The organism is Vibrio sp. N418 (assembly GCF_000222565.1).
Lineage (GTDB): Bacteria > Pseudomonadota > Gammaproteobacteria > Enterobacterales > Vibrionaceae > Vibrio > Vibrio scophthalmi.
Genome location: NZ_AFWD01000006.1, coordinates 1 through 57,671, shown reverse-complemented (window position 1 = coordinate 57,671; position 57,671 = coordinate 1). Strand labels below are relative to the sequence as shown.

The 57,671-nt window shown below is 45.9% G+C and carries 51 protein-coding genes (1 of these 51 running past the window's edge); 43 read left to right on the top strand and 8 right to left on the bottom strand.

Annotation, left to right across the window (positions count from 1 at the left end; translation table 11 throughout):
- The 22 genes from flaG to flhB form a co-directional block, all read left to right on the top strand.
- Positions 1–223: the 3' portion of a flagellar protein FlaG gene (gene flaG, locus RH86_RS01400; protein ID WP_005598399.1), read on the top strand. Its footprint begins 206 nt before the window's first position; 223 of the gene's 429 nt are visible here — the last part of the coding sequence; its start codon lies beyond the left edge, outside the window; it ends in the stop codon at positions 221–223.
- A 20-nt stretch (positions 224–243) separates the two neighbouring features.
- Positions 244–2,283: a flagellar filament capping protein FliD gene (gene fliD / locus RH86_RS01395; RefSeq protein ID WP_009384512.1), complete on the top strand. Its 2,040-nt coding sequence runs from the start codon at positions 244–246 to the stop codon at positions 2,281–2,283.
- Complete coding sequence (locus tag RH86_RS01390; protein WP_009384511.1) at positions 2,267–2,590, top strand: flagellar protein FliT; 324 nt, start codon at positions 2,267–2,269, stop codon at positions 2,588–2,590. Before fliD ends, RH86_RS01390 begins: the two co-directional genes overlap by 17 nt.
- Positions 2,591–2,602: 12 nt before the next feature.
- Positions 2,603–3,013, top strand: a complete 411-nt coding sequence (fliS, locus tag RH86_RS01385) for a flagellar export chaperone FliS (protein ID WP_005598393.1) — start codon at positions 2,603–2,605, stop codon at positions 3,011–3,013.
- 252 nt (positions 3,014–3,265) lie between these two features.
- Positions 3,266–4,732, top strand: coding sequence for a sigma-54 dependent transcriptional regulator (locus RH86_RS01380; protein WP_005598391.1), 1,467 nt, complete (start codon positions 3,266–3,268; stop codon positions 4,730–4,732).
- A 130-nt stretch (positions 4,733–4,862) separates the two neighbouring features.
- Entirely contained in the window at positions 4,863–5,897 is a 1,035-nt protein-coding gene (locus RH86_RS01375) for a sensor histidine kinase (RefSeq protein WP_005598389.1), read from the top strand.
- A 1-nt stretch (position 5,898) separates the two neighbouring features.
- On the top strand, positions 5,899–7,305 hold the full coding sequence (locus RH86_RS01370) for a sigma-54-dependent transcriptional regulator (RefSeq protein ID WP_009384510.1): 1,407 nt from the start codon (positions 5,899–5,901) through the stop codon (positions 7,303–7,305).
- A gap of 98 nt (positions 7,306–7,403) precedes the next feature.
- Positions 7,404–7,715 (top strand): flagellar hook-basal body complex protein FliE, encoded by a 312-nt coding sequence (fliE, locus tag RH86_RS01365; RefSeq protein ID WP_005598385.1) that lies wholly within the window; start codon positions 7,404–7,406, stop codon positions 7,713–7,715.
- Positions 7,716–7,789: 74 nt separating this feature from the next.
- Positions 7,790–9,475: a flagellar basal-body MS-ring/collar protein FliF gene (fliF, locus tag RH86_RS01360; protein ID WP_276561064.1), complete on the top strand. Its 1,686-nt coding sequence runs from the start codon at positions 7,790–7,792 to the stop codon at positions 9,473–9,475.
- Entirely contained in the window at positions 9,468–10,523 is a 1,056-nt protein-coding gene (gene fliG / locus RH86_RS01355) for a flagellar motor switch protein FliG (protein ID WP_009384508.1), read from the top strand. The genes fliF and fliG overlap by 8 nt, the downstream gene beginning before the upstream one ends.
- Positions 10,524–10,549: 26 nt before the next feature.
- Positions 10,550–11,350, top strand: a complete 801-nt coding sequence (fliH, locus tag RH86_RS01350; RefSeq protein WP_005598380.1) for a flagellar assembly protein FliH — start codon at positions 10,550–10,552, stop codon at positions 11,348–11,350.
- Positions 11,350–12,672 (top strand): flagellar protein export ATPase FliI, encoded by a 1,323-nt coding sequence (fliI, locus tag RH86_RS01345; protein WP_005598379.1) that lies wholly within the window; start codon positions 11,350–11,352, stop codon positions 12,670–12,672. The genes fliH and fliI overlap by 1 nt, the downstream gene beginning before the upstream one ends.
- Before the next feature lie 3 nt (positions 12,673–12,675).
- Positions 12,676–13,113: a flagellar export protein FliJ gene (gene fliJ / locus RH86_RS01340; RefSeq protein WP_005598377.1), complete on the top strand. Its 438-nt coding sequence runs from the start codon at positions 12,676–12,678 to the stop codon at positions 13,111–13,113.
- 228 nt (positions 13,114–13,341) lie between these two features.
- A complete protein-coding gene (locus RH86_RS01335) occupies positions 13,342–15,090 on the top strand; it encodes a flagellar hook-length control protein FliK (protein WP_009384507.1) in 1,749 nt (582 codons plus the stop codon).
- Between the two features lie 49 nt (positions 15,091–15,139).
- Positions 15,140–15,637: a flagellar basal body-associated protein FliL gene (gene fliL / locus RH86_RS01330; protein WP_009384506.1), complete on the top strand. Its 498-nt coding sequence runs from the start codon at positions 15,140–15,142 to the stop codon at positions 15,635–15,637.
- Between the two features lie 8 nt (positions 15,638–15,645).
- On the top strand, positions 15,646–16,692 hold the full coding sequence (gene fliM / locus RH86_RS01325) for a flagellar motor switch protein FliM (protein ID WP_009384505.1): 1,047 nt from the start codon (positions 15,646–15,648) through the stop codon (positions 16,690–16,692).
- 23 nt (positions 16,693–16,715) lie between these two features.
- Positions 16,716–17,126: a flagellar motor switch protein FliN gene (fliN, locus tag RH86_RS01320; protein ID WP_009384504.1), complete on the top strand. Its 411-nt coding sequence runs from the start codon at positions 16,716–16,718 to the stop codon at positions 17,124–17,126.
- A 3-nt stretch (positions 17,127–17,129) separates the two neighbouring features.
- A complete protein-coding gene (gene fliO / locus RH86_RS01315) occupies positions 17,130–17,522 on the top strand; it encodes a flagellar biosynthetic protein FliO (protein ID WP_009384503.1) in 393 nt (130 codons plus the stop codon).
- A complete protein-coding gene (fliP, locus tag RH86_RS01310) occupies positions 17,509–18,384 on the top strand; it encodes a flagellar type III secretion system pore protein FliP (protein WP_005598366.1) in 876 nt (291 codons plus the stop codon). The genes fliO and fliP overlap by 14 nt, the downstream gene beginning before the upstream one ends.
- A 12-nt stretch (positions 18,385–18,396) precedes the next feature.
- Positions 18,397–18,666 carry a flagellar biosynthesis protein FliQ gene (fliQ, locus tag RH86_RS01305; RefSeq protein WP_005598363.1) on the top strand — a complete coding sequence of 90 codons (270 nt, stop codon included), beginning with the start codon at positions 18,397–18,399 and terminating at the stop codon, positions 18,664–18,666.
- 8 nt (positions 18,667–18,674) lie between these two features.
- Complete coding sequence (fliR, locus tag RH86_RS01300; protein WP_005598361.1) at positions 18,675–19,457, top strand: flagellar biosynthetic protein FliR; 783 nt, start codon at positions 18,675–18,677, stop codon at positions 19,455–19,457.
- A 21-nt stretch (positions 19,458–19,478) separates the two neighbouring features.
- On the top strand, positions 19,479–20,609 hold the full coding sequence (gene flhB / locus RH86_RS01295; RefSeq protein WP_009384500.1) for a flagellar biosynthesis protein FlhB: 1,131 nt from the start codon (positions 19,479–19,481) through the stop codon (positions 20,607–20,609).
- 177 nt (positions 20,610–20,786) lie between these two features.
- Here the strand turns inward: flhB and smrB are convergent, their stop codons facing one another.
- Positions 20,787–21,317, bottom strand: a complete 531-nt coding sequence (smrB, locus tag RH86_RS01290; protein WP_009384498.1) for an endonuclease SmrB — start codon at positions 21,315–21,317, stop codon at positions 20,787–20,789.
- Positions 21,318–21,390: 73 nt separating this feature from the next.
- On the opposite strand from smrB, the gene prmB reads away from it, so the two are divergent.
- Together prmB and aroC are read left to right on the top strand one after the other, a co-directional pair.
- A complete protein-coding gene (gene prmB / locus RH86_RS01285; protein ID WP_009384496.1) occupies positions 21,391–22,323 on the top strand; it encodes a 50S ribosomal protein L3 N(5)-glutamine methyltransferase in 933 nt (310 codons plus the stop codon).
- A gap of 189 nt (positions 22,324–22,512) precedes the next feature.
- Positions 22,513–23,598, top strand: coding sequence for a chorismate synthase (gene aroC / locus RH86_RS01280; protein ID WP_038219056.1), 1,086 nt, complete (start codon positions 22,513–22,515; stop codon positions 23,596–23,598).
- A 99-nt stretch (positions 23,599–23,697) separates the two neighbouring features.
- Here aroC and RH86_RS01275 read toward each other — a convergent pair whose 3' ends face one another.
- The gene (locus RH86_RS01275; protein WP_005598353.1) at positions 23,698–24,321 is read right to left on the bottom strand and encodes a trimeric intracellular cation channel family protein; all 624 of its coding nucleotides are present in this window, start codon (positions 24,319–24,321) and stop codon (positions 23,698–23,700) included.
- A gap of 233 nt (positions 24,322–24,554) precedes the next feature.
- Between RH86_RS01275 and RH86_RS01270 the strand changes: the two genes are divergently transcribed.
- Entirely contained in the window at positions 24,555–25,085 is a 531-nt protein-coding gene (locus tag RH86_RS01270) for an elongation factor P hydroxylase (protein WP_009384492.1), read from the top strand.
- A gap of 105 nt (positions 25,086–25,190) precedes the next feature.
- Here the strand turns inward: RH86_RS01270 and RH86_RS01265 are convergent, their stop codons facing one another.
- Positions 25,191–25,673, bottom strand: coding sequence for a hypothetical protein (locus RH86_RS01265; protein WP_009384490.1), 483 nt, complete (start codon positions 25,671–25,673; stop codon positions 25,191–25,193).
- Between the two features lie 10 nt (positions 25,674–25,683).
- Positions 25,684–27,828, bottom strand: a complete 2,145-nt coding sequence (locus tag RH86_RS01260) for an LruC domain-containing protein (RefSeq protein ID WP_009384488.1) — start codon at positions 27,826–27,828, stop codon at positions 25,684–25,686.
- 165 nt (positions 27,829–27,993) lie between these two features.
- On the opposite strand from RH86_RS01260, the gene RH86_RS01255 reads away from it, so the two are divergent.
- The 3 genes from RH86_RS01255 (at position 27,994) to RH86_RS01245 (ending at position 30,006) form a co-directional block, all read left to right on the top strand.
- Positions 27,994–28,971 (top strand): tetratricopeptide repeat protein, encoded by a 978-nt coding sequence (locus RH86_RS01255; RefSeq protein WP_009384486.1) that lies wholly within the window; start codon positions 27,994–27,996, stop codon positions 28,969–28,971.
- A 109-nt stretch (positions 28,972–29,080) separates the two neighbouring features.
- On the top strand, positions 29,081–29,344 hold the full coding sequence (locus RH86_RS01250; RefSeq protein WP_009384484.1) for a YfcL family protein: 264 nt from the start codon (positions 29,081–29,083) through the stop codon (positions 29,342–29,344).
- A 125-nt stretch (positions 29,345–29,469) separates the two neighbouring features.
- Positions 29,470–30,006, top strand: coding sequence for an NADPH-dependent FMN reductase (locus tag RH86_RS01245; RefSeq protein WP_009384482.1), 537 nt, complete (start codon positions 29,470–29,472; stop codon positions 30,004–30,006).
- Between the two features lie 156 nt (positions 30,007–30,162).
- Here the strand turns inward: RH86_RS01245 and mnmC are convergent, their stop codons facing one another.
- Positions 30,163–32,175, bottom strand: coding sequence for a bifunctional tRNA (5-methylaminomethyl-2-thiouridine)(34)-methyltransferase MnmD/FAD-dependent 5-carboxymethylaminomethyl-2-thiouridine(34) oxidoreductase MnmC (mnmC, locus tag RH86_RS01240; RefSeq protein ID WP_009384480.1), 2,013 nt, complete (start codon positions 32,173–32,175; stop codon positions 30,163–30,165).
- Positions 32,176–32,303: 128 nt separating this feature from the next.
- On the opposite strand from mnmC, the gene fabB reads away from it, so the two are divergent.
- From fabB to purF, 10 genes are all read left to right on the top strand, one after another.
- Complete coding sequence (gene fabB / locus RH86_RS01235; protein ID WP_009384478.1) at positions 32,304–33,515, top strand: beta-ketoacyl-ACP synthase I; 1,212 nt, start codon at positions 32,304–32,306, stop codon at positions 33,513–33,515.
- Between the two features lie 340 nt (positions 33,516–33,855).
- On the top strand, positions 33,856–34,992 hold the full coding sequence (locus RH86_RS01230) for a 4-phosphoerythronate dehydrogenase (protein ID WP_009384476.1): 1,137 nt from the start codon (positions 33,856–33,858) through the stop codon (positions 34,990–34,992).
- The gene (locus RH86_RS01225; RefSeq protein ID WP_005598656.1) at positions 34,989–36,002 is read left to right on the top strand and encodes an aspartate-semialdehyde dehydrogenase; all 1,014 of its coding nucleotides are present in this window, start codon (positions 34,989–34,991) and stop codon (positions 36,000–36,002) included. Before RH86_RS01230 ends, RH86_RS01225 begins: the two co-directional genes overlap by 4 nt.
- 207 nt (positions 36,003–36,209) lie before the next feature.
- Positions 36,210–40,988 (top strand): FimV/HubP family polar landmark protein, encoded by a 4,779-nt coding sequence (locus RH86_RS01220; RefSeq protein WP_009384474.1) that lies wholly within the window; start codon positions 36,210–36,212, stop codon positions 40,986–40,988.
- Positions 40,989–41,156: 168 nt separating this feature from the next.
- Positions 41,157–41,951 carry a tRNA pseudouridine(38-40) synthase TruA gene (truA, locus tag RH86_RS01215; protein WP_005598660.1) on the top strand — a complete coding sequence of 265 codons (795 nt, stop codon included), beginning with the start codon at positions 41,157–41,159 and terminating at the stop codon, positions 41,949–41,951.
- A 219-nt stretch (positions 41,952–42,170) separates the two neighbouring features.
- Positions 42,171–43,097, top strand: a complete 927-nt coding sequence (gene accD, locus RH86_RS01210) for an acetyl-CoA carboxylase, carboxyltransferase subunit beta (RefSeq protein ID WP_009384470.1) — start codon at positions 42,171–42,173, stop codon at positions 43,095–43,097.
- Positions 43,098–43,142: 45 nt separating this feature from the next.
- On the top strand, positions 43,143–44,408 hold the full coding sequence (folC, locus tag RH86_RS01205; protein WP_009384468.1) for a bifunctional tetrahydrofolate synthase/dihydrofolate synthase: 1,266 nt from the start codon (positions 43,143–43,145) through the stop codon (positions 44,406–44,408).
- Positions 44,409–44,960: an SPOR domain-containing protein gene (locus tag RH86_RS01200; protein ID WP_009384466.1), complete on the top strand. Its 552-nt coding sequence runs from the start codon at positions 44,409–44,411 to the stop codon at positions 44,958–44,960.
- Positions 44,961–45,022: 62 nt separating this feature from the next.
- Positions 45,023–45,514 (top strand): CvpA family protein, encoded by a 492-nt coding sequence (locus RH86_RS01195; protein WP_009384464.1) that lies wholly within the window; start codon positions 45,023–45,025, stop codon positions 45,512–45,514.
- A 35-nt stretch (positions 45,515–45,549) separates the two neighbouring features.
- Positions 45,550–47,064: an amidophosphoribosyltransferase gene (gene purF / locus RH86_RS01190; protein WP_009384462.1), complete on the top strand. Its 1,515-nt coding sequence runs from the start codon at positions 45,550–45,552 to the stop codon at positions 47,062–47,064.
- A gap of 102 nt (positions 47,065–47,166) precedes the next feature.
- Here purF and znuB read toward each other — a convergent pair whose 3' ends face one another.
- Together znuB and znuC are read right to left on the bottom strand one after the other, a co-directional pair.
- Positions 47,167–47,952 (bottom strand): zinc ABC transporter permease subunit ZnuB, encoded by a 786-nt coding sequence (gene znuB / locus RH86_RS01185; protein WP_038219075.1) that lies wholly within the window; start codon positions 47,950–47,952, stop codon positions 47,167–47,169.
- Positions 47,945–48,733: a zinc ABC transporter ATP-binding protein ZnuC gene (gene znuC, locus RH86_RS01180; protein WP_009384457.1), complete on the bottom strand. Its 789-nt coding sequence runs from the start codon at positions 48,731–48,733 to the stop codon at positions 47,945–47,947. Before znuC ends, znuB begins: the two co-directional genes overlap by 8 nt.
- A gap of 84 nt (positions 48,734–48,817) precedes the next feature.
- On the opposite strand from znuC, the gene znuA reads away from it, so the two are divergent.
- The 5 genes from znuA (at position 48,818) to RH86_RS01155 (ending at position 56,870) form a co-directional block, all read left to right on the top strand.
- Positions 48,818–49,696 carry a zinc ABC transporter substrate-binding protein ZnuA gene (gene znuA, locus RH86_RS01175; protein WP_009384455.1) on the top strand — a complete coding sequence of 293 codons (879 nt, stop codon included), beginning with the start codon at positions 48,818–48,820 and terminating at the stop codon, positions 49,694–49,696.
- Positions 49,697–49,846: 150 nt separating this feature from the next.
- Positions 49,847–53,221 carry a helix-turn-helix domain-containing protein gene (locus tag RH86_RS01170; protein ID WP_009384453.1) on the top strand — a complete coding sequence of 1,125 codons (3,375 nt, stop codon included), beginning with the start codon at positions 49,847–49,849 and terminating at the stop codon, positions 53,219–53,221.
- A 924-nt stretch (positions 53,222–54,145) separates the two neighbouring features.
- Positions 54,146–54,373, top strand: a complete 228-nt coding sequence (locus tag RH86_RS01165) for a ferrous iron transport protein A (RefSeq protein WP_009384451.1) — start codon at positions 54,146–54,148, stop codon at positions 54,371–54,373.
- Positions 54,373–56,643 carry a Fe(2+) transporter permease subunit FeoB gene (gene feoB, locus RH86_RS01160; RefSeq protein WP_009384449.1) on the top strand — a complete coding sequence of 757 codons (2,271 nt, stop codon included), beginning with the start codon at positions 54,373–54,375 and terminating at the stop codon, positions 56,641–56,643. Before RH86_RS01165 ends, feoB begins: the two co-directional genes overlap by 1 nt.
- Positions 56,640–56,870 carry a FeoC-like transcriptional regulator gene (locus RH86_RS01155; protein WP_009384448.1) on the top strand — a complete coding sequence of 77 codons (231 nt, stop codon included), beginning with the start codon at positions 56,640–56,642 and terminating at the stop codon, positions 56,868–56,870. The genes feoB and RH86_RS01155 overlap by 4 nt, the downstream gene beginning before the upstream one ends.
- Positions 56,871–56,965: 95 nt before the next feature.
- Here RH86_RS01155 and RH86_RS01150 read toward each other — a convergent pair whose 3' ends face one another.
- Positions 56,966–57,397, bottom strand: coding sequence for an HIT family protein (locus RH86_RS01150; RefSeq protein ID WP_009384446.1), 432 nt, complete (start codon positions 57,395–57,397; stop codon positions 56,966–56,968).
- Between the last annotated feature and the right edge of the window lie 274 nt (positions 57,398–57,671).

Here is a 57,671-nt window from a genome sequence, read left to right as displayed (position 1 = left end):
TGAGAAAGTAGTGGAACAGATGAATGAGTTCATCTCGACCATTCAAACTGGCTTATCGTTTCGGGTAGATGAAGCGTCCGGACGAGATGTGGTGACCATCTATGAAGAGAGTACTGGTGAAATTATTCGCCAGATACCTGATGAGGAGATGTTAGAAGTTTTGCGGCGTCTTAGAGAACAAACAGCGCGTTATTCGTCAGGGCTGTTGATCGATAAGGTGTAATGTATTTTTGAGGTGATTAGATGAGTTTTGGCCCCGTAGGGATGAATTCTGGCATGGATATCAATGCCATGGTCGGCAAAATTGTTGAGGCGGAGCGTGCACCTAAGCAGCAACGTATTAACAATGAGCAGACCAAAATTGAATCCAGTGTTAGTGCCTACGGCCGACTCAGAGAGTCGCTGGATACGATGAAAAACTTGATGGCGAGTTTTCGCCAAGAAAAGGCGTTTGCGGCAAGAAAGGTTGATACTACTGATGATGCCGTCGTGTCAGCAACCGCCACTACTGAAGCGATCGCAGGCCGTTATGCTGTCGATGTGTTGCAACTTGCTCAAAGCCATAAGATTGCCTCGGATGTTTTTCCAGACGATGCAAAATTTGGTGAGGGCAAGTTGCGTATTTCGCTTGGTAACAAGTCATTCGATGTAGACGTAAAACAGCACTCTAAGCTAAGCGATGTTGTCCGTGGAATTAACGGCAGCAAAAGCAACCCTGGAGTGCGTGCGTCAGTGATCAATGATACCAACGGTCCTCGTTTGATTGTTGCCTCTGATTTATCTGGTCAAGACCATGCGGTCAGCATGAAAGTGGAGACCAACCAACCGAATAACCTTCTTAAGCAGTTAGAGTACAAAACTCTAGAGCAGCGTGTCTCTGATTTAGAAAAAGCACGTGCCACGGCTCAAGAACTGCTGAATCCTTTAACGCCTCAAGAGCAATTGGTCGCCGATCGTATCGCCCAACGCAATATCGATGCGGCAAAGGTTGTCGATAGTGAGATTGCCGATGCAAGCCGACAGGCGGCAACGGTTGTCGACCCTAATGCGGCAAAAGACATCACACCGGTTAACCAAATTTCCGAAAAAGCCATTGCGGCTGCTGCGGGCGCAGGGCAAGCGGCCAACAAATACATCAAACCAGAAGATCGCATCCCAGGGTGGACACCAACTGCATCGGGCACGTTACTCGATTCTTATTGGGAGCCAGAGCCACAGCTAGATGACAAAGCGCGTGAAAAAGCGGGCGATATTCCGGGATGGAGCAATACCGCTTCTGGGACACTGACCGATTCTTATGTCACGCCTAAAGAAGCGCAAGCCGCACTGGATAAGAAACTGGCTGCCGAACAAGCGGTCATTAAGGCTGCGCATCAAGATGAAATCGATCAAATTGATGCGGCATTGGCGGCGGGTAATATGGATGATGTGCAAGCCAAGCAGGCAAAAATGGAGATGTTACCGCCCGAACAGCGCGATTATTTACAGCGTATCGAGCAAGCTCAACAGGCGTTAAAAGCGGCACAAGGCTCATTTGATACCTACAGCGGTATGAGTCAGGTGCAAGCCGCGCAAGATTCTAAAGTCATGCTTGATGGTGTTGCTCAGCTATCGAGTAACAATAACATCATTGAAAATGCGATTGATGGGGTCGACTTGACTCTTAAAGGCCGCACTCAACCGGGTAAACAAGCCTCTGAAATCGACATTGAGTATGATCGTCAAGGTGTGCGTGAAGATATTGAACAGTTCGTTTCGGCGTATAACCAGTTCTACCAATTGTCGAAAGATCTCGCCACGTTTGATCCAATGACAGGCCAAGCAGGCCCATTAGCGGGTGACAGCATTATCCGCAGCGCAGATTCACGTTTAAAGGCGGTTTTCTCCCAATCGGTCGAGCCTGCACCACAAGATCTAAAGTCACTGACGGAATTTGGCATCACCACGACTCGTCAGGGCTCATTGGAAATAAACTATGAAATGCTTGATCGCCAACTGAACAACAATTTCAATAAATTGGAAGATTTTTTCGGCGGCAATCAGGGATTCGCTAAAAAAGTGGAAGATGCGATCCATGGCTTAACTGGCGTACAGGGTTCGCTGCGAACTCGTGAGCAGAGTCTTGTTGAACGAAACTACCGTTTGCAAGATGATCAAGTGAAACTCGATCGTCGTATGGAAGGTTTACAAGACCGCACTCACGCCAAATTTAGTGCGATGCAAGATTCAACCAGCAATATGCAAGCGCAGTTAGCGGGGATGATGAGTGCACTCAACCGATAATTTCACCGAACAACTTAAGCAGTTAAGTGATCTAGATCACGTAATAAAGAGTGAGCTTTCAGCCAGTGACATTAACACTGAAGAAATCACTGAGTTGGTCGATAAAAGAGAACAATTGTTGCAGAGACTGCTCTGCACGATAGACGAGTTGCCACAATTATCTCAAACTGAGCAGTGGCAACAAGCAATCAAAGAGACTCAAAATGTGGTGCTGCTGATGCAAAGCAAAACCACATTGATCGGTCAAACATTATATAAGTATCGGCACGGCAATAAGTCCGTGCAGCAATATAAAAAGTTTTTGTAGAAGAGGAATGCTATGCGCGGTTCATTACAGGCTTATAAGAAGGTATCGGTAGATAGCCAGCTCACCGCGGCCTCCCCGCATAAAATCGTTCAGATGCTGATGGCGGGCGCAATTGAGCGCTTGATTCAAGGCAAGGCTGCAATGCAGCAAGGAAATATTCCTGTAAAAGGTGAACGTTTAGGTAAAGCGCTCGACATCATCATTAGTTTACGCAGTTGTTTATCGATGGATGATGGTGGAGATATTGCGCAAAACTTGGATCAACTCTACGAATTTATGATTACGCAGATCACTGCCGCAAATCATAAGAATGACCCTCAACCTTTGGATGATGTGATTGACATTATTCGTGAGATCAAATCGGCGTGGGATCAGATACCAACAGAGTTTCATAACCTAACTGCGCAAGATGTAGGGATGTAATAAAATCATTAAAAAAGGTTAAATTATTTAGATATTTAAAAGAAATAGCCTTGGCTTAATATCACACCTCCTAATTGCTTGGTTGCCTTATTTTTTTTATCAAATAAAATAGAAGCCACTAACTAGCCTAGTGGCTTATTTTATTGCCGAATTTTGTAAATTGATTGTCGTTAATAATTACTCGAACTAAGAGACGCGATTTTCATCAGTTTGGCCGATTCAAGTATTTAATGAAGGCAATCATTCTCATCTATGCAAGGCTTAGCAAAACTACTTGTTATTGAAGACGACGCTCAGGCGCAAACGAATCTAGCTTCTATTTTAGATTTTGTTGGCGAGCCATGCGAAGTTGTCAATGCAGCACAAATTGATACGTTAGACTTTTCAGGCGTTTGGTCTGGTTGCATCATTGGTTCTATTCTTCAACCAGCACACGCAACCAAGCTTAACGAAAAACTGTCTCGCGCCAGTCATATCCCACTTCTGATCGCCAACAAGCAGTTTACGTTTGCCGAGGAGTTGACTAACTATGTTGGTGACCTCGCTTATCCGCTGAATTACCCGCAATTGAGTGAAGCTTTACGCCATTGTAAGGATTTTCTTGGTCGCAAAGGTGTTAACGTTGTTTCTTCTGCTCGTAAAAATACGCTCTTTCGTAGCCTAGTTGGTCAGAGCCGTGGCATTAAAGATGTCCGCCACCTGATTGAGCAAGTCTCGTCGACGGAAGCCAATGTCTTGATTCTTGGTGAGTCGGGAACGGGTAAAGAAGTGGTGGCGCGCAATATTCATTATCATTCTTCTCGCCGCGGTGGGCCTTTTGTGCCAATCAACTGTGGTGCGATTCCACCTGATTTGTTGGAAAGTGAGTTATTTGGCCACGAAAAAGGCGCATTTACTGGTGCGATCACCGCGCGTAAAGGCCGTTTTGAGTTAGCAGAAGGCGGCACGCTATTCCTTGATGAAATTGGCGACATGCCAATGCCAATGCAAGTGAAACTACTGCGTGTGTTGCAAGAGCGTTGTTTTGAGCGAGTGGGTGGCAACAACACTATTCGTGCTGATGTTCGCGTGATTGCCGCAACGCATCGCAATTTAGACATCATGATCAGCGACGAATCTTTCCGAGAAGATCTTTACTACCGAATTAATGTTTTCCCGATTGAAATGCCAGCTTTGCGTGATCGTAAGGAAGACATTCCTTTGTTGTTGCAAGAACTGATGACGCGTATGCAAGCAGAAGGGGCACAACCAATCTGCTTTACGCCACGGGCAATCAACTCCTTAATGGAACATGATTGGCCAGGCAACGTGCGTGAGTTAGCCAATTTAGTCGAACGAATGATCATCCTTTATCCCAACAGTTTGGTCGACGTCAATCACTTGCCAACTAAGTATCGTTATAGTGATATTCCTGAATTTCAGCCAGAATCGAACCCATTGGTTTCGGTTGAAGAGCAAGAGCGTGACGTACTACACAACATCTTCTCTGACGATTTTAGTTTGGATGAGCTCGATGTATTTGCTGATAATGAACACGCACCACAAGCTCTACCACCAGAAGGATTGAATCTTAAAGAGATGCTGGCAGAGCTTGAGGTTAATATGATCAACCAAGCGCTTGATGCACAAGCGGGTGTGGTGGCACGTGCTGCTGATATGCTGGGTATGCGTCGTACTACCTTGGTAGAGAAGATGCGAAAGTACAATCTTCAACGTTAGTTTTTTGTAGTGTCAAAATAATGGCGCTGCATTAAGTTGTTGAAAATTAAAAATAAATGGCTTGGCGTGTATTTTGCATGTCAGGCCATTGTAGTATTCAAGGCAAAAAAACGGCGTAGGCGCATAACCCATGGACAACCATTTAGGCTCATTAGAAGAACAAGTAGAACGCTATAAACAGGTTTTAGATGTGATGCCTGCGGGAGTTATTCTGCTCGACACTCAAGGTGTGGTGCGTGAAGTAAACCCAGAAGCGGAACGTCTATTGGAAGTACCATTGGTGGGATATAAATGGTTTGAAGTCATTCAGTGGGCTTTTGCCCCACGTGAAGACGATGGCCATGAGATTTCGTTACGTAATGGACGTAAAGTGCGTTTAGCCATCTCTGCTTCAGCGACGGGACAGCTCATTCTGATTACGGATCTGACCGAGACCCGTTTATTGCAGTCACGCATTAGCGATCTACAGCGCTTATCTTCGTTAGGAAGAATGGTGGCATCCTTGGCACATCAAGTGAGAACACCACTCTCGAGCGCGATGCTTTATGCCTCAAATCTTGCGGCGCCAAATTTACCGCCAGCGACAAAAGATCGCTTTCAAAGCAAGTTAGTTGATCGACTGCAAGACCTTGAAAAACAAGTTAATGATATGCTGTTGTTTGCCAAAGGTGGCGACAACAAGGTTGTGAAAGCATTTACCGTTGCCGAATTGGTGGCGGAATTCTCACCTATGGTCGAAACGGCGTTGAAGAATAACCTCATCGACTATTGCCTAGAAGTAGAAGGCGAAGAGACTCGGCTGTTGGGTAATGCTAATGCAATAGCGTCGGCGCTGAGTAACTTGGTGATGAATGCGATTCAAATTGCGGGCAAAGAGTCACAAATTGATGTCTTTTTCCGTCCGGTAAATAACGAATTAAAGATCTCGGTGCAAGACAGTGGGCCGGGTGTAGCGAAAGAATTGCAGCAAAAAATTATGGAACCTTTCTTTACCACTCGCTCACAAGGTACTGGCCTTGGTTTAGCGGTAGTACAGATGGTTTGTCGCGCGCACGACGGAAAATTGGAACTCATTTCTGAGGAAGGGGATGGAGCATGTTTTACCATGTGCATACCACTGGAAAGTGCTCCCCAACTCGACCAATCAGTCACGACTGGAGAATAACATGGCTCAAAGCAAGGTACTTATCGTAGAAGATGACGAAGGTTTACGCGAAGCACTCGTTGACACCTTAGCGCTTGCTGGCTACGAATGGCTTGAAGCGGACAGTGCGGAAGACGCATTAGTGAAGCTTAAATCGAATGCCGTGGACATTGTTGTGTCTGATGTTCAAATGGCAGGCATGGGCGGTCTTGCGCTGCTACGCAACATCAAGCAACACTGGCCTAATTTACCGGTATTGCTGATGACGGCATACGCCAATATTGAAGATGCCGTTTCAGCGATGAAAGATGGCGCTATCGATTACATGGCAAAGCCTTTTGCACCAGAAGTTCTGTTGAATATGGTCAGTCGTTATGCCCCCGTCAAATCAGATGATAACGGTGATGCAGTCGTCGCTGATGAGAAAAGTTTGAAGCTACTGGCATTGGCTGACAAAGTCGCTCGTACTGATGCCAACGTCATGGTGCTTGGCCCGAGTGGTTCAGGTAAAGAAGTGATGTCGCGCTACATCCACAATGCTTCATTACGCAAAAATGGCCCATTTGTGGCGATCAACTGCGCCGCGATCCCAGACAATATGCTCGAAGCGACGCTGTTTGGTTACGAGAAAGGTGCCTTTACTGGTGCTGTGCAGGCGTGTCCAGGTAAATTTGAACAAGCGCAAGGCGGTACGATTTTGCTGGATGAAATCAGCGAAATGGATCTTAGCCTACAAGCCAAGTTATTGCGCGTATTGCAAGAACGCGAAGTGGAACGCTTAGGTGGCCGTAAGAGCATTAAACTGGATGTGCGTGTTTTGGCAACCAGTAACCGAGATCTTAAACAGTACGTTCAAGAAGGGAACTTCCGTGAAGACTTGTATTACCGTCTTAACGTTTTCCCAATTGCGTGGCCTGCCTTGTGTGAACGAAAAGGTGATATTGAGCCCCTAGCGCGCCATCTTGTGGAACGTCACTGCCAGAAGTTGGGTATGCCAGTTCCAAGTTTGAGCGAGCAGGCATTGACTAAACTGCTCTCATACCCTTGGCCGGGTAATGTGCGTGAATTGGATAACGTGGTGCAACGCGCCTTGATCCTGAGTGAAAATAACCACATTGGTGGTGAACATATTTTGCTGGAAGGATTGGATTGGCAAGATGCTACCAGTTTGCAGCAAGTGGTGGAAAATGGCTCAGTGGCGATGCCAACCATCAAACCGGTTGCAGAAGTGGACGCTTTCAAAGGTTTATCGACGCCAACGGGGTTGGGTAATGAACTAAGAGACCAGGAATACACCATTATTCTTGAAACTTTGGTTGAGTGCGCTGGACGCCGCAAAGAAATGGCCGACAAGTTAGGCATCAGCCCCCGCACTTTGCGCTACAAGCTCGCAAAAATGCGTGATGCAGGGATTGATATTCCAAACTAACGTGCTATTTTCGTAGGCTTAATAGTGCGTGGCATACTCTTTGCAGCGTCAGTAATACAACGAAGTTGCTTGTCAAAGAATTGACATTAGAGGTAATGATGAGAATTGATGGATTTAACAGCGAAATGCAGGCCATGATGTTGGATGCGGCAAACGCCAAACCGGCAATGACTGGTCAGGCCGTTGGAGCAGATTTTAAAGATCTGCTGACGAATGCCATCAATAACGTCAATAGTCTTTCTAAAACATCCGGCGATCTGCAAACTCGCTTTGATCGCGGTGATGAAAATGTCTCGTTATCTGATGTGATGATCGCTCGAAATAAATCGAGCGTTGCCTTTGAAGCCACTATCCAAGTACGCAATAAACTGGTTGAAGCGTATAAAGAATTAATGAACATGCCAGTGTAATTTAGGTAGCACCCGTGTCTGATCGAAACCAATCAACAGATTTGGCTTTGTCTGAGTCAGCGTCTGACAATGCGATGATTGCGCATGGTGGCGTAGATGGCTCAAGCCAAAACCCGGATCTTGATGAAAAAAGCAGTTCTAAATTTGATTTAGCCGTCGGCGATCTTGACCTTATGCGTCAAGTCGTACTCGTGCTGTCTATTTCTATCTGTGTTGCCTTAATTGTGATGCTGTTTTTCTGGGTGAAAGAGCCGGAACTACGTCCACTTGGCGCCTATGAAACTGAAGAACTGATCCCTGTTCTTGATTATCTCGATTCGCAAAAACAAGATTATACGCTGGAAGGTAACACCGTTATGGTGCCTGTCAGTGAATACAGCGGCCTTAAACTTAACCTCGCACGTGCTGGTTTAAACCAAGCAACTGATGAGGGTGATGACATCTTGCTACAAGATATGGGTTTTGGTGTATCACAACGTTTGGAGTTGGAACGCTTAAAGCTCAGTCGTGAGCGCCAATTGTCAAAAGCGATTGAAGAGATGAAGCAAGTGCGTAAAGCGCGCGTGTTGTTGGCGTTGCCAAAGCAGAGTGTCTTTGTACGTCATAATCAAGAAGCCTCGGCCTCGGTGTTCTTGAATCTCAAATCTGGCAATAACCTCAAACAAGAAGAAGTCGACTCGATCGTTGATATGGTATCCAGTGCTGTTCCTGGCATGAAACCCAATCGCATTACGGTTACCGATCAACATGGTCGCCTGCTAAGTTCAGGCTCACAAGATGAAGCCTCAATGGCTCGCCGTAAAGAGCACGAACTTGAGCGTAAACAAGAATCGGCACTGCGAGAAAAAATCGATTCAGTCTTGATCCCTATTTTAGGTTTTGGCAACTATACCGCGCAGGTGGATATCGAACTCGATTTTAGCGCAGTTGAACAAACCCGTAAGAGCTTTGATCCTAATACGCCGTCGACCCGCAGCGAATATACTCTGGAAGATTACAACAACGGCAGCATGGTTGCTGGTGTTCCTGGTGCATTGAGCAACCAACCGCCTGCTGATGCCTCTATTCCACAAGATGTGGCGCAGATGAAAGATGGCAGTGTGTTAGGCCAAGGCTCAGTACACAAAGAAGCGACACGTAACTTTGAATTGGATACCACGATCAGTCACGAGCGTCGTCAAACTGGAGTTGTGAATAGACAAACGGTGGCGGTAGCGATCAAAAATCGCCCGATAGTGAATCCAGAAACAGGCACCACCACTTATCAACCATTGTCAGAGTCTGAGCTTAACTCGATTCGCCAAGTTTTGATTGGTGCGGTTGGCTTTAGCCAAAATCGTGGCGACTTACTTAATGTTTTGAGCATGCAATTTGCTGAGCCTGAAATGGAAAGCATTGTTGATGCGCCAATTTGGGAACATCCAAACTTTAACGATTGGGTTCGTTGGTTTGCCAGCGCGCTGGTGGTGGTGATTGTTGTCTTAGTGCTGGTTCGTCCGGCAATGAAGAAATTGCTTAACCCTGCTGCTGAAGAAGATGATCAACTGTACGGACCGGATGGCATGCCAATCGGTATTGACGGTGAAACCAGCCTAATTGGTGGTGATCTAGATGGTGGAGAATTGTTTGAGTTTGGCTCTAGCATTGATTTGCCGAACTTGCACAAAGATGAAGACGTATTGAAAGCGGTGCGAGCTCTGGTCGCAAACGAACCAGAGTTGGCTGCGCAAGTAGTGAAGAACTGGATGAAAGATGGCTAACGAAATCGTACCGCAGGACCAAGGTGGGGATATTGCTGAAAACACTATCGACATCTCAACCATTCCTGGTGAAGAGCGAGCAGCAATTTTATTGCTCAGCCTAAATGAAGAAGATGCCGCAGGCATTATTCGTCACCTTGAACCGAAGCAAGTGCAACGCGTGGGTAGTGCGATGGCGCGTGCGGCGGATCTGAGCCAAGATAAAGTTGGTGCGGTGCACCGTGCGTTCTTGGAAGATATCCAGAAGTACACCAACATTGGTATGGGCAGCGAAGACTTTATGCGCAACACCTTGATTGCGGCATTGGGTCAAGATAAAGCCAATAACCTTGTTGACCAAATTTTGTTGGGCACCGGTTCTAAAGGCCTCGATTCATTGAAATGGATGGATCCACGTCAAGTGGCGAGCATCATTATCAATGAGCACCCGCAGATTCAAACCATTGTCTTATCGTACCTCGATCCCGATCAGTCTGCGGAAATCTTGTCGCAGTTTGCAGAACGTGACCGTTTAGACTTGATGATGCGTATTGCTAACCTTGAAGAAGTTCAACCATCGGCACTAGCGGAATTGAACGAAATCATGGAGAAACAGTTTGCTGGTCAAGCGGGCGCTCAAGCAGCCAAGATTGGCGGCCTGAAGGCGGCGGCAGAGATCATGAACTACATGGACAACAACGTCGAAGGCGTCTTGATGGAGCAAATCCGCGACCAAGACGAAGATATGGCAACGCAAATCCAAGATTTGATGTTTGTGTTCGAAAACCTTATCGAAGTCGACGATCAAGGTATTCAGAAATTGCTGCGTGACGTACCGCAAGATGTTCTGCAAAGAGCGCTTAAAGGTGCCGATGATGGTCTACGTGATAAGATCTTCAAGAACATGTCTAAGCGTGCCGCTGAGATGATGCGTGATGATCTCGAAGCGATGCCTCCGATTAAAGTCTCTGACGTTGAATCCGCACAGAAAGAAGTGCTGGCGATTGCTCGTCGTATGGCTGATGCCGGTGAGCTTATGCTGTCTGGCGGCGCGGACGAATTCCTCTAATTATTTGCTGTTACAGGTAAACGAACATGTCTGGTGAGAGAAAACGTGGCTTTTTACGCCTCGATGACGATCAACAAGTAGAGAAACCGCAGAAATGGGGTTTGCCTGACTACACCTCTGAAAATCGCTCGCAAGCACGCGAAACCGCGATGAATTACGATCCGGGTTGGATGCCAAGCTTTAGTGAGCCTGAAGTTGATGTTCCTGCTGAATTGACCGATGAAGAGATCGAACTGATTAAGCAACAGGCGTATCAGGAAGGGTTACATCAAGGCCAAGAAGCGGGCTTTAAACAAGGTTACGATAAAGGCAAAGAGCAAGGGCTGGAAGAAGGTCATCAAGAAGGTCTTGAGTCGGGTAAAATCGAAGGTGTCGCGGCAGGTCAAGAATTTATTCAACAGCAAGTTCAAACGTTCGTGAATCTTGCCAACCAATTTGCTCAGCCACTCGAGTTAATGAACGCTCAAGTTGAGAAACAACTGGTTGATATGGTGCTGACTTTGGTGAAAGAAGTGGTGCATGTTGAAGTGCAAACTAACCCACAAGTGGTTCTTGATACCATCAAGCAATCGGTTGAAGCGCTGCCTGTCTCTGGCCATGCCATTACATTAAAACTGCATCCTGATGATGTGGAAATCATTCGTTCTTCTTATGGTGAAGAAAGCCTTGAATTCAGAAATTGGACGTTATTGGCTGAACCGGCTTTGAATCGTGGCGATGTGCAGATTGAAGCGGGCGATTCTAGCGTCAATTATCGTATGGAAGAGCGAATTCGTAGCGTGTTACAAAGCTTTTGTGGCTCTAATCGCCATCAAGGCGGCGAATAGTGCTGCAGCTGGCTGATCGACTCTCACAATACAAAACCAAAGGGTTGACCTGTCGCCCTGTTGCGTCAGGAAAGCTCGTGCGCGTAGTGGGTTTGACATTGGAAGCCACGGGCTGCCGAGCGCCAATTGGCAGTTTGTGTAAAGTGGAAACCATGCACGGCGAAATGGAAGCTGAGGTGGTGGGCTTTTCCGGTGAAAACCTCTTTTTGATGCCAAGTGAGCAAATTACAGGCGTCATGCCGGGGGCGAAAGTGACGCCCTTGACCAGCGAAACCGGGCTTCCGGTTGGAATGGAATTGCTTGGCCGGGTGATTGACGGTGTCGGTAACCCACTTGATGGTCTTGGCCCTATTTATACCGATAAACGCGCTTCATTTAATGCAGAGCCCATCAACCCGCTATCACGCAAACCGATTACCGAACCTCTCGATGTAGGCTTAAAAGCGATCAACGGTTTATTGACGGTCGGTAAAGGGCAACGTATAGGCCTATTTGCCGGTTCGGGTGTAGGTAAATCAGTGACGCTAGGCATGATGACTCGCGGCACGACAGCACAAGTGGTCGTGGTGGGTTTGATTGGTGAACGTGGCCGTGAAGTAAAAGAATTTATCGAAGAGATTTTAGGTGTCGACGGCAGGCAACGTTCCGTCGTTGTCGCCGCGCCCGCTGACTCATCACCACTGATGCGTCTTAAAGGGTGTCAAACCGCCCTCACCATTGCCGAGTACTTCCGCGACCAAGGCTTAGATGTATTATTGTTAATGGACTCTCTAACGCGTTTTGCTCAAGCTCAGCGTGAAATTGCCTTGTCGGTTGGCGAACCTCCGGCGACCAAAGGTTATCCACCATCGGTGTTTGCTAAGCTACCTGCTTTGGTGGAACGTGCCGGCAACGGCAGTCCAGAGCAAGGTTCTATTACCGCCTTTTTTACCGTCTTAACCGAAGGTGATGACCTACAAGATCCCATTGCCGATGCATCCCGCGCTATCTTGGATGGTCACGTAGTGTTATCACGTGAAATGGCGGATGCGGGCCACTACCCAGCGATTGATGTTGAGAAATCCGTCAGTCGGGTTATGCCGCAAATTACCACTGATGAGCATGTGCTGATGTCAAAAGCGGTGCGTCAGGTATTATCGATTTGCCGTAAGAACCAAGATTTGGTTTCTATTGGTGCTTATAAGCCAGGGACCGACCAAGCGATCGACGCGGCCTTTACCTTAAAACCAAAACTAGATGCCTTCTTGCAGCAAAGCATGAAAGAGAGTGTCCCTTACGATATGTGCGTCAACATGCTTGGCCGCTTATTAAAAGGAGAGTAATAGATGGATAACGCACTCGAGTTTCTGGTTGAGCAAGTCAAAGAACGCGAAAACCAAGCGGTGTTAGCGCTGAACCAAGCACGCAGTGAACTACATGGTTATTATCAACAGCTCGAACAAATCGAAAAGTATCGTCTCGATTACTGCCAGCAGTTGATTGATCGTGGTAAACAAGGCTTAACCGCCAGCCAATATACTCACTTGAACCGCTTTTTAACCACGCTCGACAATACCTTGTCAAAGCAGAAACAGGCTGAATCTCATTTCAAAGATCAAGTCGATAACTGCGAAGCGCATTGGTTAGAGTGTCGTAAACAACGTCGTTCTTATGAATGGATGATTGAGAAAAAGCAGAAAGAGAAGCAGCGGCTAGAAAACATCCGTGAGCAAAAGCAAATGGATGAGTTTTCGACCCTGCAATACTCTCGCCGTACGCTCTAAATCGACGATGCCATTTCTATAGAGAGCTCCCGTCAAACATACTCGTTCACTACTCAGTTAGCTCAGTAGTTGGCGCGTATCTTGCTTGTTTAATCACAATTATATTGATGGCTATTACCGGCCATTAAGTGACTATCTATGCTTGTCAGCGTTTGTGCTTGGCAAGTCATGGCAGTCATTAGTGATTGTTATATGCGTGCGCGTTAGCCGAGAGTGAGTCTGCGAATAATGAATGTGAATTTATCCCCATCAACTGAAGTCACCAAAGCCACTAAAGGCGTTGTCGATGGCCAAGCCACAACGACGGAATCCAGTGAAGACGAAGGTTTTTTTGCTAAGTTGACGGCATTTATTAAGGGTGAATCTAAAGCGGATACAACTAAAGCAGATGTAGCCAAAGGTGAGGCCGAGGCAAAAGTGAATGCTGAAGTCGCAGCGGATGCTGAGGTTGAAGCGGCGTCTGTGACCACAGAGCAAGGCGACGAAGTCATGATGCTGGATGATGCCAGCTCAGAGCAAGCGCTACTCGATGGTGACGCTCTCGGTACTGGCGAACAACAAAAGGCACAAAAAAGCGCGACGGATGATGGCGAGCACAACGCGACCTCAATTCCACCACAATTGGAAAAGTTCATCGAAAAACCAAGCTCTGATTTAGCGCAGGTTGAACAGGCTTTGGCGGAAAACCAACAGTTTTTAGGCCGATTAGACCAATCAGTAAAATCGCTACAAGCAAAAGACGGCAAGCCTTTGCCACCACAAGAAGCGACAGCGCTAGAAGCTGACGTTGAGCTCATTGACGGGCAAGCAACCTTGATGACAGAAGCTCAAGCTCCGATAGCGGGTCAATCTGCCAATGTCACTGAGGATGATCTCACCAAGATTGATTCACAAAATTTGAGTGAACAACAACAAGCAGAGCTCGCTGCGTTAGTAGGCCAAACCGCTTCTCAAGCGCAAGCTGAAATTCAAGACCCAGCGACAGTAGACTCGGTGGGTAACTCGGTGATCGCTCAAGACAGCGAAGGAAAAGAAAAAATTGAAGGCGCTGCAATTGCCTGGAATAGTCAAGTGAGCAGCCAAACTAGTAGCGGCGATACGGCAAAATTAGGCAAAGAAGAGGTTGTTCTAAAAGGTAATGCGCAGTCTGCGGCAATTTTGCAGCAAGCGCAGAACCAGTCGCAACATTCAGCTCAGACACCAGCACAGACATCAGCGGCTCAAGCAAGTAATGCGGCAGCTGCGAGCAATGGTGCTATCAATGCGGCGGTATTAACCCCGACAGCGCCGATAGATGCTTCTGCTGCGCAACAGTTGCAAACTGTAACTGCACCGGTTAATAGCGCTGCGCAGGCTGAACAAATCATGCAAGCGGCGATGGGCTTAAAAGGTACCGCAGTGGCGGGTAAACTCGCGTCGTCAGCCGATGGTCAAGCCCCCGCAGGCATTGAAACAGCACTTGCACAGCAGTTGGGGCAAACGGCTGGCGCTCAGGGGTTAAACAATCAAATTCGCCCAGAGCAAGTTGCTCAACAACCGCCAATGCCACTTAATCGCGAGATGGCGAGTGAGCAAGTGGCAGAGCGGGTGCAAATGATGCTATCGAAGAATTTGAAAAACATTGATATTCGCCTCGACCCGCCAGAGTTGGGCCGAATGCAAATCCGCATGAATATGAATGGTGATGGAACCAATGTGCATTTTACGGTGGCGAACTCGCAAGCCCGTGACATTGTTGAACAAGCGATGCCGCGTCTACGTGAAATGTTGGCTCAGCAGGGCTTGCAATTGGGCGATACCTCCGTGCAACAGCAAGCTTCAGGGCAGCAGCAAAATGGCTATGCAGCAGCAAATGAAGGTGGATTTGGTCAAGGTAGCAGCGATCAGCATGCAACAAGTGAAGAAAACCTTGAACCAGACGTCAAACTTGATTTGAATGTGGCGACAAAGCGTGATGGAATCAGTTATTACGCTTAGACTAGGCGTTAGAGTATTAACGAATTGAATAGTTAGAGAAAGTTAAACTATGGCAGCAGAAGAAGTTGAAAACGGCGCTCCTAAGAGTAAAAGCAAACTCATTATCATCATTGTCGCAGTGGTGGTGCTATTACTTGGTGGTGGCGGTGCCGCATTTTTCTTGATGGGCTCAGACGATGCCGCTTCATCACAGCAAGCAGCGCAACAGACCGCGGCCGCTGCGGAAGCGCCAGTTTCCTATGTTAATATTGCTCAGCCATTTCTATTCAATGTGACCGGCGATAAAAAAGATCGTCTGGTACAAATTAACGTTCAGTTAATGGTGCGTGGTTTTGAGAATGAAAATTTGGCACGTTACCATTCGCCGTTGATTGAAAGTTCGCTGCTTGGCACGTTTGCATCAGCAACGGTAGAGCAGCTACGTAACGCCAATGGGCGCGTCGAGTTGCGCCAAAAAGCAACCGATGATATTAAAGCGAGTTTGACTCGCGCAGTAGGCCAACCCGTGATTGAACGCGTGTTGTTCACTGACTTTGTTATTCAGTAGGAATTAGTGTGACCGATCTATTAAGCCAAGACGAAATTGATGCGCTATTGCATGGCGTCGATGATGTCGATGACGTCGAAGATGATGTCGTCGCTGACAGTGATGCGGTAGACTTCGATTTCTCTTCCCAAGACCGCATTGTCCGCGGTCGAATGCCGACGCTTGAATTGATCAACGAGCGTTTTGCTCGTCATATGCGTATCAGTCTGTTCAATATGTTGCGAAAAACCGCTGAGGTTTCGATCAACGGTGTCCAGATGATGAAGTTTGGCGAATACCAAAACACCTTATACGTACCAACCAGTTTGAACATGGTGCGTTTTAGACCTTTAAAAGGCACCTCGCTCATCACTATGGAAGCGCGTTTGGTGTTTATTTTGGTTGAAAACTTTTTTGGTGGCGATGGTCGTTTCCATGCGCGTATCGAAGGGCGTGAATTTACTCCTACCGAGCGTCGTATTATCCAGCTCCTGCTAAAAATTGTATTCGAAGATTATAAAGAAGCTTGGTCGCCAGTCATGGGGGTTGAGTTTGAATACCTCGATTCAGAAGTGAACCCGAGCATGGCAAACATCGTGAGCCCGACAGAAGTGATTGTGGTGAGTTCATTCCATATTGAAGTGGATGGCGGCGGCGGTGACTTCCATATGGTGATGCCATATTCCATGGTTGAGCCGATTCGTGAATTGCTCGATGCCGGTGTTCAGTCGGATAAAATGGAGACCGACGTCCGTTGGAGTAGTGCTCTGCGTGAAGAGATCATGGATGTTCCGGTGAATTTCCGTGTCGACTTACTTGAAAAAGATATTTCATTGCGTGATTTGATGGAGCTACAACCGGGTGACATTATCCCCGTTGATATGCCTGAAAACGCGGTGATGTTTGTAGAAGAATTGCCAACCTATCGAGTTAAGATGGGCCGCTCCGGTGAGAAAATGGCGATTCAAATTTCAGAAAAAATCCGACGCCCTGATGTGGTGAAAACTGATATCGCGTTCCTTGGAAAAGACGTTATTTCCGACTTGGAACGTGATGATGGCGAGATTGAAGATTAAGACGATTAAATAGGTATTTAGGTATGGAACCAAGTGACGACCAAAGACTAGCCGACGAATGGGCGGCGGCATTAGGTGAGGATCCAAGCGCTCCCGATATTGATGTTGATGAAGTGATGTCTGCACAGTTTGATGAACTGCAAGATACTTCATCGCCAATTTCTGATGATGAACGTCGTAAACTCGATACCATTTTGGATATCCCTGTTACCATTTCGATGGAAGTAGGCCGTTCGCAAATCAGTATTCGTAACTTATTGCAATTAAACCAAGGCTCAGTGGTTGAGCTAGAGCGTTTAGCGGGTGAATCACTGGATGTTTTGGTCAACGGCACACTGATTGCTCATGGTGAAGTGGTTGTGGTGAACGATAAATTTGGTATTCGATTGACCGATGTGATCAGCCAAACTGAGCGTATTAAGAAGCTAAGGTAATGTATGAAGCCTAATTTATATTGGCTATTACTGCTTTCTCCAACGGCTTTTGGTGCGCCAGTCGCACCTTCTAGCCAATTTGACTGGGCGACCACCTTTGGGTCGCTCTTGTTCGTTATAGCCCTAATCCTTTTGTTGGCATGGATGTTAAAGCGCATGCGAGTGCCCACCATGACCAATCAAAAAGGCCTCAATGTGGTACGCCAAGTTGCGGTCGGGACACGTGAACGGATCATTATTGTCCAGGCTGGAGAAGAGCAGTTTTTGGTTGGCGTGACTCCGCAATCAATACAACTGATTTCTAAGCTGGAAAAACCTTTGTCTCAGGAGGAGCTGGCGAGCAGTCCGTTTGCAAATCAACTGACTCAGCTACTGAAAAAGAATGATAAAAAATAATCACTTGTCGTCATTTATCTTGGCGTTTGTCTTGGCTATTTTTTCAAGTTTCTCTGTTGCATCGGAAGAGCTTGATACCCCAATTAACAGCAAGGTTGCCAGTAATTCGGTGACTGTGTCTGCCATGGAACAAGAACAAGGCGCAGCACGAACGTTATCAACCAATATGATCGCAGGTTCCGGTGGCGGAGGCATTCCAGCCTTTACTGTGACCACCAATGCCAATGGCGGCGAAGATTATTCGGTTAACTTACAAATCTTAGCGTTAATGACCATGTTGGGCTTTTTGCCGGCAATGGTTATTTTGATGACCTCATTTACCCGAATTGTGGTAGTGATGTCGATCTTGCGCCAAGCGATGGGTCTACAACAAACGCCGTCGAACCAAGTGATCATCGGTATCGCCATTTTCTTGACCTTTTTTATCATGTCACCGGTGTTAAATAAGATTAACGAAACCGCCGTACAGCCTTATATCAATGAGCAAGTGACCGCTCGTCAAGCCTTCGATCTTGCCCAAGAGCCAATGAGAGATTTCATGCTCAAACAGACGCGAGTCAAAGATCTGGAAACCTTTGTTAATATTTCTGGTTCAACGGCGACAGCGCCTGAAGAGGTATCGATGGCGGTATTGATCCCAGCGTTCATCACCTCTGAATTGAAAACCGCTTTCCAAATTGGCTTTATGCTGTTTTTGCCCTTCTTGATTATCGACTTAGTGGTGGCATCAGTACTAATGGCAATGGGTATGATGATGCTCTCGCCAATGATTGTGTCGCTACCGTTTAAACTGATGCTGTTTGTGCTGGTGGATGGGTGGAACTTAATCCTCTCAACCTTAGCCGGCAGTTTTGCCTTGTGACGGGAGAAAATTATGACTCCTGAGATGTTTGTTGAGCTGTTTCGCGATGCTTTGTGGATGGTACTGATCATGGTGTGTGCCATCGTTATTCCCAGCTTGCTTGTTGGTCTTGTGGTTGCAATATTTCAAGCCGCCACCTCGATCAACGAACAAACACTAAGCTTCTTGCCTCGTTTGGTGATCACCTTGTTGGCCTTGATGTTTTTTGCCCACATGATGACTCAGATGATGACGGAATATTTCTACTCGATCATTGAACGCTTGCCGCAAGTGCTCTATTAGGATTTGAGATGGAATACCCCGCGAGTATCGTTCTAGATTGGATTGCTAACTACTTTTGGCCCTATACCCGTATTGCTGCCATGCTGATGGTCATGACGGTTACAGGCGCACGCTTTGTGCCAACGCGTGTAAGGCTCTATCTGGGGTTAGCGATTACTTTCGCGGTGATGCCTTCGGTTCCTAAAGTACCTGAGGCGATTGAGTTGCTCTCATTTGAAGGTTTTGTGGTCACCTTTGAGCAAATTGTCATTGGGGTTGCGATGGGCACCGTAACTCAGTTTATGATCCAGATCTTTGTTATCTTGGGTCAAATATTGGGTATGCAGTCAAGCTTGGGCTTTGCATCCATGGTCGATCCTGCCAATGGTCAAAATACGCCACTCCTTGGCCAACTCTTTATGTTTCTCGCAACCATGTTCTTTCTGGCTACCGATGGGCACTTAAAGATGTTGATGTTGGTGGTGATGAGTTTCAAATCTCTCCCTATTGGTGTTGGAGCATTAACGGCAGTTGATTTTCGTGAGCTTGCTACTTGGCTTGGCACCATGTTTAAACTGGCCTTGAGTATGTCACTCTCAGGGATTATTGCGCTGCTGACAATTAACTTATCGTTTGGTGTAATGACGCGTGCCGCACCGCAGCTGAACATCTTTGCTCTCGGTTTTACCTTCGCTCTGATCGTTGGTTTGCTGTTGTGTTGGTACATTATCGGTGGTCTATTTACTCACTATGAGTTGATTTGGCTGCAAGGCGAGCAGCAGATCTGTCGCTTTATTCGCTTATCTTGTTAATCATGGTCTTAGGAGACTGAATTGGCAGAATCAGACGGTCAAGAACGTACCGAAGACGCCACGCCCAAGCGCTTGCAACAGGCCCGAGAAAAAGGGCAGGTTGCAAGGTCAAAAGAGTTGGCGTCAGTTTCAGTATTAGTTATCGGTTCGGTCGCCCTGATGTGGTTTGGCGAGGGATTGGCGCGCGCATTGTTTAATGTGATGGGGCGTTTATTCAACCTCTCGCGCGAAGAGATATTCGATCTCGATAAGCTGTTTGATATCGTCTTAGGCTCGATGGGCGGTTTGTTGTTTCCACTGCTTTTGATCTTGTTTGTCTTGTTCATCGCCGCCTTAGTGGGCGCGGCGGGTATCGGTGGGGTGAGCTTTTCTGTTGAAGCTGCAATGCCGAAAGCGTCGAAAATGAACCCGCTTAGTGGCCTTAAACGAATGGTGGGCATGCAAAGTTGGGTTGAGTTGATTAAGTCAATTTTGAAAGTTTCGCTGGTTTCCGGCATGGCGTTTTATCTGATTGATGCCGCGAAAGAAGATTTATTCCAATTGAGCTTGGATGTTTACCCGCAAAACATTTTCCACGCCCTCGATATCCTACTTAACTTTATTTTGCTGATCAGTTGTTCACTGCTGATTGTAGTGGCGATCGATATACCGTTTCAGATTTGGCAACACGCCAATCAACTGAAAATGACCAAGCAAGAAATTAAGGACGAATACAAGGAAACCGAAGGTAAGCCGGAAGTGAAAGGTCGCATTCGGATGTTGCAACGTGAAGCGGCGCAACGTCGTATGATGGCTGATGTTCCCCAGGCAGATGTTATCGTTACCAACCCTGAGCACTTTTCTGTTGCGCTACGTTATGATCAAAAAAATGACCGTGCTCCAATAGTGGTGGCAAAAGGGGTTGATCACATGGCGATGAAAATCCGTGAGGTTGCTCGTGAGCATAATATTTACATTATTCCCGCACCGCCTTTAGCTCGCGCCCTCTACCATTCAACCGAGCTAGAGCAAGAGATCCCCGATGGTCTATTTACCGCAGTGGCACAAATTCTGGCGTATGTTTTCCAATTGAAGCAATACCGAAAACGTGGCGGGCAGAGACCGAACTTAAAAACCTCAGAGTTACCGATCCCATCGGAACTGCGTAAATAGCTTAAGAAGCGAGAAATATAGAAGCGAGAATCTAGAGCGCTGCGCTTGAGAACCGAGAGGGTTGCAGGAGCGTAGTCGGGAATCTTTTACGTGAACTAACCGCCGTCGCCTCTCGCTTCTCGAATCTAGAAGCGAAGCGCTCCATAGAGCGTAGCTCAATCCCGACTCTCGACTTCTCTATTTTTCCGGAATTGACAGCAACACCAATAACGCACCATCGCCACCAAACTCCAATGGGGCTTGGTGAAAGGCCATTACGTCTGGGTGTTGAGCCAGCCATAAAGGGGCTTTCTGCTTAAGTATGTGCTTACCAATGCCGTGTTGAACACAGGCACAGTGCACATTATTTTTTACGCAGTAGGCCAGCATGGCGCCTAACTCGCGTTTGGCTTCTACTTGTGTCATCCCATGCATATCTAAGAAAACGTCAGGAACATACACTCCGCGGCGTAATCTTTTTACCTCATAAGTTGAGACATCATCACGCGCATAGCGAGTTGGTCCCTCTTCATTTAGGCGAGGAACAAACTCGTCAGAGAAGTAAAACTCCGCATCACTGCCTTCTCGAGCAGTTCGCTTGATTTCTTTTTGCTTAGTATTCTTTTTTGGTTGCTGGACTATGGTATCCTGTGGCAACTTTTTTACGCCTTGTACTGCATCCCTAAATAGGGCGAAATCGTCATCAGCGTTGGTGTCTTTTTGGCTCATAGGTATAAAATTATGGTTAACACAACAGGGTTAATTTCATTAAGCAGTATTGTAGCGCTTTTCGGAGGCAAGTTTGGATAAGATTTTTGTAGAAGAAGCGGTATCAGAATTACACACGCTTCAAGATATGGTCCGTTGGACAGTGAGCCGCTTTAATGCCGCGAACATTTTTTATGGCCACGGTACCGACAATGCATGGGATGAAGCGGTTCAGCTTATCTTGCCAACCCTTTACCTGCCAATCGATGTGCCTCCACACGTGTTGAACTCACGCTTGACTACAAGCGAGCGAATGAGAATTGTTGAGCGCGTGGTTAAGCGTATTAATGAACGTACGCCAACGGCTTACCTTACCAATAAAGCTTGGTTCTGTGGTCTTGAATTTTTTGTTGATGAGCGTGTTCTTGTACCGCGTTCGCCAATTGGTGAATTGATTCAAGCTGAATTCCAGCCTTGGTTAATTGAAGAGCCAACACGCATTATGGATCTTTGTACCGGCAGTGGTTGCATTGCGATTGCTTGTGCGAATGCATTCCCTGATGCAGAAGTTGATGCGATTGATATCTCAACGGATGCTCTGCAAGTAGCAGAACTTAACGTTCAAGATCATGGTCTAGAGCAACAAGTTTTCCCTATCCGTTCCGATCTATTCCGCGATTTACCAAAAGAGAAATACAACGTAATTGTCTCAAACCCACCTTATGTGGATGCAGAAGACATGAATAGTTTGCCACAAGAGTTTACTCACGAGCCAGAGCTGGGCTTAGCAGCGGGTACTGATGGCCTAAAACTGGTACGTCGTATCTTAGCTAACGCACCAGATTACTTAACCGAGAAAGGTTTCTTGATCTGTGAAGTGGGTAACTCAATGGTTCACATGATGGAGCAGTACCCACATATTCCATTTACTTGGTTAGAGTTTGAAAACGGCGGTCACGGTGTATTCTTACTGACTCGCGATCAAATGCTTGAGCATGCTGATGAGTTTTCTATCTATAAAGATTAATTTTCAGCATTAAGAGTGATTTTTAAACGCCATGTACGGCTTAGTGCATGGCGTTTTTTTTATTTGTGTCGCGGATTTTGTTCTCTTTTAGGGGTTTACATCAATGGATAATCAAGCGACTATGAATCTACCAACATCAGGAAGAAACGCTGTGAGCAGGTCATTCACAGCCTAAAAGTTGAGGACGCAATGGCAGGAAATAGTATCGGACAACATTTCCGAGTAACAACATTCGGAGAAAGTCACGGTATCGCATTAGGATGTATCGTAGACGGTTGCCCTCCGGGGTTAGAAATTTCAGAAGAGATGATTCAAGTTGATCTTGATCGTCGCCGTCCAGGCACATCGCGTTACACCACCGCACGACGCGAACCGGATCAAGTTAAAATTCTCTCAGGTGTCTTTGAAGGTAAAACCACGGGTACTTCTATTGGCCTGCTAATTGAGAACACCGATCAGCGTTCAAAAGATTATTCAGACATTCAAGATAAATTTCGTCCGGGTCATGCTGACTATACTTACCATCAAAAATATGGCATTCGTGACTATCGTGGTGGCGGCCGTTCGTCAGCGCGTGAAACGGCGATGCGTGTTGCTGCTGGTGCAATTGCTAAACAGTACTTAAAGCAAGAGTTTGGCGTTGAAGTACGAGCATACCTATCACAAATGGGCGATGTGGCGATTGACACGGTTGATTGGAACGAAATTGAAAACAACCCATTCTTTAGCCCAGATGCAGCGAAAGTGGATGCGTTTGACCAACTGATCCGTGATTTGAAAAAGCAAGGTGATTCGGTTGGTGCTAAAATCCAAGTCGTCGCCACCAATGTTCCGGTCGGATTAGGTGAGCCAGTGTTCGACCGTCTTGATGCTGATATCGCCCACGCACTGATGAGTATCAATGCGGTGAAAGGGGTTGAAATCGGCGATGGTTTTGATGTGGTTAAGCAGAAAGGCAGTGAGCATCGTGATGCGTTGTCACCGCAAGGCTTCGACAGCAACCATGCGGGCGGCATCTTAGGTGGAATTTCGACTGGGCAAGATATTGTTGCCAATATCGCGTTAAAGCCTACCTCGAGCATTACGGTTCCGGGCAAAACGATTGATAAGCATGGTGAACCGACCGAGTTGATCACCAAAGGCCGTCATGATCCATGTGTTGGGATCCGCGCCGTGCCGATTGCTGAATCTATGTTGGCGATTGTGGTGATGGATCACTTGTTACGTCATCGTGGGCAAAACCATGGTGTTGTCACTGGTACACCAAAGATTTAATCGATTGATTAAACGCATAAACAAAAACGCCAATCATCCGATTGGCGTTTTTTTATGTTTGTCTATTAGCAACCACATTGCGACTTAGTGTATTGCCTCTTAGTGCAGTGGTTCGTCACTTTCCAAATGGAACGAAGGTAGACGCCATTTGAAGCGAACGGCGGCCATACGCAGCAGATAACCGACAATCAGTGTCGCGATGGTTGCGGTAACGTCATCAATGCCAAATTCCAATAACGCAAGGTAAAGCCCTGACGCTACCAATGAAACCGATGCGTAAAGCTCTTCATGCAGTACTAGTGGTGTTTGACGACAGATCAGATCACGCAGTAGACCACCAAATACCCCCGTCACCAGTGCCGCAACCATACAGATGCCAGGATGCAGACCCATACCCATCGCAACCTTGGTGCCGATAATGCTAAACACAATCAAACCTAGCGCATCAAGACGGATAAACAAGCCTTTGAATTTGATTACCCATTTAGCCAAACCAGTTGTAAGTACGCCAGCAATACAAGTAATCGCAAGGTATTCTGGGTTTTTTACCCAGCCTAGTGGGTAGTGACCAAGTAGAATGTCACGTACCGTGCCGCCGCCAATGGCTGTTGCACTGGCAACAAGCATAACGCCAAACCAATCCATTTTTCGGCGACCAGCACTGAGAGCTCCAGTCATGGCTTCGGCAGTGATACCAATGATGTACAACACACTTAACAGCATAGCGATTACTCAAATAACGAAAACAAAGCAGTAGGGCGGATAGAAAAGCCCTATCTTATAAATGAAGGCGAAAGTGTAGTGGTTATGGCGCTAAAAAACGAATGAGTTTTTGTGGTTACGAAAACGTTTATCAGATAATTATTTCTAATGCCAAGAGTATGACCAGTACTGTGCTAAACAGACGAAAAATGCGAGAATGCGGGCGCTTAATTTCATTTCATTAGCCAGACATTATGAATCACGATTACCAAGATTTAATTAAAATCTTTAATGACACGTTTTCCGCGAGTTTTAATACCGTATTAGAGCTGGGAGGAGACGAGCCTATTTATCTTCCAGCCGATGAGCAACATCCTCAACACCGGATCATTTTTGCGCGGGGATTCTACGCTTCCGCGTTGCATGAAATTGCCCATTGGTGTGTTGCAGGCCCAGAGCGTCGTTTACTCGAAGACTTTGGATATTGGTATGAACCCGATGGTCGTACCGCGCAAGTACAAGCTGAATTTGAAAAAGTTGAGATTCGTCCACAAGCTTACGAGTGGATTTTAGCGTTAAGTGCGGGTTTTGCGTTTAGTGTCAGTTGTGACAATCTGAATGGTGATTTTGAACCGGATCGTTTGCTGTTTATGAGCAAAGTACATGCAGAAGTAATGTCTATTCTAGATCAAGGTATTCCGCCGCGAGTTGAAATGTTGTCTGACGCGATGCGTGGCTTCTATGGCATTGCGCCTCTAAATCATACTGATTTTATTGTTAAGTAAACCGTTTATCTCTTATCGATGCTGACCAAAAAGCCGACATTATGTCGGCTTTTTGGTCAGGCTTTCGAGCGAATAGTTTCGATCTAATAGCTTCGCGCTATAGGCTTAATTAATATCCCAGTAGGTTTGCTTCTGGTTATTGTGCGTCAGCGTGTAGGTGAGCGGAGCTCGGTCTTTCTCCATAATCCAAATCACGGCAATTAATTCATCGCAATGATTGGCAACACGAAGATCAAACTCTCCTTTACCATCGACAAGGCTGGATTTGAGTAAGCACATGTTAAAATCCAACTTGGTCAAATCGCCTTTGGCTGTACCGTTATCACAAATTGAGATAAATGCTTTTTCGGTTGAAATGGCGGATATATCGACGTTGACGTCCACTTCATACACCGATTCTAGATTGTTTTCCGCGGCGATATCTAAATCCGTTACTGACAGACTTGGCGCTACAGCAGGGGCGGTACTGCCACCTGAACTTGAGCCACCGCCGCTGTCACCACCGCCATCCCCCCCCCCACAAGCAAACAATGCTGCGGTAGCGGTGAGTAAAACTAAAGATTTAAAAGAGTTAGAAAAATGATTCATAGCTTGCCCCTTAGTCCGTGTAGGCTTTGTTGGTGATTGGGGTGACATACCAGCTTTGTTCGGTCAAACCTGATGGGTCTTGAGAGAAATCAGCAAATTTTGGATAGGTATCGAGAATGCTGATGGTTTCAAGTGGGTGCTGCCAATCAAGTGGTAATTCAATCCCCCAAGGGAGGCCGTTACTGGTATGGAAATAAGTACCTGCGCCGGTATCTGTGGCATCATCTTGTTTACCAACATAGCCATAATTGAACTTAGATGTCGGGGTTTTGTTTTTTAAGTGGACTTCAAGTCCGCGGCCTGGATGACCGCCACTGACTTGCAATCCTGTTTCACCATGATAGTAACCAGGCGTCGCAAAGATAAATGGGTCGTAAGGGAATTCGGGCATCTGAGCGCTGGCAACTGGAGAGCTAAATGGAACAATTAGCTCCCAGCTCGGTCGATAGCTGGTACCACAGCCCGCTTCAGTTCTAAACATATTACAACCATCGTCTTCGCCAGACTCTGTTATTGACCATAAATCCTCATGTACAATTAATACGGTATCAGTAGTACCGGACTCAACAATGTCGACCGATTGTAGTTCGCCATTAATATACAGTTTGGTAGAGTCCGTTTTCACATCGCTAGGATCAACGCCCGGTAAGCGAATCGCAAAACCGGAACGATAGGTCCCACCAAGAGCGGCGATTTGGCCTTCGATTTTCAATTGGATTACTTCGTTATTCTGACTGTATTCGGTGTACTTGACGTTCATCAGTACATCGTTCATGTCGTAGTCGCCCATTTTCGGGAATTGGTCTTCATAAGCAAAGGTGGTGTAAGACGCACCTGAAGGGTATGTCTCAACCGTGACACCTTGATCCGTCACCGTGACCAAGTGATCTTCCACTTCCCCAGCACCAACACCACCAGTCGGGCCGACATCGTATGTAGTACTGAGACGGAAACGAGTCCAAGTATCTCCGGCAAGCGCCCAGCTAGGCACAGAGATGTAGAGCTGGTTTTGGCCATCATCGACAAATTCACTGTTGAGTACCAATTCATCATCGTTGAACTCACCATCTTGGTCCCAGTCAATCCAGGCACTTAACACCCCTTCACCATCAGCGCCATCGACTGTTGCGTATACAAAGCTCGTTTCACCCACTTCGAGCGGGACAGGGAAGGCGATGCCATCTTCATCGTTACTGCTGTCTGCGGTGTCGTCTGAGAGAGGGTAGACATAAGCTTCATTTTCACCATCGACAAGAGAACCGAGTTTCAAATCTGTAATACCATGGCGAGCGCCCGCGGCCGCATAAGTGGTTCCGTAACTATCTGGCGCATCACCGAAGTCGGTTGCGTCGCCAGGGATCACCGCGGCAAGCGCACAACGGGCTCCATCATTAGAGTTACTTGATGGACCATAGGCGAAGAATTCAGCACTGGAATTATTGCCATTGATGGTGACTTTGAAGATATGGCCGTTGCCGTTATTACTCAGGTATAAATTACCGTCGACATCAAAATATTGTGCGCCAAACGCAAGGCTGTGTCCGAGCGTATTTTTATCAAGCACTTTGTTTAACTGTGTACTTGTCCCTTCTGCTACGTCGATTTGATACAAATAGCCAGAGTTGTCGACACTGTAAACAAACCCATTGTCAGGATGGAAGGCCATATCGAGAATACGAATATTACCTAATGCTGAGGCCGTAGCGACTTTTGTCATAGCGGCGGTACTAATGTCGATACGAAATAATCCATAGTTGACTCGATAGCCATACCAAGCATTCTCATCAACCGAGACATCACCAACATAGAAAGAGGTTGGGCCGATACCTAAATTACTGACGCTAATAGGGTTAGACGTCAGTTCTGATCCAATTCTCGTCAAAGAACCTGCGCCGTAATCCCAGCCATAGATATAATCATCATGGACACTAAAACCGACACCATTGATTTTCCCGCTACCAACGTTCCAAGAAAGAGCAGAGTAACTACCCACATCTAGGCTTACGCCATAGGCGATAGGGGTTCCTGATGGGTTTTGAATCAGAAAGGCTTGCGTGGGACAGGATGAAAATGGTGTGGCAGCGTGACTTACCGTGCTGACCGCAATCGCGGCGCATAGCAAGGGTAGGTGAATTCTTGCTTCTAGTTTACTCATGACTATCCCTTCATTTTAGAATGCGTAGGAAGGAAGTTGCATAGCTTGTGCCATATTGTTAGTTGTTGAATTTAAAAGAGTTTGTTTTTATATTCTCAATATGAAAAGCTAGGCGTTCATTTTTGAGAATTAAACTGATTGATAAAACCGTCGATGGAGTAGCCGATGCGTGTCGAATTTAAACTGATGGGGGATTCTCGTGCTTGGCGACGAGCTATTGCTGTTGTGTTCATGATCATCACACTCGCTGCTTGTAGCCACCAAGTGGAACAGAAAAGCACGTTCGATCCATTCTGCTCCTATGCGGTTAACGAACTTACCGATCAAATTTCGCCTTACTGTATCGATAATGCTGAGCAAAACGACCCTATCGCGGCCACTAATTTAGGCTATCTCTACTCAAAAGGAATGTTGGTGGAGCACGACCCTCAACGCGCTATGGCTTTATATCATGTTGCTGCTGAGCAAGGCTTTCCGCAAGCGGAATATAATTTAGCTGAGTTATATCGAAGTGGAGTGTATGGTGAAGAGCGGCCAGATCTTGCTCGTTACTGGTATCAAAAATCGGCTGGTCAATTACCCGTTGAGCAAAGGAAAGAAGCTGAATTTATGCTAGGTTTGCTGTGGTTAGAGGGCAGCGGAGGCGAGCAAGACTTAGCCATCGCAAAGCAATGGTTAGTTGAGAGCGTGGATCATGGTCACGCTGAGGCTGCGTATGTATTAGGTAATCTCTATTTAGACGAAGAGAATAACGTGATTGAAGCGATAAAGTGGTATCAAATCGCGACTGAACGAAATTTTGGCCCAGCAATGCATAAGATGGGGCTTTTGTATGTGGATGGATCTCTTGAGGAGAACGACCCAGATAAAGCCAAACCGTGGCTGCTACGTGCTGCGACCTTAGGGTTACCAGAGGGGCAGGTTGATTTGGCAACGCTATTGTATAATAGCGCAGCCACCCGCTCGGATTATGTACAGTGTTATGTGTGGTTAAGCGCAGCCGATTCACAGGGTTTTGAACTAGCCAGTCAGCGATTAAAGTTATTGCAGACAAAATTAACCGCAGGTGAACTAGAACAAGCTCAAATATTGAGTCAGGCGTGTATTGAAAGTGCCTTTCAACGTTGCGAACCACAAGATTAAATATAGAAAACCGAGCCAATTTGGGTTTGATGATAGTTTGCGTTCATTTTCGCAATATGAGAAGCTTCAGCCCTATTTTGTGGTCAAACCGAGTGATTGAATATACATCATGATTATTGAATTTGAAGAGAAGCTACTGACGTTAATTGATGAGCGAATAGCGACCGCTTCGGATGATGAGCTGTTTGCTGGTGGCTACTTACGTGGGCATATTTCTTTATCTGCTGCGACTTGCGAAGAAGAAGGTATCAACGACGTAGATGAATTGAAAAGTCGCATCGTTGCAAGCTTAGAACAAGCCCGTGCGGAACTCACTCCGGCAGATCGTATTGTCGTTAATGATTTGTGGTTGGAACTCAGTAACTACGGCTAAACGACCGCTTTTTACAATACGTATCCCGTCCAAGAAAGTCACACTTTACAACATTGTGGTTGTTGCTTATCGGTTCTGTTCTATGCTGAGCATGGAGCATTATTTAAATCGAAGGGACAGCCATAATGAATATCCTTGCTTTTGCAGCCTCAACCAGTTCAACCTCTATTAATAAAGCCCTCGCATCTTACGCCGCGCAGCAATTAGCCCAACGGGTGGCTGAACCACAAGTGACCTTGCTTGATCTCAACCAATTTGACTTACCGCTGTTTAGTGAAAATGTTGAAAAAGAAATCGGCCAAGCACAAGACGCTGCTAACTTTCTGCAGCAGATTGCTCAGGCAGATGTTTTGATCATCTCGTTTGCTGAACACAATGGTTCCTACACCGCCGCTTACAAAAACCTATTTGATTGGGCATCACGTATTAACCCGCAAGTGTTCCAAAATACTCCGGCAATCTATTTGGCCACTTCACCAGGCCCTGGTGGAGCTCAAAATGTACTGGCGCAGGCAGTTGCTTCGGCTGGATACTTTGGCGCAGATGTTAAAGCGTCACTCTCCATTCCCAATTTTTATGACAACTTTGATTTGGCAACCGGTCAACTTAGCCAAGCAGATTTGGCTGAACAAGTTGTAAAGTTAGTGGAAACGTTGCTCTAGCGAATATTAGATGTTGTGCATCTTAACGTCTGAACGAGACAAAAGTGCCGCCAGTTGATCTCTCCGATCAAAGGCGGCACTTTTTATTACCAAATGTTCAATGAGCATCAATCGTTGGCCATTGAGATTTAGTGCGTCAATTTATAGCACGTCAACTTAAAGCTCGGTGATGGCCTTACCTTTACGAAGTTTGCGCACCCACATACGGCTAGGATCAAGGGTCTCTAATACATCAACGGGTAGCGGTAGAGGATCGCCACAAATTTGTGAGGCCAACAGTTCAGCCATTAATGGGGCTGAACTTAAACCACGAGACCCCAACCCTAGCAAACAGAATAGATCTGGATAGTGTGGCGTAGGCTGTGCTTGCTCAAGATCCAGCTGAGCTAAATGTTCATATTGCGCTTTGACTTGCCCATAATCGGCCAGGTTACCAACAAACGGTAGATGGTCGCGACTGACGCAGCGGATGCCTTGTCGTGATTGATTACCTGACGTATCCACCGCTAATGGCCAGCTTTCATTAGGAACGCAGTGACGTAACTTGTCACCATTTTCTTGTTGTGCAGTGGCATCAAATTGATAATCAAGATAGCTTCGGTCGTAGCTGGCGCCAATACAGTGTTGTTGGTTATTGGGATTCGCTGGCGTCATATAGCCATCATAACAAAGCACACTTTTCAGTGAGCTCAATTCAGGCGTAGTAGGAATATGACTGACTTGCCCTTTGACTTGGCCAAGCGGGATATGCGCGCTCTGCGCGAAACTCGCAAACTCATTACCATTAGCAATGACTACACAATCATGGGTGACATCGCCCGCTTGACTGCTCAGTGTCCAATGGTCATCAATGCGCGTAATCGCGTCGATTTTGTGATTGTATTTAATCTTAAATCGAGCGTCTTTTGTCAATTCGTCAATCAGACCTTGAGTCAGTTGCGCCGGGCACAACCAGCCCCCCAATGGATATTGAATGCTTTCCATCGTAATCGGCAAGCCAATCGCCGCACTGGTTTGCTCTGCGTCGAGGTGATGAATCAGCATAGGATCAAACCTGCCTTCAAGCATCTTGCTCAGTTTAGTGGTCGATTTTTCATCCCACATTAACTGAGTAATACCACACCAATCATGATCGAATGAGATTTTATCTGCCGCTTGATCAACAAACTGGCGCGCAAATAAAAAGCCCGGAGCGAAAACGCGTGATACGCCGCGATGTTCGCCGTTCAATAATGGGTATACCGCGCCTTGGCGGTTGCCTGAAGCGCGTTGGGCCGCGTGCTCATCTTGGCAATAAAGAGTGACCTTTTGCCCACGGCGCAATAGGGCGGTTGCAAGCGTGGCGCTGGCGATTCCGCCACCAATAATGGCAATGTGTTCATGTTGACGGCTTGGAGTACGATGAAACCAAGGTTTGAAGTTTGTCACGGCCTGACGCTCAGTCAGATTGCCTGCAATCATCTCCCGTTTGGTGCCAAAGCCTTTGACTTTTTTCATCGCAAATCCGGCCTCGATTAAGCCTCGGCGGACAAAACCCGCGGCGGTAAAAGTCGCGCAGCTACAGTCTTGCTTCGCTAAACGTGCCATGCCATCAAACAGGTTTTGATTCCACATTTCCGGATTTTTGCTTGGCGCAAAGCCGTCGAGGAACCATGCATCGACCAAACCTTGTGCAGAAACAGGTACTAATGGCATGCAATCTTTGATATCACCAAACCAAAGGTCTAGAGTGATGGCACCATCAGCGAGTACAATACGCTGGCATTCAGGCACTGCGATCGGGTAGTGTTGTTGTAATTGAACAGCGTAGTCGGCCAGTTCAGGCCAAGACTGATGAGCTTTGATTAGGTCCGCTTTACTCAAAGGATACTTTTCAAAGCTAATAAAGTGCAGTTCTTTAAGAGGTGCATTGGGATGCTGTTGTCTAAATTGTTCGAACCATTGCCATACGGCAAGGAAATTTAGACCTGTGCCAAAGCCAGTTTCAGCAATCACAAAACGACGCTGGTCATATTCTTGCCATCTTTCTGGTAGATGATTTTGTTTGAGGAACACATACCGCGTTTCTTCCAAACCATTTACGTTAGAGAAATAGACGTCATCGAATTGGTCTGAAACGGGCGTGCCAGCTTCATTCCAGCCGAGTTGAGCATTGGTAATAGAAGTCATAGTGTCTGATTTTTGTGAATATCGACCATAAATATAGGTTGATTGTACGGTTTTAAGGGAAAGCTGACCACTTTTCCTAGCTAACTTAGTTATCATCTAGCGGTATCTTGAATTATAGGAATGTCATAATGAAACGAGTCGTAATCACCGGTATGGGTATTGTTTCAAGTATCGGTAACAACGTCGAAGAAGTTTTATCGTCTCTAAAAGCGGGTAAATCTGGCATCACTGCTTCAGAGCAGTTCAAAGAAAAAGGTCTACGTTCACAAGTATGGGGTGATCTTAAAATCAACCCTGCAGAGCATATTGATCGTAAGCAGATGCGCTTTATGGGTGATGCGGCGGCTTATGCATACCTATCAATGCAGCAAGCAATTGAAGACGCAGGCTTAGCCGAAGATCAAGTCTCTAACGACCGTACAGGTATCGTCGCAGGTTCAGGTGGTGCATCATCATTAAACCAAGCGGCAGCTGTAGATATTCTTCGCGAGAAAGGCGTAAAGCGTGTTGGTCCTTACATGGTACCTCGTACTATGTCTTCAACGGTTTCAGCTTGTCTAGCAACCCCATTTAAAATCCGCGGCGTGAACTACTCAATGAGTTCTGCGTGTGCCACATCAGCACACTGTATTGGCCACGCAATGGAGCTTATCCAATTAGGTAAGCAAGACATCGTATTTGCTGGTGGTGGTGAAGAGTTGGATTGGACATTGACGATGATGTTCGATGCGATGGGCGCACTATCGACCAAATATAACGATACTCCAGAAAAAGCATCGCGCACTTATGATGCGGACCGTGATGGTTTCGTTATCTCTGGCGGCGGCGGCATGATGGTGATCGAAGAGCTTGAGCACGCATTGGCTCGTGGCGCGAAAATCTATGGTGAAATCGTAGGTTACGGCGCGACATCAGATGGCTACGACATGGTAGCACCATCAGGTGAAGGCGCAGTACGTTGTATGAACATGGCAATGGCAGCCGTTGATGGTGTTGATTACGTCAACACACACGGCACATCGACGCCAGTGGGTGACGTGAAAGAACTTGGTGCTATCCAACAAGTATTTGGTGGCAACAGCCCAGCAATTTCAGCAACCAAAGCGATGACAGGTCACGCACTTGGTGCAGCGGGTGTACACGAAGCGATTTACTCAACGCTAATGCTACACAACAACTTTATTGCGCCAAGCATTAACGTTGATAACCTCGATGAAGCGGCAGCTGGCCTAGATATCGTGACAGAAATGCGCGAAGCCGAGCTTACCACTGTGATGTCAAACAGTTTTGGTTTTGGTGGCACAAACGCGACGCTTGTGATTAAAAAATATCAAGGTTAACTGATTTTGCCAGTCAACGTGGTTGGCATGGCAGCCAGTTTCCAGAGCTTGACTTAGGTAATGCTTAAGTCGAACAGACGCAGATTTTGGCTCATGGAGAGCGAGTCAAATTCCTTTTGTTCTGGATCTTACCGGCCTCAATTGAGGCCGGTTTTTTATGCGTCGAATATTGTTATCTTTCGGCCACTAAGCACATCGCACAATGAATTTCCCCATCTTGACCAGAAGAGATGATGACTTTCTCTCATCCGCAGGTGTACATCTACGCAACAGAGCTGGTATAACACTCTTCTAGACAGAAAGTTTTGCCGATTAATCCCCAACCGACGAATTCACGCAGATGAAAAAAATTCTTATAGATGAAAACATGCCTTATGCTGAGGCGCTTTTTAGCCAATTAGGCGAAGTGATTTTGAAGCCAGGTCGTAGCTTAACTGCCGATGACTTGATCGATGTTGATGCATTGATGATCCGCTCAGTCACTAAGGTAAATGCTGAATTGATCGCGAAAGCGAACAAGCTTAAGTTTGTCGGTACCGCAACCGCAGGCATGGATCATGTTGACCAAGCACTGATGATGGAGAAAGGCATCTTTTTCACCGCGGCGCCTGGTTGTAACAAGGTCGGTGTGGCGGAATATGTCTTCAGTGTCATGATGGTACTGGCGCAACAGCAGGGTTTTTCGGTCTTCGATAAAACCGTCGGTATTATTGGCGCTGGTCAAGTTGGTAGCTATTTACAGCAATGCTTAGAAGGGATCGGGATTAACGTACTCATTAATGATCCGCCTAAGCAGCGAGACGGCGACACCCGTCAGTTTACTGAGTTGGATGAGCTGCTAGAGCGTGCAGACATTATCAGTTTGCATACGCCAATCACCCGTGAAGGGAATTATGCCACTCACCACTTGATCAATGAACAGGTATTGAATACGTTACGCGGTGACCAAATTTTAATCAATGCTGCGCGTGGCCCGGTGGTTGACAACCAAGCACTAAAACAACGTCTCGAGAAAAAAGATGGCTTTACCGCGGCTTTGGACGTATTTGAATTTGAACCAGATGTTGATATGGCACTTCTTCCTCTGTTAGCATTCGCCACCCCGCACGTTGCAGGCTACGGTTTAGAGGGCAAGGCACGTGGCACGACCATGATTTTTAATAGTTATTGTGAGTATTTAGATGAGCCTTTGGTGGCCAGCGCACAAGAGCTACTGCCCGTCGCGCCGATTCCGCAACTAACGTTAGATCGTGGTTGGGATGAAGCGACACTGCACAATTTAACGCAAATCATCTATGATGTGCGTAAAGACGACGCATTATTCCGCCGTCAAATCCAACAGCCAGGCGCTTTCGATCAAATGCGTAAAACGTATTGGGATCGTCGTGAATATGGCGCTGTAAAGTTAGTCGGTGATTCAGAGTGTAATTTGGCACCGCTAGCGAAATTAGGTTTTCAAGTTGAGGTAATTAAATGAGCCAACAATATAACGTGGCCGTTTTTGGTGCGACAGGTGCTGTCGGTGAAACCATTCTAGAAGTATTGCAAGAGCGCAAGTTCCCAGTCGGTAACATTTACCTACTGGCCAGTGAGCGCAGTGAAGGTCGAACTAGCCGCTTCAATGGAAAAACTGTACGCGTAGAAAATGTTGAAGATTTTGATTGGTCTCAAGTTCATATCGCACTATTTTCAGCGGGCGCTGAGCTTTCTGCAAAGTGGGCACCGATTGCGGCTGATGAAGGCGTTGTGGTTATCGATAACACCTCACAATTCCGTTATGAATATGATGTTCCTCTGGTTGTGCCAGAAGTAAACCCAGAAGCCATTGCTGAGTTCCGTAACCGTAACATCATCGCAAACCCGAACTGTTCGACCATTCAAATGGTTGTGGCTCTAAAACCGATTCAAGATGCTGTGGGTATTGAGCGTATTAACGTTTCAACTTACCAATCGGTATCCGGTGCGGGTAAAGCGGGTATTGATGAATTAGCCGGCCAAACTGCGCGCCTGCTGAACGGTGTGCCAGCAGAAAGCGAACACTTCTCGCAACAGATCGCGTTCAACTGTATTCCACAAATCGATCAGATGATGGAAAACGGTTACACCCGTGAAGAAATGAAAATGGTGTGGGAAACGCAGAAAATTTTCAACGATCCAGGTATCACAGTAAACCCAACGTGTGTACGTGTACCGGTATTCTACGGCCATGCAGAGTCACTTCATGTTGAAACTTGTGCGCCAATTGATGCTCAAGATGTAATCCAACTGCTGGAAAATACTGAAGGCGTTGAAGTGTTCCAAGGTGATGACTTCCCGACTCAAGTTCGTGATGCTGGTGGTAAAGACCATGTAATGGTTGGCCGAATCCGCAACGATATCAGCCACCACAGTGGTGTAAACCTATGGGTTGTCGCCGATAACGTGCGCAAAGGCGCGGCGACAAACGCGGTACAAATTGCCGAAGTACTGATTCGTGACTACTACTAATAGTCATACTATTGCTTAGCAAACTCTATAGGCCCTGCGTTTACGCGGGGCTTTTTTAATCAATCTTGAAAAAAATGTGTGAGATTAATGCGATTATTAAGCTAGGGACACATTTTTTGCCACAACGGCTATAGTTTTGCCCTCATGATCCGATATATTTAGCAGATCACTAAATTTATTTCCCACGAGCACCTAACTGAGCCATATATGCGTCGAATTCTCCAACGTCTCCTAATGCCAATCGCCTTAGTAGCCGTGACTCAGACAAACATCGTAAGTGCAGAAAGTATTCGCCTGACAGGGCCAAATGGTGAGCTGCAAAACTCGCCACAATACTCTGAACAGATTACGCGCCATTCATCGGTCGCGAGTGAACCTTCACGCTTCTATGGACCAACCTCAGGGCAAGACACCCTATGGGGAATCTCATCGCGTCTTAAACCGTCTAATCATGTGTCGGTGCAACAGACGCTGCTGGCGATCTATCAGCTCAACCCGCAAGCGTTTGAAAATCAGAATATTCATACTTTGATCCCAGGTAGCACCATTCGTGTTCCTTCGTTAGCACAGGTACAGAGCGTTTCGACTGATGAAGCGGTTCGTATTATGAACTTGCATCAAGCGCGTCTAGATGGCAATGAATCGGCAGGCGATAAAGCGAAACCACAAACGACTAAACCGCCCGTATCAAAGCCTCAGGTTACGCCATCTCAAACGAGCACGGCACCAAGCATTAAACCACAAGCCACTAAGCCAACTCCTGTTAATAAAGCGCCACAAGTCGAGGCTTTAGAGCAGCAACTGACCAGTTCTGAATCCGAGTTAACCGCGCTGGAAGAGAAGAATCATCGCCTACGCTTGATGCTGGCAGAGGTGCAAACTGAAGTTAATGGCTTAAAAGAAGAGCTGGGTGATGAAAATCGCATTCGCTCAGAAGTGGAAAAACTATTAGAAGCAGAACGTTTACGCGTTGCCGAACAACAAAGTAATGCCCCAAGTACATTGGACAATATTCTTTCCAATGGCTGGCTGGTTGCTGGGCTTGCCATCGTTCCTGGTCTTTTGATTGGCCTGATGATCGTGCTATTGCTTGGTCGTAAAAAGGCACAAGCACAGGCTCAAGCAGAACAAAACGATAATTCTCTGCCATCAATGGCTGCCGCTGCGTCAATGGCACCTTTGGCCGCTGGTGCTCTTGATGATGACGTCGAAGATGAACTGGATCTGGATGATGATCTGTTTGGTGAGTCAAGTGATGACGAAACCTTGTTCTCAGATGAGCTTGATGGTGACATCGAAACGACGCAAGAAACGGATATCTTTGCTGGGTTAGATGACAGTACGCTCGATTTCAACCTTGATGATGACGATGACAGCGACCCATTTGCCGCTATTGATGATGACGGCGATCTCGATGAGTCCTTGGCGTCGTTTGATGTCAGCTCCAATGGCATCAGCGTAGATAGTGGTGAAAAAGCGCTTGGCCTTGAAGAGATGGAGCGTGCGCTCAATGATGTAGTCATCGAAGATTCATCGGAAGATGACGACGGTTTCGATCTTTCAGACACTGGCGTGAGCCAAAGTGAGCTTGATGATCTGTTTAGCTCAGCGCTTGACGATATTGATGAGGACGAAGATAGCGCTGAACAAGCGATGCTCGATGAGTTGCTCAGTGAAAGCGCTGAAGGTGATGACGCATTCTCATTTGATAATTTGCTTGATGATCCTGAAGGATTTGATTTAAGTGATGATAGCGAGCCATTAAATCAAACGATTACTTCAGATAGCGATATTGATGACCTATTCGCCCAAGTACAAGCGGAGCAAGAGAGTGTTTCTGAGTCACTTGAATCCGACATTTCAGCGACTGAACAACCAGATGAAGCATTACAGAAATTAGAAGATGAAAGTAACGCATTGTTTGATGAACTGTTCACCGAGTCTGCGGAAGATAGCCAATCAGAGCTGACGAATACTCAAATGCTCGATGAGCTGCTTGATTCTGATGAAAATGGTTTCGATCTCGGCTCTGATGAAGAAAGTATTGATCTGCTGGATGAATGGTTAGACGACAGTGATGAAGAGGAAACACTGCAACTGTCTGATGACTCCACGGCGATGCTTGATGAGTTATTAGGAGAAGAGGACGAGCTAGACAGTGAAGTTGAGCCGAACTTAGAAGCTCAATCGGAAGAGCCTAACCTTGCGGAAAAACCACAGTCGCAAAGTGAAGAGAGTTTAGCCTCAGAAGCTGATGACTTAGACGATATTGCGTTTGATCTCGACTCAGTCTCCATGTTGGATGAGTTGCTGGATGAAGAAGAGTTAGAGGAAAGTACCGCTAAGTCGGCGTATGACGCCGATAGCACGGTTCTACTCGATGAACTTCTTGATGATCATAGTGACAACGATGATGCGTCGTTAAGCGCAGAAGATTTATCGGTTGATGATTTCGGTGACGATGGTATTGATCTGTTTGAAGAGCTGCTTGAAATTGAAAAGAGCCAGCCTGAACAAACTCAGTCGGAAGATAGCTTAGCAACGTTAGAAGCGGCAAGTGAGGTGCAATCAGCACCAGATGCGCAGCCAAGTAATGATGAAATCGAACAGCTGCTTGCATCAACAGGCACAGAGGCGGAAGAGCCAACACTTGACGAACAAGCCGAGCCTGCAGCGCTTAACGATGAGCTAGGACATATTGAAGAGTCAGTTGTTGAAGAAGAAAAAGCGTTTTCGAGCGATGACTTTTTGGATGACATGCTCAATGTGGCGCCAGAATCGGATCCATTGCTTGGTGAGTTCAATTTTGACCAAGTGGAAGACGACGAACTAGTATCACCAGCACTTGACACTGCGGAAAGTGTGAATGAATCCTCCCAGCCAGAGCCAGAGCCAGAGCCAGAGCCAGAGCCAGCGAAAGCGGCACTGCCAACGGTTGATAACGAATTTGGTACGCCAAGTGATGATGATTGGTTGTTTGATGGTGATAGTGACACCGCAGATGCATTAGCGGCGCTACAAGAGCAAACGCCTGCTGCGCCACTTGAGCAAGTGAATGAAACCGCTCAAATTGACGATTCACACAATGAACCGTTAACGCCAGAGCCTGCTCAATCAGCTGAATCTGAATTTGAGCCAGAGTTCGATTTTGTTGAGCAAGATGCCGAGACAGCCGACGTTGCAGAGGTGGAACCTGTCGCTAGCGAAGGTGATGGTTCTCAACACATTGATTCTGTCGATGCGCCTGACGCTCCATTGCCAGAGCCAGAGCCAGAGCCAGAGCATGAGGAACAAGCTGAGTCAGTTGATGTTGCAAACGATCTACCATTTGAGTTTGATGAACTTGAGTTACCTGAATTTGGTGAAGAAGAAGCGTTAACTGACGCTGTTGAGCATCCAGCTGCTGATGATGCACAAGCGAATGAATCATCTTCAAGTGCGAGTGAAGAAGCCCTAGATGAGCCGCAAGACGAGAGTCAGGCTGCATCATCAGATGCGTTCGACGAAATTATCGGTGACGGCGTTTATGACAATGAAGCTGCTAGTGATGAAGCTCATAGCACAGAAACTGTCAGCCCAGAAAACATGGCTAACGAAGAGATTGCCAACGACAAAAGAGATTCCGGCGAAGCGCCTATTGAGCAGCAAACTGAAGCACTAGAAACTGAGCCACAAATCGCTCAATCAGACGCTGAAGAACGTTTTGATTTTGATGACTTAGATCTACCAGAGTATGGCGAAGACGATGCAATAGCGGATTTCAAGGCTGAAATGCCAAATCAAGCCGCATCCATGGCCAATGAGTTATCAACTGACCCCGCGTTCAATTCTGAGTCAGAGTTAAGTGATGTTGATGGTGAAACTCGTTTTAGCTTTGATGATCTTGAGTTGCCTGAATATGGTGAAGCGGATGCATTGGCCGATGCGACAGCCGAAATGGAGCAAGACTCTGATGTCGCGCTTGCAGAAGCGCCTGTAGCAAATGAAGTCGTTACTCAGACGCCAGAGCCAGCGCCAGAATTATCTCAAGAACAGACTCAAGAGCTGCCTCAAACGCAGTCTGATGAAGTGTTTGAGTTTGATACTGCTGCAGACCCTGTAGAAGCGGAGGCGGCTGAGCAAGGATCGGCAGAGCAAGAACCAGCAGAGATTCGCGATGGTGAACAGCTGCAAACAAGTACTGCAGAAGAACCAGAAAGAGCGCCGAGCTTCAATTTTAACGATCTTGAGCCTGTTGACATTGATAATGCTGAGTTGGACCAACGTTTAGATGAACAAGACGTATTGTCTGGTTTATTTGGTGATGCTCCATCTCTAGAACCTGCTCCGCTGGAACCTCAAGAGCATAGAGATAATACAGCGATTAAGTCTGATTATGATGAAAGCGCGTTTAATGAATTACTTGCAGAAGGCGATGATAGCTATACTCCAGTAGAGAAACCGATTGATCAGCGTGCCAGTGATTCGGCTGGGATGGATATCGATGCCATGCTGGAAATGGGCGGCGAAGATTGGAATGGCTTTAGTCTTTCTCCTGAGTTACAAGCGTCTATTTCGGATGATATTCCAGAAGAAGATCGCCATGCTTGGGATGAAGGTAACCAGCCTGCTCAAGCAAAAATCTCAAACGAAGATTGGGAAAATCAAGACGGCCTGATCGACTTCAATCCACGTGACAATCAATATCGCACTATTGACGAATTGATGGCAGAGGTGGACCGCGAAGAAGGGCTGTTTAACCCAGACGAAGAAGCGCTAAAGTTAGATGTCGGTTTAAGTGATTTCCCTGATGTGATAGGTCAGATGTCTGATATTGATGTCGATAGTAATGCGGAAGCATCGGGTAAACTCGATCTGGCTAAAATCTACATGGAAATGAACGACGCTAGTGGTGCTAAAAAACTGTTGGAAGAGGCCATCGTCGATGGTAACGACGACATTCGCCGTGAGGCGAAGCGCCTAATTGACGCAATTAATGGTCGATAACAAACAATAAAGGGGCGAAAGCCCCTTTATCTTTAAGAGTGATATCCATAATAGCTTGATCTATAAATGAGTTGAGCTAGGAAATTTAACCGAACTTTACCGGGCGGCCACTTGAAGCCATGGTCAGTTTCGCTATACTGCCCGACCCATATTCCAAGAGAGTCCAAGATGAGAATCGCTTTAGGTATTGAGTATGATGGCACTCACTACTTTGGCTGGCAACGTCAAAGAGAAGTTCAAAGCGTGCAAGAAAAGCTTGAACGTGCATTAAGTTTAGTCGCCAATCATCCCATAGAAGTACAGTGTGCAGGTCGTACTGACGCTGGTGTGCACGGTACGGGTCAAGTCGTGCATTTTGATACCACAGCCAGCCGAAAAATGGTGGCTTGGACTATGGGTGCTAATGCTAATTTGCCAAAAGACATCGCGGTTCGTTGGGCAACAGAAGTGTCGGATGAGTTTCACGCGCGTTTCGCCGCGACAGCTCGTCGCTATCGCTACATCATATTTAATAGCAAGCTAAGACCAGGTATTTTGCATTCTGGAGTGAGCCACTACCATGGTGAATTGGACGAAGTCAAAATGCATCAGGCAGGCCAATACTTGTTAGGTGAGAATGATTTTACCTCTTTCCGTGCGATCCATTGTCAGTCACGAACGCCTTGGCGCAATATGATTCATTTGAACGTGACGCGTCATGGGCAATATGTGGTGATCGATATTAAAGCTAACGCCTTTGTTCACCATATGGTGCGCAACATCACCGGCAGCTTGCTGTGCGTCGGCCGCGGTGAGCAAGAGCCGGAATGGATCGATTGGCTGCTTAAAGCCAAAGATCGTAAGTTAGCTGGGGCAACGGCGAAAGCGGAAGGGCTCTATTTAGTCGATGTGGATTATCCGCAAGAGTATGGATTGCCTCGTGCACCGATCGGCCCGCTATTTTTGCCAGATAATTTGAACTAAATCTCGCTAATCTATTCATAATAAATAGAAATTATGTTTTATTAGTTCAATGAGAGACGGTGTGTGAAGAGTCAATAAAGCGAATGCGTGAGTGAGCAAAAATAGGTACAACCAGTTTTTTGTCTACACTTGGCATTTTATATGCTTTAATCCTCACGCATAAATTCAGTTTTTATATCTTTTGCATGGCGCGAAAGAGTGATAGAGAAAAGGTCTTCCATGAGTTGGCTTGAAAAGATTTTAGAAAAAAGCAATATCGTTAGTTCACGTAAAGCATCGATCCCAGAAGGGGTATGGACTAAGTGTACATCATGTGAACAGGTGCTTTACCATGCTGAACTAGAGCGTAACCTAGAAGTATGTCCGAAATGTGACCATCATATGCGTATGAAGGCACGTCGTCGCTTGGAAACGTTCCTAGATGAAAACAATCGCGTTGAACTTGCGAATGAACTTGAGCCACAAGATAAGCTGAAGTTTAAAGATTCAAAGCGTTATAAAGATCGTCTGTCTGCAGCACAAAAAGCCAGTGGTGAGAAAGACGCCCTTGTTGTGATGCAAGGTGAAGTAATCGGTGTTCCTGTGGTTGCTTGTGCATTCGAATTCTCGTTCATGGGTGGCTCAATGGGTTCTGTTGTTGGTGCCCGTTTTGTTCGCGCTGTTGAAGCGGCAATGGAAAACAACTGCGGTCTAGTTTGTTTCTCTGCTTCTGGTGGCGCACGTATGCAAGAGGCACTGGTGTCTCTAATGCAAATGGCGAAAACCAGTGCGGCACTAGAGCGTTTATCGAAGAAGGGCTTACCTTTTATCTCGGTTATGACTGATCCAACCATGGGTGGTGTATCTGCAAGTTTGGCAATGCTGGGTGACATTAATATCGGCGAGCCAAAAGCGCTGATCGGTTTTGCTGGTCGCCGCGTTATTGAACAAACGGTACGTGAAGATCTTCCTGAAGGTTTCCAACGCAGTGAGTTCCTACTTGAGCATGGTGCGATTGATATGATCGTCGATCGCCGAGAAATGCGTCAACGCGTGAGTAGCCTTTTAGCTAAATTGACCAATAACGCATCACCGTTGGTCGTTTCTGTGGATGATTCTCCACAAGAAGCTGAGTATTCTGTACCAGAAGCCGACGAAAAAGGGTAAAGTATCTCACTAACAAACAACCACGGATTTATTGGTTAAAGTTAGATGATTCAATCCCAAATTCCTCAAGCCACATCCCCACTTGCGATGTGGCTTGATTATTTAGCAGAGCTACATACCTCAGCGATTGATCTTGGTCTCGACCGAGTTCAAGCCGTCGCAAATAAAGCCCAATTGACCAAACCCGCACCGACGGTGATTACGGTTGCCGGTACCAACGGTAAAGGGTCTACCTGTGCATTGATGGAAGCCATTCTACTCGATGCTGGTTATTCGGTTGGCGTTTATAGTTCCCCACATCTCATTCGCTACAATGAACGCGTTCGCGTTAATGGCGTTGATCTTAGTGATGAAAAACATACCCAAGCTTTCGACTTTGTTGAACAGCAACGTGGTGACATCAGTTTAAGCTTATTTGAGTTTGGCACCCTTGCTGCTTTGCGCTTATTTCAAAGTGAAAAAGTGGATGTGGTATTACTTGAAGTGGGTTTAGGTGGGCGATTAGACGCCACCAACGTGGTTGATCATGATGTGTGTGTCATCACCAGTTTGGCCATTGACCATGTTGATTGGCTTGGTGACGACATCAACGTGATTGGCTTTGAAAAGGCGGGTATTTTTCGTAGCGGCAAACCCGCTATCTGTGGTCAACCTAAAGCGCCCGCAACCGTTGCGGCTCATGCAGATGACATAAAGGCCGAGTTGTTCCAAGTCGGCATTCAGTATGACTATGCACTCACGGACAACAACACTTGGTGTTGGAGCCATGGCCGTTTTCAGTTAGATGACTTACCGCGACCAAGCCTACCTTTACCTAATGCTGCAACAGCACTGATGGCGCTCGCCAGTGCGCATCTAGACCTCTCTGATGTCAATATCGTGAATGGTCTACGCAATGCCTCACTGCCGGGTCGTATGCAAGTCATTCATCAAGCACCCACGGTGCTACTTGATGTTGCCCATAACCCGCACTCAGCCCAATATTTAGTCGAGCGATTGCAACAGCAATACCCGCAGCACACCATTCATATGGTGGTAGCGATGTTGCATGACAAAGACATTAAATCGACGCTTGAAATCTTAGCGCCAGTGGCTAGCCATTGGTACCCAGCCTCACTTACGGGACCTCGAGCGGCAAAAGCCGAAGAATTATGTCGTTATTTAGGTGCAGAACAAGCGCAATTTGCCACGCCTGTCGCTGCATTTGAAGCGGCAATGACAAAGGCTCACCAGCAAGATGTCATCATTGTTGTGGGATCATTCCATACCGTTGGTGAAGTGCTTGAATACTGGCAGAGCAAAGGAGAATAAATGGCAAGTAAATTTCAAAACCGCCTTGTCGGCACCATTATTTTGGTCTCGATTGGTGTGATCGTGTTGCCGGATGTATTAGATGGCAAAAAAACACATTACCAAGAAGAGATCGCTAGCATTCCGATTAAACCGGAGTTGCAAAGTGATGTGGAAACGTTCGAAGTGCTGGAGCCAGAAGACGACAGCGCAGCATTACCACCAACACCAGTGGAAGTTACATTAGAGGTAGCAGATCAGGGTGAGCAAGCTCAACTTGAAAATAAACCGTTGCCGGTGGTGGTAAAAGAAGTACCAGAACGCAATGAATACCAAGAGAGTGCTTGGATCATTCAATTGATGGCGCTAAAAAATGCAGAGAACGCGGAAAATGTAGTGAAAGATCTGCAAAAGCGTGGTTATCAGGCGCATACCAAGCTAGATAATAGCTTTACGCGCGTGATTATTGGGCCAGATATTTCAAAAAATAAGCTCGAGAGCCAAATTAAGGAACTCGAAAAAATCACAGGCTCAAAAGGCCGATTGCTTAAATTTAAACCGTTAAATCCTTAAGAAAACGTTTGCGTCAGCGTTTTTTCTGTTAAAATGCGCGCAAACTGAAGATGTGAATACACATGAATTGGTTAGATATTGTCATTTTGAGCGTGATTGGCCTATCGGCTTTAATCAGCTTAGTTCGCGGCTTCGCTAAAGAAGCATTGTCATTGGTTATTTGGTTTGGTGCATTTTTTATCGCCAGTCAGTATTACAGTCGTTTGGCGGTCTACTTTACCAAGATCCAAGATGAGATGTTTCGCAATGGCGCAGCGATTGCTGCCCTGTTTGTTGCCACGCTAATTGTAGGAGCGTTGGTTAACTATGTACTTGGGCAGTTAATTCAGAAAACGGGTCTATCAGGTACCGACCGCGTGTTAGGTATCGTATTTGGTGGATTGCGAGGAGTGCTGATCGTTTCGGTGGTATTGTTCTTCGTTGATACTTTCACCACTTTCAATGATAGCGAATGGTGGACAAGCTCGGAGCTGGTTCCACACTTTAAGTTAATCATTGAGCCGTTTTTCGAACACCTACAAGCTTCATCGAGTTTCTTATCTGGCGCGTCATAGCGCGCCAGCCATTATCGCAAATCGAGGGTTAGGACATGTGTGGTATTGTTGGAATCGTGGGCACTTCGCCTGTAAATCAGTCTATTTATGACGCTTTGACTGTATTGCAGCACCGTGGCCAAGATGCCGCCGGTATTTGTACCATAGAAAGCAATCGTTTTCGTCTGCGCAAGGCGAACGGTTTAGTCAAAGATGTATTCGAAGCAAAACACATGCAAAGACTGCAAGGAGACGTTGGTATCGGCCATGTACGTTACCCAACCGCTGGCAGTTCAAGTGTCTCAGAAGCCCAACCTTTCTACGTAAACTCTCCATTCGGAATCACTCTCGCGCACAACGGCAACTTGACTAATGCACATGATGTGCGTGAAAAGTTGTTTGCTAAAGATCGTCGCCATCTAAACACCACCTCTGATTCGGAAGTACTGCTTAATGTACTGGCGCATGAAATTGATATGGTGAAAGGTAATGTGACATCCGAAGATGTTTTCCGCGCTGTGACGAACGTGCACCGCACTATTCGTGGTGCGTATGCGGTAACAGCAATGATCATTGGTCATGGTCTGGTTGCTTTTCGTGACCCTAAAGGCATTCGCCCTCTATGCCTAGGTAAGCGTGAAGTGGAAGGTCGCACTGAATACATGGTGGCGTCTGAATCGGTGGCATTGGATGCGGTCGGTTTTGATTTCATCCGTGATGTTCTGCCGGGTGAAGCCATTTATGCCACTTTTGATGGTGAGCTATTTACTCAGCAATGCGCTGATCACCCAGAGCTAAATCCTTGCTTGTTTGAGTTCGTCTATTTTGCTCGTCCAGATTCGTTTATCGATAAAGTTTCCGTTTATTCTGCCCGTGTTGAGATGGGGAAAAAATTAGGTGAGCGTATTCGTGATGAATTTAGTCATCTTGATATTGATGTGGTGATTCCAATTCCGGAAACATCTTGTGATATCGCGCTGCAGATCGCCCAATTGATCGATAAACCGTATCGCCAAGGTTTTGTTAAAAACCGTTATGTCGGTCGTACCTTTATTATGCCAGGTCAGCAGCAACGCAAGAAATCGGTGCGTCGCAAGCTCAATGCTATTCGTTCTGAATTCAAAGATAAAAATGTTCTGCTGGTGGATGATTCGATTGTGCGTGGTACCACTTCTGAGCAAATCATTGAGATGGCACGTGACTCTGGTGCGAACAAGGTCTTCATGGTTTCAGCGGCTCCAGAAATTCGCTTCCCGAACGTGTATGGCATTGATATGCCAAGTGCAAATGAACTGATTGCTCATGGGCGCGACAATGATCAAATCTGTAAGCAAATCGGTGCCGACGAACTTATCTTCCAAACCCTAGAAGATTTAGTTAGCGCAGTTGGTTTAGGTAATTCAGATATTGCGAAGTTTGAAACGTCGGTATTTAGCGGTGAGTACGTGACTGGCGATATTACTCAGCAATATCTTGAGTATTTAGAGTCGCTACGAAGCGATGATGCAAAATTACAAGCTGAATTGCAGCAAGATCTTGCTAGCCTAGAGTTGTATAACGAAGGCGCATAATTAGAATAGAGATAAAACGGCTTCCTAAGGGAAGCCGTTTTTGCTTGTTCTTCTTAGTAGTGTCAACTAAGCGTTCCGATTGACCTAGTGAGGAAAACCTAGCTACGAAACCGATTTTTTTAATTGACTGAGTAGGAACAAGGCGCTGGCGCTGATTACCACAGAAGGGCCAGCCGGTGTGTCAAAGTGCCAAGAGAGTGTCAGACCAAGCAAGACGGCTATCGCTCCAAGGATGGAGGCCAGTATCGCCATTTGCTCAGGGGTACGAGAAAAACGACGAGCTGTTGCAGCGGGAATGATCAATAGTGACGTCATGATCAAGGCACCAACAAACTTCATACCAACCGCAATAACCAGGCCCACTAACAGCATTAAAATCAGCCGCATTAGATCGGTATTATGGCCTTCTACGGCAGCCAGTTCTTCATTGACTGTTGAGGAGAGTAGCGGACGCCAAAAAATAGCTAAAGCGATACCCACCACAGCGACGCCGAGATAGATAAAGATCAAATCGCTTGGCGAAACGGCCAGTAAGTCACCAAATAAGTAGCTCATCAAATCGATACGAACATTATCGAGAAAACTCACCGCAACCAGGCCGAGAGAAAGCGAACTGTGAGCGAGAATTCCTAATAAAGTGTCGGTTGCAACGAGTTGCTGACGCTGTAAGGTAACCAATAAGATCGCTAATGCGAGACAACAAACAACCAGCGCGAGATAGAGGTTTACATCCAATAGGAAACCAAAGGCCAATCCCATCAAAGAAGCGTGCGCTAATGTATCGCCAAAATAAGCCATTTTGCGCCATACGACGAAAGAGCCGAGTGGCCCTGCAATCAGCGCAATGCCAAGGCCTGCAAAAATGGAAGGCAGTAAAAACTCAATCATGGTGATGGTGTCCGTGTGAATGGTCTCCACAACATGCTCCTTCCCCTTTAACGGGTTGGCCAGAAAGGTCATGGTGGTGGTGGTCGTGTTGATGATGGTAAATGGCAATTTTCTCTTGGCGTGCTTGGCCAAACAGTGCGATATATTTCGGGTGCTGAGCGACGGAGGCTGGTGCACCAGAGCAGCAAATATGATGCTGCAGGCAAATAACATGGTCGGTTTTGGCCATCACTAAATGCAGATCGTGCGAGACCATAAAGACTGCGCAATGGAAGCGATGACGGATAGTATCAATTAAGTCATAGAGATCAATTTGACCTTGAACATCAACACCTTGCGCTGGCTCGTCGAGTACCAATAGCTGTGGGCGTTGGAGCAGAGCTCGTGATAGTAGTACGCGTTGTGTTTCGCCACCCGATAATGAATGCATATTGGCTTTGAGCAGATGTGATGCCCCCACCAAACCAAGTGATTCTTGAATTTCTTGCTGGCTATAGCGGCCCGCTAAGCGTAAAAAACGTTCCACGTCGAGAGGTAAAGAATCATTCAGTTTGAGCTTTTGCGGGACATAACCGATTTTCAGCCCTTTTGGCTTGTTAATGGCTCCCTGTGAACAACGCTGTAAACCTAGCAGGACTTTAACCAGTGTCGATTTTCCTGCACCATTTGGCCCTATAAGGGTGGTGATTTCGCCACTTTTTAAGCTTACGCTAACATTATCGAGTACTTTGCGTTCACCGAACTGAACGCAAATATTAGTAAGGTCGACTAACGAGGTCATGAATGGAACTCATTTGCAATTGAATATTGTTATAATGTAACATTTATGACTTGCAAATTCTATAAGTCACAATGTGGTTAACTGATGAAAAAACGAATTACCCTCGCACTGGCATTAATCAGTGCGACAGCTATGGCTCAAGAGCCAGTGGTTTTAACGAGTATTAAGCCGATACAGATGATCACTCAAGAGTTAATGATTGATGTCGGTCAACCGGAAGTCTTACTTAATTCTAATGCTTCGCCACACGACTATGCACTGCGTCCATCGGATGTAAAAAAAGTAGCCTCTGCGGATTTAGTGATTTGGTTCGGCCATGATTTGGAACCTTTTTTAGACAAGGTCGTGACAAAGCAAGAACATGTTCTTGAACTGTCGAAAATTGATGGCTTACCCCTGCATGAATTTGATGAAGACCATGCCGATCATGATGGGCACGATCATGGCAGTCATGACCCACACTTTTGGCTTGGTTACCAGCCAACACAACAAGTTGCCAAGGCAATCACTGAGCAATTGAAGCAGCTTGATAGCGATCACGCGACACAGTATGAAGCAAATTATCAACGTTTCACCCAGCGACTCGCGACTCAGCGAGAACAGCTTACTGAGCGTTTAGCACCGGTAAAAAATGTAGGCTACTTTGTTTTTCACGATGCCTACGGTTATTTTGAACAAGATTACGGCTTAAATCACTTGGGGCATTTTACCGTCAGCCCAGATCGTAAGCCAGGGGCAAAAACTTTGATTCGTATCCGTACGGCATTAGCCGATAAGCAGGCAAAGTGCGTTTTTGCAGAACCACAATTTACACCAGCGGTGGTGGAGTCTGTTGTACGCGGAAGTAGCGCTAAAGTGGGAGTATTAGATCCTATTGGCTCAGATGTTGAGGTCAAAGCAGGGAGTTACTTCACATTTATTGATCAGATGGCTAGTGACTTTGTCACGTGTTTAGCGCAATAGATCTCTATTGATAGTTTTTCCAATAAAACACAACGGTTTAGGTGTTCTTCGCGATACGAATGCAATAGAATAAACAGCACATTTCATACTTGAGCGCTGCGAATTCGCGCTCATTGTTTGCTTTTCGTTATGCTGCTAAGGAATTAGCTGGTGAAAAAAGCTTTTTGGGCCGTGCTGCTCTATTTTTTTTCAAATATTGTGACCGCTTTTGATTCTAACCCATCGGTGTTTTATCCATTACCGACTGAGAATCAAGGCCGCATCTTTGCTGCAAAACAACTTTTTTTAGCTCCTGGTGGTGGTCTCTGGATTCATGATGTCCGAGACAAAGTATTGTTTTTTGATGGAAGAACAGTCTCTCCTAAACAAGGTTCTGTTTTACCTTATCCAACCGAGCAATTTAAGTTTCAAGCAAACAGTTTTTGGACTTACCAAGCAAACCGAGTTTACCGCTCGGTTTCTCACCAACAACGTGAAGTTGTTTTTAGTCTGCCTCCCGGCAGTGAAATAAACAAACTCGGTAGTAATAAAGATTATATCTGGGTTACTGACGACAGCTACTTTTATGCTTATCAAATTTCCACCGGTGAACTGGAAACCCATTCACTAGTGGGTTTGTATAAATTCAACAACGCGACCAAGATTCATGTCAATGATGCACTCAAAGTCAAAAAGAAATGGATCTTAGCCACTCAAAGTGGGGTTTACCTGTCTGAAACATCGGGTTTTAGCCATGTTTCTCGTTCAAAAAATCGCAATATATCCCAAATATATTATTCTGAAAGTCGTCGAGAGTTACTAATTGGAACGAGCAATGGTGCTGTGGTGTTTGATTTGCATGACAGTAGTGGACCTAAGTTTATTATCCCTACACCACAAATCACTGCGTTTGCTGAAACGAAACAAGCCTACTGGATTGGTACAGAAAATGGTTTGTATGTTTATTCATTCTTGAGTGGGAAAATAACCAAATACTCAGGTGAAAGAGATGCTGGTTACACGTTAGTTGGACGAAAAATCAATGCGATCGTGAATGATAATGTTGGTGGGATATGGATAGCAACCAACAAAGGTATTCAATATTACTCGTTGTTTGGTGATAAGTTTGAACGCTTTCCTACCAATGAATTTCAGGATCGCTTTAATTACGATACCAGTAATGGACAACTGAGAAACTTGGTTGCGATGGAGCAACTTTCTGGGTATTGGGTGCTTTCTGAGTACGGGTTACAGCGAATAAAAAGCGGTGAAGAAAGTATCAAACAGTTTATTCATCGCGGTTCGGTTTATGACCTCGTTGAAGCGGATGGCTTACTATGGGTTGCGACTTCGCAAGGAATGATGGTGTTCGATGCTATTAGCGGTAAGCGCGATGAAGATTTTAGTTTTCCAAACCTATTGGTCGAGAAAAGCACATCACATCTCGCGCGAGGTAATGATAATAGCTTGTGGGGAGTGAGTGGCGGAAAACTATGGCGTTATTACATTACTAATCAGAAGGTGACTGAATATGATGATAGTTGGCTCTCGTCGAGTTTTACTTCTTCGCGTATTACCTTTCTTATGGTTTCAAGTAACGATCATTTATTGATCGGCACTGAGCATGGCATCTATATGCTTCGAGAAGGACAGATCCATTTTGTTGCCGATAGCGCTAAGTTTGGTGTGGTGCTCGATATGGAAGAAGGAGAAAATGACCAAGTTTGGGTTGCCAGTAATTATGGCGTCAACATTCTCGATGTAAGAAGTGCCCAGTTAGTCCCCCTCAAATTGATTGACGAGCATATCAATCCGCAATGTTTGCTGAGAAATAATTCTGGGATGTGGCTTACCTCATCATCTGGTTTAACGCACTATTCAATGGAAGGGAAGTTTGTCTCTCACTACAGCCAGCCATTTGGTGTGATCAACAATGAGTTTCAAAATGGCTTCTGTCTAGCGGATGTCTCTAATTCAGAATCATTGTTACTTGGATCGTGGCATAGCCTTGTTCGGGTTAATAGTGAAGACTTAGTCGTTAGCCCTCTACCTGAAGCGAAAGTGATATTTTCACAAGTTAAAATCAATCAAAATTTAGTTTCATTTGGCTCAATCTCGCAAGCCGAAATTGTGGCGCCTTATGGTGATTCGATTAGTGTTCAAATGGGCATACTGCCACATGTGAATGGCTCGATACTCGAGTACCGCCTCAATGATGAAACGCACTGGACTCAGTTGGATGGCTACCAAATTTTAATGGAAGGCCTGGCTCCAGGAGAACATGAGCTCTATGTACGGCCAGTTGTGAATGGTGTCGAACGAGGGAGCACTAAAAGTATTGCTTTCTACGTGACTGAGCCTTGGTATCTTACGGCAGCCGCCATTACGGGGTATGTGTTTGTTATCATCGTTTTACTGTCGGCTATTATTTTTTTCCGTTCTCGAGTGATGAACCGATCTAACCGCGAGTTGAAGGCTCAGGTGGCTTTGAAAACCAACCAGCTACGGCATCAAAGTCGTATTTTGCTAACTAACAATCACCAGTTACGTAAGCAGCTTCAAGTCAGAAGAATTATTTTCACTCAAGCGATTCAATCGTTTAGAGAACGTCTTTCTCATGCGAAGTCCGCGCAATCTGGGCAAGAAGAGAGTCAACAAAATCGGATTATTGATAGAATTTCAAGTGAGCTTGAATTGCTAATCAATGTGAGAGAGTCACAAAGTGAAGAGTTAGCTGCGTACAATCTATCACTGATTTTCTTATCTATTTTGGATGGCTGGCGTGACGACTTTACCAAAGCTGGGATCAGTATAGAAATCGATGCAGGCAGTCAGCAAGGCCAGTATGTATTGCTGGAATATTTTAATCTGGATGTTTTATTTAACTTATTGATGGATGGTTTGGTGAAACGTTGTTTTAGACACCAAGTTGTCCATGTCAGTATTGAATACTGTGATGAGAGTGTGACACTTGCCATTCGTGATCATGGCTTAGTGATTGAACAAGAAAAAGACAGCAGCTGGGCAGAAGTCGTTAGTTTAGTTGAAGCTAGTGGTGGCAAACTGTCGTTACAAAATGCTGATGGGCAGAATCACGTGATGTTGATGTGGCAAAGTAGTCAAGGGTTTGACGAAAATTCGGTGATGGAGCTTGCTGATATGCCATCAATACTTTCCAGTGGCGAGTCTGCGCAAAGTTCGGATCCTTGGATCGACAAATTAGAAAAATTGGTTAGATTGCATTTTGCTGATGCAGATTTTAGTACTTCTACTGCGGCGAAGTTGATGTTTGTCTCTGAACGAAGTTTACAACGTCGCTTTAAAAGTGCCACTCAACGAACTTTTACGGACTATTTAAGTGAAGTTCGCCTCGATCATGCCTGTCGACGTCTTTTGGCCGGAGAAAAAGTCTCTGATGTCGCCTTTGCCAGCGGCTTTAACGATCCGTCTTATTTTAGCCAACGGTTTAAACATCGTTTTGGTGTATCTCCAACTCAGTTTGTTGAGGAGCAGGACCCGCATATTGAAATAGGCTCCGGAATTTAGACCTTCAAGCAATTATTTGTGATAAAGAAAGCGCTCAGTTGAAATGCTGAGCGCTTTTTTTATGGAGATAGCCTTTTGATAACAATCACTTAATTCGATGACTATTCTTTCTGACCTAAACTGTGACATCTTTAGAAGCAACAGTGCTATTAGAGTTACGAGTTAACAGCAATCTATGTTTAGTTCTAAGCAATGCTCTTGAGCAAACTGCACCTCATGAGCTCTAAGTGGATGGTTATGGCGTTATATATGCACAGTATAGGGGCATTAAACAGCGTGTCATTTTACAGAAATGAGTCAAAAGGATAGTTCGGTGTTATCGTTCGAATGAAATTTATTCGCTAGTTTCTAAATTTGCATTAAAAAAAAACGATTTAAAGGGTTTATTAGAGAGGCTACTTCAAGAAAGTGGGGTTAAGTTTCAGAAAAATATGATGTTTTGCCAAAGGGGAGAAAAAAATATCGTGGTATAGCCGGGGGGACTATACCACGGGTGTCAAGGACACCTTCGCTTGCTGCCGGAGTGGTGCTAGGCACCACCTCTGGAATTCATTGTCAAAAGGCATTTGCTGCCCGACGAAGAACACTATAAAGTCTCGAACTTTTTTTCTTTATAAAATTAACGCCAACTTAGCATAAGATTTACGACATGATTTTAAGTTATTGATTTTAAATTGTTATTTGCCTAAAAATCTAAATGTATCGAATTAAACAAATAAATGAGAGATTAAGTAAAAACTAAATTTGACGTTTTTGACGTTAGTTTTTTAACGAAAGTAACGGTGAGACCATGTGCATAACATGGTTTTAAAAACGCAAAATTTGATTTCAGACAAGAATTGCAACCAATGGTTTAGTTAAAATCCCTAACAGAAATGAAAATAACTCTCATTATTAAAAGCAACTCAACTTATTGGGCTCTCCATGGAATTATCAAAATTACAGCAAGGGCAAGAAGCCATTATTATCGGTTTTGACAGACTCTCAAATGACGTTCGTAAAAAATTGATGGTAATGGGGCTACTGCCAAACACGCCGATCAAACTAATTCGTTTTGCCCCGATGGGAGATCCGATCCAAGTTGAAGTTCGCGGAGTCTCTATTGCGGTACGCGCGAATATGGCCGCGTCAATTTTGGTCGAGGTGAAGTAATGGACTATAAAATTCTAACCGTTGGTAATCCAAATAGTGGTAAAACGACGTTATTTAACGGTTTAACCGGTGCGAAGCAACAAGTGGGTAACTGGGCGGGTGTAACCGTCGAGAAAAAAACAGGTCGTTTCAATCATTCTGGTGACAGCTTTTTCTTAACCGACCTTCCTGGTATCTACGCGCTTGATAGCGGTAATGATGGTAATAGTATTGATGAATCTATTGCATCGCGCGCCGTTCTTACTCATCCGGCTGATTTGATCGTCAATGTGGTTGATGCGACGTGTCTCGAGCGCAGCTTATATATGACATTGCAGTTACGTGAATTGGGTCGCCCAATGATCGTGGTGCTCAATAAAATGGATGCACTTAAACGCGAGCGTCAGGTGATTGATACCAAAGCGTTAGAAAAAATGCTGGGTTGCCCTGTGTTTGCTATTTCGGCCAATAATAAAGGCCAAGTGGTTCAGTTCAAGCAATTATTGCACAAGTTGGTAGTCCAAGGCGTTACGCTAGACGAATTGAAGTTGGCTTACGACAGTGCATTTGAACGTGAAATTAGCAATGTTATGCCTATTTTCGAGGGCCAAGAAGTCGCCGCTCGTGCGCTTGCTATTCGAGCGTTAGAGAATGACGTTCTAGTCCTTAATTCGGTTAAATCGGAACAACGAGATATCATCTCTCAAGCTCAACACACACTCGATCTAGATATCGATTTACACGTCGCTGATGTGAAATACACATTCCTTCATCAACAATGTCAAAAAGTACGTCGTAGCGAAGGAAAGCTCAGTCATAGCTTCACTGAAAAAGTTGACAATATCATCCTTAATAAGTGGGTTGGTGTGCCTTTCTTCTTTGTCGTGATGTATTTGATGTTTATGTTCTCAATTAACGTTGGCGGCTCATTCATCGATTTCTTTGATATTGGTGTGGGTGCGGTATTAGTTGATGGTGGACACTACTTACTAGATGGTCACTTGCCTGTATGGCTGGTAACGCTAATTGCTGATGGTGTTGGTGGCGGTATTCAAACAGTAGCAACCTTTATCCCAGTGATTGCCTGTCTTTACCTATTTCTTGCTGTTCTAGAAAGCTCTGGCTATATGTCTCGCGCTGCTTTTGTATTGGACAAAGTGATGCAGAAGATTGGCTTGCCCGGTAAAGCATTTGTGCCATTGGTGCTAGGTTTTGGTTGTAACGTACCTTCAATCATGGCTACTCGTACACTTGATCAAGAGCGTGAGCGTAAGCTGGCGGCTTCTATGGCTCCATTTATGTCATGTGGCGCACGTCTACCTGTTTATGCGTTGTTTGCAGCGGCATTTTTCCCTGAAAGTGGTCAGAACGTCGTATTTGCTCTATACCTACTCGGTATTGTCGCGGCTGTATTTACCGGCTATGTGTTGAAAAAGACGCTTTACCCAGGTTCAAGTGACAGCCTAGTGATGGAAATGCCAGACTATGAATTGCCGACCATGCAAAACGTGATGATCAAGACTTGGCAAAAGCTGAAACGTTTTGTGCTTGGTGCAGGTAAAACCATCGTCGTGGTTGTGACGATTCTAAGTTTCCTTAACTCGATCGGTACTGATGGTAGCTTTGGTAACGAAGACAGTGAGAACTCAGTGCTATCGAAAGCGTCGCAAGTGGTTACGCCAATCTTCTCACCTATGGGTGTAAGAGAAGATAACTGGCCTGCAACGGTCGGTATTATTACAGGTATTTTTGCTAAAGAAGCGGTTGTTGGTACTCTGAACAGTCTATATGCCCCATCTGAAGGCGAAGACTCAGAATACAACCTAATCGCGAGTCTTCAAGAGGCAGTGATGACCATTCCAGATAACCTTGCGGGTCTAAACTATTCAGATCCACTAGGCGTCGAAGTGGGTGACTTAACCGATAGTTCGGCGGTAGCAGAAGACCAAGAAGTGGATGCGTCAATCTTTGGTAATCTACAAGGTTATTTTGCAAGTAGCCATGCTGCATTTGCTTACCTAATCTTCATCTTGCTCTACACGCCTTGTGTGGCTGCGATGGGTGCTTATGTGCGTGAATTCGGCGCTAAATATGCCCGTTTCATTGCGGTGTGGACGATGGGCTTAGCTTACGGTAGTGCAACACTTTATTACCAAGCGAGTCACTTTGCTGACCATCCAGCGACAAGTGCTGCTTGGATTGGTGGTATTTTAGCCATAGGTGGCCTGACTTATCGTGCTTTGAAAGCGGCAGGTAAGAAACAACAAACGCTAGAGGTACAAATTGCATGATATTGACTGAATTGAAGCAACACATTGACGCACAGGGGAGTGCTTCGCGCAGTGAATTGGCGAAAAAATTTGCCCTAAGTGAAGACGGTGTTGATGCGATGCTGTCAGTTTGGATTAAGAAAGGTGTGATATCGCGTATGATTGACACCAATAAAGCTGACCATGTAACTCGCGTTCGCTATTCAGCCAATAAGCAAAATGGGTTGTCTTTGACGGTAATGATGTAATGACTCATCCTCAGTAGTCACCGGATAATAAAAACGCCACTCATCGAGTGGCGTTTTTATTTGTATCTAGCCTGTTTTTAAAGCGAAGAACTGCTCTACTTCGCTTTACTGAATAAGCTGCTCAGGCTGAGTACATTACTAATGCGAGTATGCAGCTGTTGTTGTTCTTCATTATCGCGGAAAATGCCTTGAGTGTTACCCCAAATCGGCCCTGGCCATGCTGCATCCGTTTGGAAGCGTGCGATGTGATGGATGTGCAGTTGTGACACCATGTTACCCAACGCGCCAAGGTTTAGTTTGTCTGGCTGGAAGGTCGCTTCCAATGCTTGGCTGACGGCTTGAGACTCTAACAGAAATTGCTGCTGTTCATGCATAGGCAAGTGGTGCAATTCTTTCAGGTTATTGCGCTGTGGCACCAAAATAACCCATGGCACCGTGTTGTCTTTATGCAAAAGCGCGACACAAAGTGGGAAGTGACCAAGTACCGTGGTGTCTTTAGCCAGTTGAGGGTGAAGTTCAAAGCTCATAGTCTTTCCAATTAATTGTTTTGCTTGAGTATAAGGTTGGAGGGAAGGTGTGGCTAGGTTATTACCGATTAAATGCAAGATTCCCTATCGCGTTCGTTCCTCACTGTAAGGAATGACGAATGAGGTATTTCGATTGGCAGGAATGATAGGCGAAGCTTTGATCTTCGTAACTATAAACGGCGATACAATTAAACGCTATCATCTTCAACAGCGAGCTAGGGAACGGATTTTACTATTTATACAGTAAAGCGGGATCCCCTATCACGTTCGTTCC

What these genes read in the sequence shown, in the direction of transcription:
- RH86_RS01150 (WP_009384446.1), bottom strand. Translation starts at nt 57,397, where the DNA reads ATGAGCTTTGAACTTCACCCTCAACTGGCTAAAGACACCACGGTACTT.
- fabB (WP_009384478.1), top strand. Translation starts at nt 32,304, where the DNA reads ATGAAACGAGTCGTAATCACCGGTATGGGTATTGTTTCAAGTATCGGT.
- znuA (WP_009384455.1), top strand. Translation starts at nt 48,818, where the DNA reads ATGAAAAAACGAATTACCCTCGCACTGGCATTAATCAGTGCGACAGCT.
- znuB (WP_038219075.1), bottom strand. Translation starts at nt 47,952, where the DNA reads ATGATTGAGTTTTTACTGCCTTCCATTTTTGCAGGCCTTGGCATTGCG.
- RH86_RS01200 (WP_009384466.1), top strand. Translation starts at nt 44,409, where the DNA reads ATGGCAAGTAAATTTCAAAACCGCCTTGTCGGCACCATTATTTTGGTC.
- fliD (WP_009384512.1), top strand. Translation starts at nt 244, where the DNA reads ATGAGTTTTGGCCCCGTAGGGATGAATTCTGGCATGGATATCAATGCC.
- fliQ (WP_005598363.1), top strand. Translation starts at nt 18,397, where the DNA reads ATGACTCCTGAGATGTTTGTTGAGCTGTTTCGCGATGCTTTGTGGATG.
- RH86_RS01230 (WP_009384476.1), top strand. Translation starts at nt 33,856, where the DNA reads ATGAAAAAAATTCTTATAGATGAAAACATGCCTTATGCTGAGGCGCTT.
- fliF (WP_276561064.1), top strand. Translation starts at nt 7,790, where the DNA reads ATGATTGCGCATGGTGGCGTAGATGGCTCAAGCCAAAACCCGGATCTT.
- folC (WP_009384468.1), top strand. Translation starts at nt 43,143, where the DNA reads ATGATTCAATCCCAAATTCCTCAAGCCACATCCCCACTTGCGATGTGG.
- RH86_RS01270 (WP_009384492.1), top strand. Translation starts at nt 24,555, where the DNA reads ATGAATCACGATTACCAAGATTTAATTAAAATCTTTAATGACACGTTT.
- RH86_RS01155 (WP_009384448.1), top strand. Translation starts at nt 56,640, where the DNA reads ATGATATTGACTGAATTGAAGCAACACATTGACGCACAGGGGAGTGCT.
- RH86_RS01165 (WP_009384451.1), top strand. Translation starts at nt 54,146, where the DNA reads ATGGAATTATCAAAATTACAGCAAGGGCAAGAAGCCATTATTATCGGT.
- RH86_RS01255 (WP_009384486.1), top strand. Translation starts at nt 27,994, where the DNA reads ATGCGTGTCGAATTTAAACTGATGGGGGATTCTCGTGCTTGGCGACGA.
- fliR (WP_005598361.1), top strand. Translation starts at nt 18,675, where the DNA reads ATGGAATACCCCGCGAGTATCGTTCTAGATTGGATTGCTAACTACTTT.
- znuC (WP_009384457.1), bottom strand. Translation starts at nt 48,733, where the DNA reads ATGACCTCGTTAGTCGACCTTACTAATATTTGCGTTCAGTTCGGTGAA.
- RH86_RS01370 (WP_009384510.1), top strand. Translation starts at nt 5,899, where the DNA reads ATGGCTCAAAGCAAGGTACTTATCGTAGAAGATGACGAAGGTTTACGC.
- RH86_RS01195 (WP_009384464.1), top strand. Translation starts at nt 45,023, where the DNA reads ATGAATTGGTTAGATATTGTCATTTTGAGCGTGATTGGCCTATCGGCT.
- fliP (WP_005598366.1), top strand. Translation starts at nt 17,509, where the DNA reads ATGATAAAAAATAATCACTTGTCGTCATTTATCTTGGCGTTTGTCTTG.
- accD (WP_009384470.1), top strand. Translation starts at nt 42,171, where the DNA reads ATGAGTTGGCTTGAAAAGATTTTAGAAAAAAGCAATATCGTTAGTTCA.
- fliH (WP_005598380.1), top strand. Translation starts at nt 10,550, where the DNA reads ATGTCTGGTGAGAGAAAACGTGGCTTTTTACGCCTCGATGACGATCAA.
- RH86_RS01380 (WP_005598391.1), top strand. Translation starts at nt 3,266, where the DNA reads ATGCAAGGCTTAGCAAAACTACTTGTTATTGAAGACGACGCTCAGGCG.
- RH86_RS01335 (WP_009384507.1), top strand. Translation starts at nt 13,342, where the DNA reads ATGAATGTGAATTTATCCCCATCAACTGAAGTCACCAAAGCCACTAAA.
- truA (WP_005598660.1), top strand. Translation starts at nt 41,157, where the DNA reads ATGAGAATCGCTTTAGGTATTGAGTATGATGGCACTCACTACTTTGGC.
- fliO (WP_009384503.1), top strand. Translation starts at nt 17,130, where the DNA reads ATGAAGCCTAATTTATATTGGCTATTACTGCTTTCTCCAACGGCTTTT.
- RH86_RS01225 (WP_005598656.1), top strand. Translation starts at nt 34,989, where the DNA reads ATGAGCCAACAATATAACGTGGCCGTTTTTGGTGCGACAGGTGCTGTC.
- fliL (WP_009384506.1), top strand. Translation starts at nt 15,140, where the DNA reads ATGGCAGCAGAAGAAGTTGAAAACGGCGCTCCTAAGAGTAAAAGCAAA.
- RH86_RS01275 (WP_005598353.1), bottom strand. Translation starts at nt 24,321, where the DNA reads ATGCTGTTAAGTGTGTTGTACATCATTGGTATCACTGCCGAAGCCATG.
- feoB (WP_009384449.1), top strand. Translation starts at nt 54,373, where the DNA reads ATGGACTATAAAATTCTAACCGTTGGTAATCCAAATAGTGGTAAAACG.
- fliJ (WP_005598377.1), top strand. Translation starts at nt 12,676, where the DNA reads ATGGATAACGCACTCGAGTTTCTGGTTGAGCAAGTCAAAGAACGCGAA.
- RH86_RS01260 (WP_009384488.1), bottom strand. Translation starts at nt 27,828, where the DNA reads ATGAGTAAACTAGAAGCAAGAATTCACCTACCCTTGCTATGCGCCGCG.
- RH86_RS01265 (WP_009384490.1), bottom strand. Translation starts at nt 25,673, where the DNA reads ATGAATCATTTTTCTAACTCTTTTAAATCTTTAGTTTTACTCACCGCT.
- mnmC (WP_009384480.1), bottom strand. Translation starts at nt 32,175, where the DNA reads ATGACTTCTATTACCAATGCTCAACTCGGCTGGAATGAAGCTGGCACG.
- smrB (WP_009384498.1), bottom strand. Translation starts at nt 21,317, where the DNA reads ATGAGCCAAAAAGACACCAACGCTGATGACGATTTCGCCCTATTTAGG.
- fliN (WP_009384504.1), top strand. Translation starts at nt 16,716, where the DNA reads ATGGAACCAAGTGACGACCAAAGACTAGCCGACGAATGGGCGGCGGCA.
- fliG (WP_009384508.1), top strand. Translation starts at nt 9,468, where the DNA reads ATGGCTAACGAAATCGTACCGCAGGACCAAGGTGGGGATATTGCTGAA.
- fliS (WP_005598393.1), top strand. Translation starts at nt 2,603, where the DNA reads ATGCGCGGTTCATTACAGGCTTATAAGAAGGTATCGGTAGATAGCCAG.
- fliE (WP_005598385.1), top strand. Translation starts at nt 7,404, where the DNA reads ATGAGAATTGATGGATTTAACAGCGAAATGCAGGCCATGATGTTGGAT.
- purF (WP_009384462.1), top strand. Translation starts at nt 45,550, where the DNA reads ATGTGTGGTATTGTTGGAATCGTGGGCACTTCGCCTGTAAATCAGTCT.
- RH86_RS01220 (WP_009384474.1), top strand. Translation starts at nt 36,210, where the DNA reads ATGCGTCGAATTCTCCAACGTCTCCTAATGCCAATCGCCTTAGTAGCC.
- aroC (WP_038219056.1), top strand. Translation starts at nt 22,513, where the DNA reads ATGGCAGGAAATAGTATCGGACAACATTTCCGAGTAACAACATTCGGA.
- RH86_RS01375 (WP_005598389.1), top strand. Translation starts at nt 4,863, where the DNA reads ATGGACAACCATTTAGGCTCATTAGAAGAACAAGTAGAACGCTATAAA.
- RH86_RS01245 (WP_009384482.1), top strand. Translation starts at nt 29,470, where the DNA reads ATGAATATCCTTGCTTTTGCAGCCTCAACCAGTTCAACCTCTATTAAT.
- RH86_RS01250 (WP_009384484.1), top strand. Translation starts at nt 29,081, where the DNA reads ATGATTATTGAATTTGAAGAGAAGCTACTGACGTTAATTGATGAGCGA.